Raw genomic sequence first — 57,671 nt, forward strand, 5'->3', positions numbered from 1 at the left:
AATCATCGACGTGGCAAAACAAAGCTTCTAAACTAAGCATGGGCGGGTAGATACTTGAGAACTCAGCACTTTCAGCGTATCTGCTCCGCCCTTTTTTATCCCGAACTCACGTTAATATTATCTCTACCCGGTAGTCTTCTCTGATTGGTATCGCCCAGCACCTGGTAAGTAATGGGATCGCCGGTTTGGTTAATCAGCCTGACATTCACCATCCCGTTCATGGGCATCACGTTAGAAGCGGGAGATTGTAGCTGTTCCGGGGCTGGTGCTTGAATCACAGCACCCGGTTGTGTCGGCGGTGCCGTCTCAGCGCCCGGTCTTGGCGGCGCTGGGGATGTTGTCTCAGTCGCGGAACCTGGCTGGAGTGGCGGAGCGGCTGGGCAACCTGCGGGAGGACGAATGCCCGCTTGAATGTATCTAGATTCGTAGAAAATGCTAGGACAAGGATTTAGCGGCGAAGCACCCTGAGCGTTATTCTGCAATTGGTTGACATTGCTGGGAGTGGAGTTATTTTGCATTATGCGATCGCCACTGGCAGGTGGTTGCATCATGCGATCGCCACTTGCGGGTGGTTGCATCATGCCCTCTCCACTAGCGGGGGGTTGCATCATGCCCTCTCCACTAGCGGGGGGTTGCATCAGGCGATCGCGAGTATCGCGCGGTTGGTCGATCTCCCCTGGAGCCGAGTTCATCTGAGCCAGCGCTGGTAAGCCAAAGAGCAAACTCCCACAAATCGCGCCTGCTAACGCTAATGTTTTTTTGATTGGCTGATGTTTGTGAATCATTATTGATTCTCCTTTAATTCAGTTTTTTAAAAGCATTTATACTGCCCGACTTCAGCAATTTGGTACTCGTCGGGCAGCAAAAAAAGATTTAAATTCTAGTCAGTAAAAGGCGAAAGTAAAGAATTTGCTCTTTTTACTTTTGCCTTTTTCAAAAAGTTAGGCTTGCTCCCAGAGTTCTCTAATTTTGTCGGGTAAGAAGCCAGCAATTTCCTGAATCCGTTCTTCGGACAATTCATCTTTTGTCGCCGAGAACACAGCCTTAATTGCCATTTCTGGTTCTACCCCTTGCGGCAAACCTGCTTCTTGGCGAATCCGGAATAGAAAAGTATCAGCCTTAATGATCAGGGGAGGACGAATCCGGCTAAGGAAATGGACAATTGGATTGGTATCCTGCCACAAGTCAGCAATTTCGTTTTGCAGCGCCTTATCTTCTGTCGGTTCTACTGGTTCATGCAGTTCAGAAGTCACCCGATCGGCGGCTTCATTCGTCATCATATCCCGCATGGTACGGAACACAACCTCACTGATATCTCTAGCATCAAAGATATCTTCCAGTTCGCCCCTGAACATCACTTTCTCTAGGAAGGGCATATCTTTTGTGGCAATGGGAACCACAGGACCTTCCTTAAGAGCTGCTGGCGGGTTTTCCTCCATTTTTTCCAACAGGCGTTGCCCTTTTTCGGTCAGTCTGGCACTTTTAAATTTAATTAGATGAGGTGCTAAACCATCAGAGGGATCGTAGGAATTGGCAATGCGGAAGTCGAACTCTTTCGGATTAACGACATCCGTGGTATCTTCCTGATTAGCGTAAGCATTGCCAGTAAATTCAGCATCGATATACTGCTTTTGATTTAAATAATCTAAGTGCCCCATCAGGTCGGTTTCTGTGACTTGTCTACCAGCGAAGTCTGCCGCCGTGAAGGCTACTTCATGCTTACCCGGTTCGCTGTCACCTTCGTGAATTTTTTTGAGTAAAATGTAGGCAACATCTTCTCTTAAGGGTATTGTCATCAGAATCTCCTTATATTTTGAATGTTGGATTTAGTAAACGTGGCGCTTTGCCCTAAACTTTCCATAAGAAATGACTCGTATATAACGAGTAGAGCAATTGAAACTCAAAGAGAGTCTCAAAACCACTTTTGGGTCTAAATTTGGCTAAATTGCCTTAGCCGCTATTCAAGAAATTAGTAGGTCAAGCTTGATCCCTGCATCTGCCAGGGGAAGCATTTCTAAAGTAGAGTCTTCGGAAGGATGAAGGAAGAGGGATGAAAGATGAATGAATTTGTCCTTCCTAATATTCTTCTGTGGCTGCCGGTAAAGTGACGGTAACGGTTGTACCTTGATGGAGAATGCTTTCAATCTGGATGTGACCTTGGTGCGTTTCAACAATTGCTTGCGCGATCGCTAACCCTAATCCAGATCCCGTTACCGTTGTATTTCCCGCGATATGAGTTCTGGCTGGATCGACTCGATAGAATCGGTCGAAAATGTGGGGCAGTGCCGGCTCTGGAATGCCGATGCCAGTGTCGCTGACTCTGACTTGCAGATGGGGCATCCCGTGGCGTTTCGTGGCGAGGCGATTCATGGTATCGACCCATTGCAATGTCACATCAACTTTACCCCCTGCTGGAGTGTATTGCAGGGCGTTACTAACCAGATTTGTGAAGAGACGCGCCAGCTGATCCCAGTCACCTTCAATAGCAAAGGCATCCTCTTCAAATTTGGGATTTGGGATTTGAGAGGGGAGATTTTCTTCCTCAATCATTCCCATATTTAAAATTGGCAATCCAAAATCGAGAGATAGCTTGACACCTTTCTCCGCAGCGACTAGCTGTTGTTCTTCAATCACCTCCATCAACAAGGCATCAAGGTGAACTTGAACCCAAGTGCGTTGTTTCATGCCACTATCCTGCCGCGCCAGAAATAGCAGATCGTCCACCAAACGCCCTAAACGCCTGGTTAGCCGTTCTACAACCTTCAGCTGTTGTCGGTAATGGATAGGTGCCGCCCCAGATGCCGCTATCAGGTCGGGATCGTCCAGCGCCACCTGCACATTCGTTTGAATCATGGCAATCGGGTTCCGCAGTTCGTGGGAGGCGTCAGCGGTGAATTGTTTAAGCCGTTGGTAGGACTCTCTCACGGGTTCCATCGCCAAACCGGAGAGCCACCAGCCGCTAGTCGCCACAGAAATCAACATTAGTCCGGTGCCAAAAATCAAATCAACCATCAACAAGCGAGTCGGTTTGGCAACCTCAAACCAAGGATGGCTGACCCGCAGATATCCTAGTACCTGACGCCCCATTTGCACTCGTTGCGTCACCTGTCGCAAAAGCAGCTTGGAGTCCTTCGTTGCCTCCCTGGTCGAAGACCAAAATTCCGAGTCTAATATCCCTTGCCAGGAAGCCCGAACGACCGGCACGGTTTCACCAGTGCGGTTGAGATGGATGGGAATATCTAAAGGTTCGGAGAGAGTTGACCAGAGTAATTCACCTGTGGGGCTAAACCACTCTAGGTCGATGTGGTCGTCTTCAGCGGCTTCTGCATCGTTGCGAAAACTGGCTTCGACGTTGACGGATGAACTGCCATTCGGGGCGGTTTCAATCACGAGCGATCGCTGCACCACTTCCACTACATGATTGAGCGTGTCATCCACGCGCTCAATCAGCGTGTTGCGGACATACAAATAAACCCCAGTAGCAAATAGCAGTAGCAGTACCGCTGTAACAGCCGTGTACCAAATAGCTAATCGCCGACGAGTAGCTTGAAACATAAATTAACTCAATCTTTTGCCAATGCTATTCTGGCAACTCACCCAAACGTTGCTAGTCGGTAAGCGTAGCTAGGGGTAAAATTTTACTATAGTAGCTATCTTCTCAATCGCCTGCCTTTCCTAACTTCGATAATATTAAATTAGCAAAAAAAATTAAGCATATAACTTCAACGCTAATATCTACTTTTTACACAAAGATACGGAGAGAAATCAATCTAACTTCGCGTACCTTTGCGTTTTCCTTAGCGTACCTTTGCGTTTCAAATATTCAATCTAAGCAACTTTAAGCAGCACTGCGTTGCCCAAATTGAGTCAGGAAGCGGAACGCCTTGACAATAGAACTCGCACAATCTCTGGGAGAAGTGTCGTAAAAAGCACGCCATGCGGCGGCTTTGTACTCGTCATAGCGATCTGCTCGTTCTGGAAATTTGTCCAACCAAGCCAAGCGTACGGCATGACCAATTAGCACATCTAGCACAATATATTCTTCTACTTGTAACTCTGGATTCGCTTGAGCGATCGCTGCCAATTCCATTAATGCCTCAATATTTACCTTTCGGTATTCCGGTGCCTGTATTTTATTGAGTAAATGCTCGATTCGCAGAGCAAAATTCTTTTCCCCTGGCGTCATTTCTGACAAAATCAAATGGCTATCCAAACGATTGCGACGCTCTAGCTTATCCCCAATTACTACACCTTTGCAGTGTTTCAGCAATCTCCAAACGCTGGGATAAAAATCTTTCGGTACTCGATTGAGTGCCCCATCTAGTTGTCGCTGTCGCAACCAACCCCCAGCAGTGGGTGCCTCTTCCTCATCGGGTTCCACCGGCACCACCCACTCAATCTCCTGTTCCTGCTGTTTGACGTGTAAGGATTCTTGCTGACGCAGCACTTGATTCATCCCCTCATACCCAGCCAATACTTGGCGCAGCCGCATTCTCACTTCAAAAGGACTTAACTGCATCAAGTGTTCGTAAGCTTCATCCTGAGTCAGGCGCAACTCGTGCGCTAATTCGCTAGTCAACAGCAGGATCAAATATCCCACCCGCAGCGTCAGCAAACCATCAAATAGCTGAGGTTCCCCCTTGATCAGCAGACCTAGGTAAATTAGGATTTCTTGAGTGAAGACGCGATCGCGAATATCCTCTCCACAGAACTCGCGGATCTTGTCCATAATTTCTGTATAAGACATCGGGCGTGCCATCAGCGACGCCTCAGTATACGCCTTGCCCACCGTAATCTGCTTGCCCCGTACTAGGATATCCGTCACCGCATCCGACAAGCCAATATCAACCTTATTCAGTAACCCAGCCGCATGACGTACCACCGTCCAGTGGGGGGACGCTTCGCTGGTGCCTGCCTTGGTGTAAACTTCATCCAGCAAATCCGCCACTGTCACTCGCTGTTCCGGCCCTCCAAAGCCGGTATCAAAATCCAATCCCTGCAACCGCACTAAGGTATGCAACAACTCGATTTGTTCGTAGATGTTTTCCGACTCCCGCAGGCTAGAGAGCAATAACCCCAAATTGGTTTCGCACTCCAGCATAAATTCTTGAGTATTACCCAGTGGCCAATTTTTATCGGGATGGCTGGTCAGGTAGTACCGCCGCGTCGCGGCATCTTGAACCGGCGATTGGGTAAACTCAAAGTCGTGTAGAAAATCAATTCGTTGTGTCCCAGACGTCAGCATCAGCTGATTGAGCCGCCCCAATTTCACTCGAACCCCATTGCATAAACCATCTTTTAGCTCCTGCATCAGTTCCAGAAGCGCCTCTGAGCCGGTTTCCAGCATTGCGTGGGTCAGCAACAACGTCATAGTAGGACGCCCTAGCTCAAACCAATTGCGCTGAATATAAGCAAGTTCGCTCTGAATTTCAGCAACTAAGAAATGGTAGTCAAGGGTCAGGTAAAACTGCTGTTGATCCAAAAATGACGGTAAGAAGACAATCGTCTCGCTCCGGATGCGAAAAATCCTCGATGTTGTTAAAGTCCGCAACCGGCGCACGGGTCTGCCCGTGAGTCCCAGCTTATCGTTCCGCCCAATTTGGGTATAAACCGCCGAAAGTTCTGTTGCTTGACGCACCTGAATCGGCTCCAGTTGTTGCGGCGTCTGCGTTGCAATGCCGTGAACTGCTAATTCAGCCTGTAACTTTTCATCTTCTGCCAGCAGCGCAATTTGTACCATCGGGTTTCCTTCCCGACCGACACTAAGGTGCCGTCCCAGCGGGTCAATATCTCCCACCGCGATTAACTTTTCACTCAGCATTTCTCCTAGCAGGTACAAGCTTTGCGCCCACACCAAGGGGATATTTTCATTCGGCAGGCGCGTTTGGGTGTGGGGGTTCAGTCTCTCCGCCTCAATCTTTTCCGCCGGGACATAATAAAGCTCCGGTAGCAGCCGCAAACCGTCCTGCTCAATCAGCAGAAACTCCAGACACTCTTGGTAGTCCTTAACTTGTTCGACATCTCCTCGAAACAAGCCATCCAGAACCAGGTAGGTAAAAAATAAAGGCCATTCGCACTCAATATGCTCAAATTGCTGCAACTCCCAAGGTTCGTAGTGCAAGCGGCTGGTATCTTCCAAAACAGTTTGGTGTCCATCTCGCAAAAAGCGTTTGCAGCCGTAGCGTCCCTCCAGCTTGTCGATGATTTTCTGTCGAGTGCGTTCCATCAGCTCCATATTTTCCACCGCAAAGGCTGGGAAACTAATGACGCTTAAGCTAGCCGCATCCACTTCTTTGGAGCTAGATTCTCTTGGTAACAGGGATTTCAGGGTCATGCGGGCGCGAGCAATTTCATCCGGCAGCACGTGAATTACAGAAGCCTGAGAACCTCGCACTCCAAATAAATCCAGTCCGCTAATTGCTTCTAAAGCGGCTTTTGCCATCCCGACCGAACTGGCATTTAGTTCTGGATTCCCCCGGTTTATCTTATTTCCTCGCTCCCAAATCCCATAATCGGGGGTTCGGTAAGTTCTGCCAATGTAATAGACCAGATTTTGGACAAAGTTGACTTCGTCAATGGCGTAGATGATATGTAACCCCGATGCCGTCATCTGAGCCAGCATCAGCAGAAATAGCGAGGTGGCATCCAACTGCAAGTGTCCCCAAGCGTCATCGCCGACTACGACATCACCGCTGGTGGTGTTGTATTTGGCGTGCAGGCAGTCTAGGAGGGATTGGCTTTGTTTAAATTGCTCAACTTTGTGGCTCTGTCGCATCATACAGAACAACAGCCCCCGCATCAGCTTGACGACGCTTTGTTCTAGCTCGTAGGTGCGCCCCTTATCTTCATCGACTTTGCGGTAAGCTAGCGCCAATCCCCAAACGGCGAGAATGCTGTAAACGTTGTCGCGTACCCAGGCATCGGTGTAGTCGCCGTGGGCGTTAATTGCAGTACTGGCGGGCAACAGACCCGTAATCGGATTTTGACGGTTGAGAATGACAGCCTTGATCTGGTGGTAGTAATCGTCTAGGCGATCGCTTAGCGGTTGTGAGGCGTTTAGCAACATATCATTCTCCTAAAGAGAGGGGTGCTGGGGGTCGTCCCCGGCAAAACGAAGAGAGTGTCAGAAATCCAGCCCAAGTGCTTTTTATTTTCGCACCAAAGCTAAAATTCCTCTGCCTCGCGAAGCAGATTGTTGCACGTTTACAATTCTTTATTTACATTGTTTTACTGATGGTAACAAAAGTTTATTTTACAGAGTTAAGACTATGCAAACTCAAGACCGCAACGATGCAACCAAGATTGGCTTTACGCCCCAAGCTGAAAATTGGAATGGGCGTCTAGCAATGATCAGCTTTTTCATTGCCTTGCCATGATGATTGAACTCACCACGGGTCAAGGCGTGCTTCATTTTTGGGGTCTGATGTAATATATTTCAGTTTTATAAATTTGGTCAATTTCAAAAGCTCGCTGGGAGTTTATCTAGGAACTCCCGGTTTTTTTGTTTCCCAAATAATAGTAGGGGCAGGTAAAGAAACCCGCCCCTACTATTATTTATCTCGCTAAAAAGGATTGTCTAGCGAATGTATTCTTTGAGAATACTGTTGCGATTGGGATGCCGCAACTTGCGGAGAGCTTTCGCTTCAATTTGACGAATCCGTTCGCGGGTAACGTTGAAGATTTGACCGATTTCTTCAAGAGTTTTCATGCGTCCATCATCCAAACCGTAGCGCAGACGCAGCACATCCCGTTCGCGGGGGCTGAGGGTGTCGAGGACGCTTTCTAGGTCTTCCCGGAGGAGGTTTTTAGAAACTTGATCTTCGGGGGTTTCACCATCTGCTTCGATGAAGTCACCCAGACGGGAGTCTTCTTCTTTACCGATGGGAGTTTCTAGAGAAATGGGTAACTGAGCTGATTTAGCAATGAATCGCAGTTTCTCGATGGTCATTTCCATACGAGTAGCGATTTCTTCTTCAGTGGGTTTGCGACCCATTTCTTGAGATAGAAGCTTCGTTGTTTTCTTGATCCGAGAAATGGTTTCGTACAGGTGAACGGGTAGTCGAATGGTGCGAGATTGATCCGCGATCGCTCTCGTAATTGCCTGACGAATCCACCACGTCGCATACGTGGAGAATTTGTAACCTTTTTCGTGGTCAAATTTTTCAGCGGCTCGAATCAAGCCTAGACTGCCTTCCTGAATCAAGTCTTGGAAGGATAAGCCGCGATTCATATATTTTTTGGCAATCGAAACCACCAAACGCAGGTTTGACTGCACCATTTTGTCTTTAGCGCGGCGACCTACATAGAGGCGATGTCGGAACGCTGGTAGGCGCTTCTTCACCTCTTTAGACCACTCTTCTTGTTGCGGTTCTCGCCCTAGCTGAGTAGCGAGTTGTTCCCAGACTCGCTCAGATTTCAGCACTCCCTCAGCCCACTCTATATCCTGCGGTTCCCGCTCCAGATTTTCGATCAGTTGCTCGCGCAAACGCTCTAATTCTAGTAAGTCGGCTATCTTGCGTGCGAGTTCAATTTCTTCATCGGCTCTTAAGAGACGAATCCGACCAATTTCTTGTAAATAGAGACGAATCGAATCCTCAGTGTAGTGTTTCTTTTTCGTTTGCACCCGACGACGGGATCTACTGACCTTACCAGGCTTACCTTCGTCTTCATCGGGCGTTACGTCTACAAAGTCGTCTTGATCCGCGTCTTCATCAATTAAGAGATCCAACTCGCTCTCAGGCGGAGTGATGATTTCGAGTACGTCGTTGGCCTGGGTCATGCCGAATTCCTCATGCTCCTTCAGTTAAAGACCAGAAGATGGTGTTAGTTAATCTACAAAACAAGTTAGCCAGTCGTTTACCTTGCCAGCTTTCAACGCTTGCTGACTGGCTCAATGAGAGAAAAGAGAGAATGCGCTTGCGTGCAACGCCAGCGTTCGATAACCGCGTTGAAATAGGTGTTAATGCTGGTAGTGTTCAAAACCTTTCCGATTGTAGCCTTTCTCACAAAACTTGCACGCTTTTGGTTTATTTAAACCTTCAAATATGAAGTTAATGTCAAGGCGGCTTTTCCCAATGGATAATCCGATTGGAATTGATGCACCCACTCCGATCTCATCTCCTTCAACTAGCTTGTACAGGATTTACCAGCAACACTCGCTGGTTGATTTGGTGATGCCTCCAGCCAGTTGAGCGCTGTCTTTCTATAAATAGCCTATAGTTAAGCGTCAAAGGTTTGGGGAGAGTAGCACTAAGCAGTAATGAACGTTTAGGCAAAACTAGAGAAAATATTGCTTGATTTCGCATTTTGCTTAAATGCAACTCTATCCTACTGACGCTTGATGGGCGATGGGTTGCGACAAATGGCTGAATTCTATTCCGTCATTCTAATCAACAAGAGCCAAAATGTGACAGAGAAAACATCAATATATTTCGTATTTAGGTTAAAGAGGTCAACTGACTTTGCTGCCACAGCGCATCGATGGTAACAAATTGATATCCTTGCTGCAATAGTTTAGGCACTAACTGGGCGGTCGTTTCAGCCACATCTTGACCTCCATAATAGCCATCATGCAAAACAATGACCGAACCATTTTGGACTTGCCGCAAAACTCGCTGTACGACGACGCTAACCCCAGGCTGTACCCAGTCTTCCGGCACCACGCTCCACATGACAGGTCGATAGTTCCACTGCTGCAATAAATCTAAGGTCTGGGGTGTAAACAAACCATTGGGGGGTCGAACGTCACGAATAAATCGTGGATCGAGTTGACAGGCGTGTTGGATCGCCTGCTGTGTCTGTTCCATACTTTGTTTGAGGTCAGCTGGACTCAGCTTGGGAAAAGCGCGATGGTCGTACCCATGTAGGCCAAGCCAGTGACCCCGCCGGTAGACTTCTTTCGCAGTCGCTGGTGCGCGGTTAACGCAAACACCCAGCCAAAAAAAACTGGCGGGTATGCCGTAGTGGTCTAGCACTTTCAAGAGTTCGGGAGTGTATTGGGGATGGGGGCCATCATCAAACGTGAGAGCGATCGCTCGTGAATTTCCAGTACCCGACCACAGACAACGGGGAAAGGCAGGCTGAAGAATTCGGTACACAATAGGAAATAGCGGAGCTAGCTGCATTTGCTCTTTGATGTCGTTTTTCTAATGGGTGTCAACAGACGGTGAGTCTCAAAGGTCAATTTAAACAACAAAGCCCATGTTTTGCCATACTGGCGGGAGCTTCTCTTTTATTTGCTCTCTCTGGGTGCAGCACCGTAACCACTAACCAGTATGAAGCAACCGCCCGGACAACTTTAACTTGGAAAGTCGGTTACTCGACTAATCCGGGTCGCAATCAAGAGCGAATCGAAACTTTTGGCTCTACTTCCTTACTCAACCGCAATGGGGAGAAGCCAGAAGGCGCGGTAATTGGCCCCGACGAACGGGAACTTTGGTGGTCTGCACTGCCACCACGACCCACGCTTGATGAAATTGAACAGCGGCTGCAACCTGCCGAAAAGGCAAGCCAGCCAGAGATTTTGCGAGATGTGAATTACCAAATTACTTATCGCAGCAACGGGCAGAGTGTTACCTTGCCGACGAATTACGATGTCTATCGAGAGGTTGTCAAGGCATATCCTTCCCAAACGCCTTTAGAGCTGACGCTAGGAGTCAATGATTCCTCTGTGGAGAAAGCGGAACCCAAGTTTGAGAATTAAAAGAGATATTAATAAGCAAAAATTAAGGCGGGGGGCGATCGCTTCCCTGTCTCTCGGCTCCGCTGCCCCCTGCTTAATTCTTCCTGCGGACTTTAGCCACAGAGCGTTTCAAAACAACAGGTGTCTTTAACGGTTGACTACCCTTAATTAACGGCTGGTTACTCTCCAATGCTTGCAGACCATCGAGAACCGCATCTCGGATCGCCGCTTCCGGTTCTTGATTCAGCATCAGCCGAAAGTATTCGGCAACACTACGTCGATGCTCCCGCTCTAACCGAGCCTCTGTGACTAAGGCACAAAGTCGGCGAACCGCAATCAGACGCTTCAGGGGGTCTACCTGCGTCAGCTCCGTTAACCAATGGTTCAGGTTAGCTTCATCCCGATTCAGTTGACGGCTAATAATTTGCCAGACCAAGAGGATTAGGGTTGCCAGAGTGCCCAGACCTTGAAGAATTGCACCAGCAGCAATCCAGGGACTGTCAGAGTCTACCCAGATGGAAACTGCCATATAGGTGCTGAGGCTAGCAATGCCGCCACTGCCAACGGCAAGCGTTAATTGCCGGTTGGAACCACTAAAAAACCGTTGCAGGCTCGACCAGTGTACTTGCCAGTCCCACTCCTGCATCAGGTAAACCAGCAACATTACCAACACACCAGCGCCGGTAGCCAGTAGGAGCTTCCAGTTCCAGAACAGCATCACCACCACAACGGCGCTCACCACCAGCCAGCTGCCCGATCCCTGACCTGGGTGCCGGGGAAACAGCTTGAGGACTGGCATTTTTAATTGTTTCTGCGACAGAGCCAATTGGATCTGGTTTACGAGTTGTTGTCGCCAAGACGACGCCTGTGCCACGAAAGTTTCCTGCTTAAGTCAGATAGATTATACCTAACGAGTTAACTATCGTAATACCTTTTAGTCCTAAGCTCGTAGCCCGTAGTCATTCGTCCTTCGTTTTAGCAAGTTGACCAATGACTACGAACCCATGACCGATAACCGCTCACAAACCAAAGCTCAAGTCATCGACGGTCAGACAGCCATCAAAAGCGTAGAAGGTGATCCGATAGATATTTGGTACTGCGACGCTCAGCTGAGTGTTCGGAGGAATATTGGAATCCGTTCCGGCTAGATTTGGCTCTGTCAACTCCGAGCGCCCTAGGAGTTGGTTTTGCTGGTCGTAGGCAGATAAAATTGTTCGCTGAGAACTGGTGACAAAGCCGCTGACAAAGCGAACCGGAAACTCAAAGGAAATTTCTATCAAGCCGTTTTTAGGGGCACCCATGAGGACGGTGGTGCCAGATCGAGGGGGGAAAGCGGGGTTGGAGGGATGGAGAGCGATCGCGTTTCTAAACGTGAGACCCCATTGCTGAAACTGGCGCTCCACCACGTCAAAGCATTTCAAGTCTTCCATGTTGAGGCGAACGCAGGTTCCCTTATTTAAGGGGAAGCCGGAGTCAGCGCTAGCCGGCTCCTCGCTAGGAGAAGCGACAACGGTGGACCCACTGAGCGACTCAATTGTTGGTGCGGATGCGGATGCGTTAGCGGATGCGTTAAAGTCGCTGATTTCATCCCACGGAAGACTGCATTGCTTTGCCATAACATTCTGTGAATGTACTTTTTCAAGAACTGGATCGCCGTTTATTACTCCGACGCAGATATCTCCAGACTTGACGGAGCTATCACTTGGGAGTGACGACCTGAAGCTACTAATCCCCCCTCTGTTCATTCAGCCTCCTTGACTTATGGGGCGTCTTTTACGATCTGATTCCGAGTAATGCTTCTTCCCTCAGGCAAAAAATTCCGCATTTTTAATTTCTTGTGAGGGAAGTTTTAGAAGAAATGTTCCAGTCATAAACATTGGCTGATGACCGATTGCCATCGCGATCGCACACACCCTGTTACTTAAATACGCAAAAACCCGGTGAGGGGTTTCACCCCCTACCGTTTGGATTATCTCTGATTTTTTCTAATTTGGCGGAAAAAAACCAGCGGCTGGATTGGCATAGCGGAAAGTCTTATCAACCTGCTGATGTATTTTTACCTTAATTTACATCTGCCTTTAGGGATAACTATTTGCAAAATCTTTAATTTCAAGACGGTTGTTTTATCGTTCCTTTAAATTGCGGATAAATTACAGGATCGTTGCTCCAGTTAGGCTGGGCGCATTTGCTGCTAGATCGTTTGGTCTGACGCTACCCGATGAGAAATTCTGAAACCACCTATATGCAAGCGTTTCATCGTTCAAAGTCTAAAGCAAAAATCTAAAATAGTATCAGTCACCAGCTCAACTGAGCATCGCCGATTGAAACTGGGTGTTAGGAATCAACCAGTAGTCAGACGTTCTAACACTCAACAATTCGCGACAATGAGCGCTCGTGGCGATAACAATGAGGTTTATTCATGATTCAGCCACCCGGCTTTGAGATGCAATCGATTGTCACTTCCTTGGGAAGAGTGGTGTACTACACCCCCAAGGGGGCACCTTGGCGCTCGGCGGATGCAGCCATGTCAGAGAATCTGCCCACGTTGGTTTTCCTACATGGCTTTGGTGGTGGGTCATCCGCCTACGAATGGTCGAAAGTCTATCCAGCTTTTGCAACCGATTATCGAGTGATTGCACCCGACCTAATTGGTTGGGGTCGGTCTGACCACCCCGCACGCAATTACCAGATAGATGACTACATCAACACAATTATTGAGTTCATCGAGCAGACTTGTAACGAGCCAGTACCCGTCGTGGCATCTTCTCTCACGGCTGCTTTTACAATTAGAGCTGCGATCGCTCGCCCCGATCTCTTTAAGTCCCTGATTCTCACCACACCGGCGGGTCTGTCTGACTTTGGGGAAAATTACACCCGTAGCTTCTTTGCCCAACTCGTTGCTACGCCCATTCTGGATCGCTTGCTCTATAGCACGGGCGTTGCTACGGAGGGGGGAATTCGTAGTTTCCTAGAACAGCGACAATTTGCAAGGCAACGCCGCGTCTACCAGGAAATCGTAGACGCTTATCTGCAATCTGCCCAACAACCCAATGCGGAATATGCAGCGCTCTCTTTTGTTCGGGGAGATTTATGCTTCGATCTATCCCTTTACATAACTCAGCTAAACGTACCTACTGCCATAATGTGGGGGGAAAAGTCTGAGTTTACGGGTCCGGAAGTTGGCAGGCGGTTGGCAGCTTTAAATCCGCAAGCTGTCCGAGTTTTTCAGGCGCTTGATGATGTGGGATTGACGCCCCAACTGGAACTGCCTGCGGTGACAATTGGCTTCATCCGGCGATTTTTAGACTTGCTGAACTAGAAATGTCAGAGAAACCCATTATTTTAGAAAATAGTGGGTTTCTCTACCGCAAGATTAGTCTGGGAACCGGATATCAATGACTGTGGAATTGAAGTTATAACCTGAGCCGTCTAGTTCTACTGGAATGCCAATTTTGAGTTTGGTACCGCCCACAACCGGCCCATCCTTCGTGATTTGGGCTTTAGTACCGAAAGTCATCAGCATATCGGTGCTAAAAGAATCAGGTCTAGGATCGGGGAGCGCTTTGACAGAACCATCCGGTTGCGGGACGGTTACGCTTCGCGGCAGGATTTTTATGGATTTAATCTCCATCTGTCCAGCGGGTTGATTGCGGATAATAATATTCGTTTTTTTCTCCTTCTGGAACTGGTCGATTAAAGCCTGGGGATCTCGTACATTTAAACCCCGGACAATCAAATCCATTTCTACGGGTTTTGTGGTAATGCCGACTTGGGCAACCGAACCGGAAGTGCCGGGAAAAAAGAAGATTCCCACAATAACTGAGAGAATCACTAAGGCAGCACCCACATCTAAGATGCTCACCTTGCCGAATAAGCGACCTTGAGAATCCAAAATCTTCATGCAGAATTGTCCTGGCTCTAGCTAAAAAACTGGGGAGATTCAGTAACCTCTAACTCTACAAATCACAAGGTAGATGATACTTAATCCGGCAGTCTTTTGTCAGAGTACCATGAGTGTCGCCTTGAGAGTGCTGGCAGATGGCTGGTTGTAAAGCCTTCCTGAAAAGACTGCCTAACTTAGTCTACGACCCGGATGTAGCCTTGCTTCAGGCTGTCAAATACTCGGTTGACTTGGATCTGCTCTTCGGAGCTGAGAGCCGTCTTCGATAACAGCGCCGCCATCAGCCGTTGTTGGTCATGGCGAGTAATTCTGCGCGTAGTTAATAATTGCTCGACTAATTGAGCGATCGTTAGGGAGAGGCTTTGAGCTTGCATCTGGTTATCGGGGCACAGGATTCTATTTAAATTTTCGGTAAACTTGTCCTCCAGTTCATCAGGACATTCACCGAATCTAGTGATGAAAAATGGCTAAATTTTCAGGAGTACCGAATCAGTATTGTACGGGGATCGATCTTAGTTGGAGGCTCTGCCCAGGCTTGAGCGATCGCAAAATCTCTCGATTGTGGTTGAAGCTGCAACTTAGAATTCTCAAATCACGTCTGTTTGTTTCAGACTAATGAAAGTTGTTGTCACATTTACGCGGAGCGATCGCATTCTATAGATTCTCTTTCGCTGGGCTGATGCTTGGGAAGAAGAACAAGAATCCGAAATTGTGACTTAAAAAATGTGGTGTTGCCTCGCCTGCTTTCAGGGTAGGGAGTGTTGAAATTGTCAAGACTGGTCGCCGATCGCAACTGTCGATTTGATTATTACTCGTATTCGCTATGAAGTTGAACCCCTTGTCATTTTTTTCCCGTCGTTCCTCCAGCCGCTGGTTCTATCCGTTCCTCTCATCTGTGGTAGCGCTGTTTATTTGTGTCGGTTTGCCTCAGTCTGGGCAAGCGATCTCGTTGTTTGACTTGATTTTGCGCGGCGTTCAGGTAATTCAGCTGTCGAGTATTTCTGATAAACAGGAAGTCCAAATTGGTCGGGCAATTAATAACCAGCTAGTCAGTCGGGAGATTCGGCTGTATCGCAATCCGCAAATCGTTCGCTACGTTGAAGAGATTGGTCAGCGGTTGGTGGCGAAGAGCGATCGCCCTGATATTCCTTATACGTTTCAAGTCGTTAACGATAAGGGTCTCAATGCCTTTGCGACAATGGGAGGCTTTGTCTACGTCAACACTGGCTTGCTCACAGCAGCAGAGAATGAAGCTCAGCTGGCGAGTGTAATGAGTCACGAAATCGGTCATATTGCCGGTCGTCATGCAATTGAGCAGATGCGGAAAAGTGCGCTAGCTCGCGGCGTAGCGGCAGCAGCGGGGTTGGATCGCAACCTAGCCGTTCAAATTGGCGTAGATTTGGCTCTACGGCGTCCGAACAGTCGGCAAGATGAATTCGAGGCAGATCAAAAGGGACTGCAAACCATGATTAGGGCAGGTTATGCTCCCTCTGGAATGGTGGCTTTCATGGAAAAGCTGCTCAGGGCAAATTCGGTGCCTACTTTCTTAAGTACCCATCCGGCAACCTCGGATCGGATTAAGGCTTTGGAACGTGCCATTGACCCGGAAGATGCCAATATCGGCGATGGGTTGGATCAGCAGGCTTATAAAGCGAAAATTCGCCCTCTGATTTAAGGTCTGAGCATCTGGCGGCGCATCCGACTCACCTGAGATGGATCGATTTGCGTCACTGCTTCTTTCAAGGGTAGTTTGCGAACGCGACGCCGCGCCACATTGACTTGATAAACCAAACTGTTGGTGATATCCAAGCCAGTCAACCAGCCACTTTTTTGGTGATAGGCACCCGTATCGATGTCAAGCCAGCCGTTCCCTTGGGCAAGTTTTCCTGGTGCGACTCCAGGCAGGGTAAAGGTGATGGTGTGACCCGTAATGATCAGTTTATCGAGGAAGTACGGCTGGGGAATGCTGTGAAATTCTTCGCGAATCCAGCAAAATTCCTCAGCGGTTTGCTTCTCCAAGGGAATTTGCGGATGGACGCCTGCATGAACTAACCAGAGATCCCCTAAGTCTAAATAAGTGGGTAGCGATCGCATCCATTCTATATCCTCTGTCGGAATGCCCGCTTCCCCATAACTGTTCACGGTCGCATGACCGCCACTGTAGAGCCATCCTTGCAGCGCTGGGCCGTAAATTTGTCCATCGCCCAACACGTCTAATAACATTTGCTCGTGGTTGCCCAACAAGCAATGATAGGAATTCTCCTTGACAAATTTAACAACCTGAGAGCTGTGAGGCCCTCGATCGATTAAATCCCCCAAAAAATAAACTGAGTCGCTTGAGGAAGGAGCGATCGCTTCCAATAAGGTCATCAGGCCTTCGTAGTGGCCATGTACATCACCAATCACAATGCGACGGGGGGTCATTTTGCTCATCCTCAATCCGATTACTCACAACCTTAGATAGCGCCTCAAAGTAAGACACCGAATCACTGTCGATCAAAACTTATACACTCATGGACATCCCTAGTCATGTCGCCCAGGTTATAGCGCGGGTGGGGGAGTGACTTTCAAACGCGGCACAGTATCATCAAATTCCATGTCTTACCAATAAACCATTGGTAATATGTTTGTTGCGTCTGCTCCGTTACAGCTAGATGCAACTTATAGCCCGTTAAAACTGATAACCACGCTAAAACTGGGTTGATTAGTAAGTCAATCAAGTAGGAGAATGTCAAAAAAGGGAATGTCCTTGTATTAAGAGTTTCACGGAGCGGATGCACAGCCTGAATAGGGAACACCAAAAAAGCACTGGGAAAACCAACTAGAAATGGGAAGTTAAAAGTCAAAGGTATATTTTTAAAGCTGACTTTTAAGTTCTAAATTCTCTTCTAAGTGGCGGGATGTATCAAATTGTAAGTATGGTAGACTACATTATTAATCATATCTCGCCTAGCTTGAGTAGAACCTTCTGGGATCGGGAATCTCTCTGAAGGCGGTCGAGTGTTGGGTGAAACAGAGCGAGACAATCAATAGAAAAATTCTCTCGCTATCGTTAAATGTCAGGATTTTTTACCTTAAAGTTCCTTGCCTACTGTGTCTTCTGCTACGCTGCCAGTTATTATTGCCCTGAAACAAGCTAGTAGTATCGCTTGGGTAAATCAGGCGATCGCGAACATCGATATCATTCTGCTGGATCATTCCCACTGCGAACGGAAAGCAGCAGGAGTTGCTTTGAATTTGATGTTTCGCTACCCTTCTTATACTCAGTTGGTGCGGCAGCTTACCAGGATCGCCTGCGAAGAACTGGAACACTTTGAGCTGGTTAATCAGTGGCTGGAACGTCGTGGCATCCCCCTCGCTGCCCTCTCTGCGCCTCCCTACGGTGCCGGGATGAAGGCGCAAATCCGCGCTAAGGAGCCAGATCGGTTATTGGATTCTTTGCTAGTTTCTGGGTTGATTGAGGCTCGAAGTCACGAACGGCTGGGATTGCTCGCCACCCACTTACCCGATCCAGAGTTAGCCCAATTTTATGGCAGCTTGATGGCATCTGAAGCACGTCACTATGGCGTTTATTGGGTGCTTGCCGATACTTACTTTGAGCGTGCTGTTGTCAACCAACGGCTGGAGGAATTAGCCGTCATTGAGAGTCAGTTGCTGGAAACGCTGCATCCAGAACCGAGAATTCACAGCTGAAGGCAAGAAGCAGATGAAAGCTCAATATCGGGATTTTGTGATTCGTGGCTGGGAAAAGCGCGATCGCATTTTTGCGGCTGATGTCATCCATTCGGTGTTAACCGAGTATGGCTTGCCTTGGCAACCAGAGGAGGCAGATAGGGATGTTCTAGAGGTAGAAAAATTTTATCAAGATTCTGGGGGTGAGTTTTGGGTAATTGAAAGAGAAGGGAAAGTGGTAGGGACTGGCGCGTATTATCCAGTGAAGCGCGGGGACAGAGCGGTAGAATTACGCAAAATGTATCTATTGCCAGCTGTGAGAGGGCAAGGACTGGGTAAGTATTTGTTAGAACAACTCGAAAATGCGATCGCTTCTCGTGGTTTTCAAGAAGTTTGGATTGAAACCGCCAGCGTTCTCAAAGAAGCAGTCAAATTGTATGAAAGTAGTGGGTATGAACCAGCAACAGGTGTAGAGACGGCAAGATGCGATCGCGTCTATGTAAAATTCTTCCCCTTTTAATTCTTTTTCGAGTAGAGCTATAAACTAAGGGTAGAGGTAAGAAGGCTTGATAGAAAGGGCGTTCTTTTTATACCATTTCATCTGAAGGTTGTCACAAATAAATTGTTGGAAGTGGCTACTGACAAGACTTGGGTTATTCAAAATCTAAAATCCCAAATCTAAAATGGTATTATTCTTACCTTTTCCCCTCTACCCTTTTTCTTTATAAACCTAGAATTTCTCTAGATTTTTCAACAACTTCATCTGGGTCGAAAGGTTTGGTCATATACAAGTTGGCACCCACATCATTGCCCTTTTGCCTATCAAACTCCTGACCCTTTGCCGTCAACATGATAATGTAAATATTAGGTATTTTTAGCTCATTTTTTACAGCGTTACAAACCTCAAATCCATTCATTTTAGGCATCATTACATCCAGGAAGACGAGTTCGGGTTTTTCTACCTGAATCGTCTCCAGCGCTTCCTCGCCATTGGCTGCTGTCAGTAATTCCACACCTTCATCTTCAAGCTCTTCAAGGGTTTGCTCCATGAGGATTCGGATGTGAGGCTCATCATCCACAATCAGTATTCGTTTGGTCATAATCCCTCCACTATGACGTAGAAGTATGAAACTTTTCACATTTGTCCATTCATACTTCTACATTCAAAACTTACAAAATTACCCATTTGAGATAGAACTCAATACAGTTCGGATAAATAGCTCTAGCTGGGGTAGGCAGCAGGCGATCGCTATGCATGATACCATTTGGGTTGTGAAGCACTACATTAACGCTCTCCCCAACCCTCCGATAAATTAGGGAGTTAAAAAATATTATATGTTGCAAACAAAAAAGAAAATGGTATACTGCTCCACCACAGATGCTTTTAAACCTTGAGATAGAACTAATCGAGTAGGAGTAGTGGTAGAAGAGTTAGGTAGAAAAAGCTTTTTGTTACCTTTTTCGCTCTATTCAAGTTGGCTCTCGGCTAGTAACAGAAATAAGACATTTTCCAGCCCACATTCAAATCGCAATGTTTTGACAAGATTATGCTGCTGTGAAAACACGGAATCTACAATAATCATATCGGGTTTGACTGATAATGCCTTCTCGATACACTCAGGGCCATTAGATGCTTCAACAACGCTGTATCCCTTGGCTTGCAGCACCTCAGCTAGTAGTCTCAGGGTTGATTCATTTTCATCAACAACCAAAACTTTTTTCTTCGACGTTCCTTGAGACAGTAGCAATCCGATATCCTTGAGGAGCCCTTCTGTGTTAACAGGCTTGGTAAAGTATCGGTCGATGCCCAGCCGATAGCCCCTCTGTTTATCTTCAATAATTGACAGGATGATAATGGGAATGCCCATCGTCTGGGGGTCATTTTTTAGCACCGCTGCCACATCAAACCCATTAATTTGCGGCATCATCACATCTAGAATAATTAGGTCGGGTTGGGCAGTTTTAACCTGGGCAATCGCATTCATTCCATCGATAGCTTCTTTGACTTCATATCCTTCGGCTTCCAGTTCCTGCCTGAGAAGTTGACGAATGTGGGCATCATCATCAACGACCAAAATGGTTTTATGATGCTCAGAGGACGAGGGTTCCATTTGGACGAGACTCTGTTTCAATTGTCTAACGAGGATATCGATATTCATCTTCTCTACATCAGCATTGGTGCTATTACTGATGGGTAGACTGAAAGAGAAGGTACTACCCCTACCCAGCTCACTTTCTAGCCAGATTTTGCCGCCATGATGTTCTACAATTTGCTTGCAGATTGGTAGCCCCAAACCAGTTCCTTTGGGTTTGTCTGTGAGGGTGTCACCGACTTGCTTGAATTTCTCAAACACTTTATCTTGGTCAGGGGCGGCGATGCCAATGCCGCTATCGATGACGCTGACGATAATTTGATTAGATTGCTGTCTGACGCGACAGGTTACATAGCCAACGTCTGTGAATTTGATGGCATTGGAAATAAGATTGATGGCAACTTGGATCAAGCGATCGCGATCGCCCACAACTTCAGGAAGTCCCGCTTCAATATCTTTTTGCAGATGAAGCCCTGCAACTTCAACTAGAGATGAGGTGGCTGCGATCGCCCGTTCGATAATCTCTTCTATAGAAGTGGGATGCATCTGCCATTCAACTTTACCCGCCTCCATCTTGGCGATATCTAAGACATCGTTAATTATGGATGTTAGCCGCTCACCTTCAGACACAATGATATGAATATTTTCTCCCACCTGCTTGACAGTCTTTTGAGTTTTCCGATCCTCTGTTTGGAGTAAGGGAAAAATCCCAGTTTCCAATTTTTTCTTGATGATTTTGGCAAATCCGAGTATAGAGGTTAGGGGCGTCCGCAGCTCATGGGAAACCGTAGAGATAAAATCTGTCTTCATCCGATCGATTTCTTTTTCGGCAGTGATATCCCGAATTAAGATGACCGAACCGATACAATTATTGACTGCATCCTGGGAAGCATCTTTGCAAATTGCTGTTGCCACTGCTTGACCGAATCGATCATCTGCCAGTTCTATCTCTGCTATAAAGACTTCTGTGGGATGTTCTCTGGTTTGTTGTACAAGTTCTGCCACCTTCGTGTTAGATAGTTCGTGGCAATCTTTACCCGTCAGATCGATGTTTCCCAGCCCAAACATAGCGAGCATTGCTGGATTAATGCGAGTGATTTGTCCATTTGTATCCGTCACCAACAAGCCTGCTGCTAAGTTGTCAATGATAGCAGTGAGATAGGCATTAGCTTTTTGCAATGCTGCTTCCGCCTGTTTGCGTTCGGTGATGTCGCGCAGAATCGCAATATATTGTTGGAAATTCTGATTTTTCTTCTGGGAGATTGTCGCTTCAATGATGCGTAGAGACGCGAAATTTTGCGTCTCTAGAGGGGTTTGAGTGAGTATTTGTTCGCTCCGGTTGGGCCACTGCTCAGGCTCATTCGCCAATCCCGACAGGAACTCATTCAGGCGATGCCCAACTAGCTCATGGGTATTCATCTGGCACAGTTGGGAGGCGGCTGGGTTAGCCTGACGAATCGCACCCTTTTCATCCAGCACCAGAATGGTATCCGGGACGGTATCAAGGGCAGTGATAAAGAGGTTTTCCACTTGTTCCCGTGCTTCAGCGATCGCCGTGACCTGGGGTAAGCTAGTCCAGCAGGCGATCGCGATCGCGACAAACCCGACGATCATCAGCAAAATGACCAAGAGATTGTTGCTGGAACTGCTTGAACCTCTCTCTAACAAGGCTCGGATCGCCCAGCCTATTGTGGTAGCGCCACAGACCAACACCAGCAGGATGATTACTTGAAATGCCACAAAATCTTTGCTCTGACGGTGCTGCGCCCGATCTCGCTGAATCCACCAGGCTGGGTGAAAGGGTGGAAACGCAATACGACCGATAGCCGCATCCGCTGCCAAAACGGCGATGGGAAACAGCAGCCCAATCAGCACGTCTTGCCAACTCCAACCTAAACCTCCCACTACCAAAACAACCGCTTCTACCAGGAAAAAGCCTCCAGACCACCACGACCATCGCACTTCTGGTCTGTCTCGGCGCAGCCATAATGCCAGGTGGACTACCATGATTGATGCCAACCAGCTAGTACCCGTTACTACCACGATGCGGGAGATATCTCCCCAAATCAGACAGATGAGGCTGATTACAAGGCTAAATACAAGACCCGGTTGCAGGACACCTGCCCTTGAGACAATGGCGAAGACGGGTGAAAGCAGTCCGTCTAGGGCGAGTTGGTACAAAATACGGGGAGAGTTGGAAACGCAAGTGGCGCAGGTGAGAAGACAGCTGGAGGCGATTAGGAGTGTGACGATTGAAGAAGCTGACTGACCCCAGAAAAGCTGGGCAGCCGTTAATAGGGTCAAGAACGTGTCTTCGCCAAGCCCTTGTTGTACGGGCACCAAACGCATGACTATCCAGGAACCGCCCACTAGGACAACTGGAATTAGCCAAGCAGAGAAGATCAGAAATCGTAAAGTTTCATGAGGGCGTCGGCTATCAGCGACAAAAGAGGAAGCGCTTTCACAGCCGTAGGCAAGGTAGGCGGCAAAGAAGTACCACTTGGCCCAGTCTGCAAAAGTTAGCGTTGACCAACTGGTGGGGAAAAAACCAGGGCTAGCTGGAGAGACGGCTAACCACCCGATCCCTTGAGTGCAGAACACAAGTAGAAATCCGGCTGCCGGGAGAATGAAAAATAAGTGCAGAATCCCCAAGGCGCGGGTGCCGCTAAACGCCAGAATATAACCCAGTAGCGTGAATCCAATTTTGAGAATTATTTCGGGGCAAGTAATGCCCAAAGGTTCCAGGTTGGCTTCGATCAGATTTGTGAAGATGATCGCGTTGACTGGCAGATATCCTGCCCAAGCGATGAAGTATGCGATCGCTCCGTAACGACCCAGACCAGGATAGTTTCTCAGTAGCCGGGTTGTATAGTTCGGCGTTCCGCCTGACATCTCCGGCCAATGTTCCCCTAAACGCTTCACCTGTAGGTTCAGCAGCACCCCCACGATCGTTGCGGGCAACCACACGAAAAGGGCAGACGACCCAAGAGCAGCGTGCATCAGAGGTGCCGTGCCAATCCATCCCAGATGAGTCGTCAGACCGAAACCCCAGGTTTCCAAGACACTCAGGGTTCGGGGGAGGCGCATGAGCGATCGCTGATTCGCCATCGCATGATTGTTCTGCTCAGACATCACACTCATACTCATCTCCCTCGCGACTAAAAGCGTTTCGCCGGATAACTTGCCTTAATGATTTGATGTCGCCATGCCTCTAGGCAGCTGGCTTAAATGCTGTGGTGCTAGCGGGATCTCAATCCAAAACTCGGTTCCCTGACCTGGTTGGGAAAAACACTTCAGAACTCCACCATGTTTTTTCACTACAATCTGATAGCTAATTGATAGCCCTAGCCCTGTCCCCTTTCCTACTGCTTTCGTCGTAAAGAAGGGATCGAACAATTGTTTTCTCACTGCTTCGGTCATTCCAGAACCGTTATCGGCAATGCGAATTACAACTTTATTGCCATCTCCCATTTCCGTGCGAATCCGAATTGTAGGTAATGAGCTATTGCTACTTTCTTCCCGATTACCCATGACCCATAACCCACGATCGCTGCCTTCTTCTAAGGCATCAATTGCATTGACAAGAATGTTCATGAACACCTGGTTCATCTGACCTGCATAACACTCCACAAGAGGGAGTTTGCCGTACTCTTTAATCATCTGAATGCCTGGATTTCCACCACTCGGTTTCAGGCGATTTTGTAAAAGCAGCAAGGTGCTATCGATCCCCTCATGAATATCCACTGGCTTCATTTGTGCCTGATCCACGCGGGAAAAGTTTCGCAGTGATAATACAATCTGGCGAATGCGATCGACTCCCACCTGCATTGAAGACAGCAGTTTCGGCAAATCTTCGACCAGGAAATCGAGGTCAATTTCTTCTTGTTGAGCTTGAATTTTCGGCGCTGGATCGGGATATTCCTGCTGATAGAGTTCTAAAAGGTAAAGTAAGTCTTGAGTATATTGATTGATGTGGCTGATATTGCCGTAGATGAAGTTGACAGGGTTGTTGATTTCGTGGGCAATACCAGCGACCATCTGACCCAGACTGGACATTTTTTCGCTCTGAATCAGCTGAGATTGAGCTTGTTGTAACTCGTGCAGGGTTCGCTGTAGCTGTTGCGCTTGCGCTTTGGCAACAAAGGCAGCAGTGCAACTTTGTTCGTAAAGTTCTGCTTGGTCGAGAGCGATCGCTAATTGATTCGCCACCGCCTGCAATAGTTCAACTTCATACTCACTCCAAGGTCGAATTTCTTGAGTGTTACCACAATTAACAACACCAATCGCACCAGAGTGAGTTTGAATGGGCAATGCCAATATAGAGGTGAACCCCTGAGAAACGAAAAAGTCCTGCATGACTGGATCGCTTAAAGTTTCCACCTCATCGGCGCGAATGATTTCCAGCTCCAAAAGCTTTTGCGTAAAAGAACCTGTTTCCGTAGCAGAGTAGTACCCAATTAAGCTAGGTAGGTTAGCACTTCTAGATTCATGAACAACTTCCCAACTTGCTTGATTTTCTTCTCGAAATAGTATTTCTTTCGGACAGCTTGACTTAATACAAACGATGTTCGGTCGATACCAAATGAACGAACAGCGATCAATTTGTAGGAGGTTGCGAATTTCACTTACCGCTGTTTCCAAAACAGTATTGAGATCGAGGGAATGACGAATTTGGCTACCCAAACGTAAAAGCAAATTTTCCCGACGGCTTTCCTTGAGCTGGTTTTCATGAACAAGGGCATTGTTGATGGCTGATGCTGCTTGGAATGCCACCAGGTTCAAGAGTTTCAGATCCTTTGCTGTATAGCTTTCCGGGGAAGAACTGCTAATCTCAATTGCACCAATCCCCCTATCTTTCGTCTTCAAAGGAACACAAATTAAGGAGCTGATTGGAGTTTGTCTTTCAACAAACCTAGGATCAGATAATACATCGTTGACTATCTCTCCTTTTCCGGTTAAAACAACACTGCCAACGATGCCCTCGCCTACCCGTAAGGTTGCTTTTGGGTGGCATCCCTCACCAAATTCCGAGATAGTCTCAAGCTTTTGCGTTCTTGCATTGAGTAAGAGAACTGCACCGCTGGTTCCCTCAATGAGTCTCCTGACTTCATCAATTACAAGTTTGGCAACTTCTTTGAGATCCAGGCTAGCCGTTATTTTTGTAGAAATATCGTGGAGAAGGGTTATTTCTCTATATTTATCTAGTAATTCATGAGCTAGTGTTTTTTTCTCTAGCTCTTTATTCGCTAAACAGGAAAGCAGTGAAGCTACAACAGATGCCTTCCGCTCCCCCGTTACCCATCCAATCGCTTCACCCGACAGCTCTACCGGATATTTATTGAAGCCATTTTTACTATCATTTCCTAAAATTATTTCGCCTGATGCATCCTGAATTGCGATCGGTGTTTCTATTATTTCTAAAATTTCCTGTAGAAGAGATAGTCCTTCTTTTTTAGATGCAATTTTTTTGAGACTAATTTTAACCATCAGCTTTTGCACTCTCAAAAGAGTAAAACTAAACTATCAATCCCGCTTTTCATTATGTCTTTTAGTTTATGAACCTTCAATTTATTAAATAAAAGGTTTATAAATTGTAATTTTTTTTAACATTCGATAATTGATAAGAAGTAAATATTTTTACACTGAGAATACTGAAATCCAGCACTCGCTTACATCTGGAACAGAGATATTTATAGACAAGCTAGTTTGCATCTAAGGGGATGTCTGAGAAGTGCCAAAAATTGACTTTGTCCCCTAGTCCCTCTTTTCAAGGAGGATAAGTTTCTCAAAGTCCCCCAATTTATCAGGGACGGCAAGGGGTATCTCTACTGTTTAAGAGTCTCGATTATGACTTTTCAGACATCCTCTAATACAGAATATACAAACAAAGCGGAGGGGCTATAGGGGGTAGGGGGATTTTTTCCGTCTCCCAATCTTGCAATCTCCCAATCTCCAATTAGATTATGGCGCTTTCATCATGGCGGAACAGGTTCAACCATTTCAGATGAACAGAAAATCTGGATAGCATTTCTAATGCCGATTTGTCACCCTAAACTTAGGATACTCATCAAGCCCGTGAAAATTCAAAAACGCGATTTTTTAACTTAACATTCTTGTTAGCAGAAGCGCCACGATTGACGCATCTTCCGTTTTAGCGAACGGTAGAATCCTCATCACATCGGCGATTGCTTCTTCAAGAACGCCGCTACGAGGAAGCCAGCAGCGCTAGGACAAAAATCTGCATCCAATGGCTAACCCAAGCGATCGCATCCATCAAGCCGCCTCAACTGCAAATTTCTGAAGCCGCCGCTCAGCGAAAGATTAATAACATTTTATGTTTTCTTTAACGATCCTTGGGGCGGATGTGTAAACCTATGGTATGGCATCATTTGCTCAGGGGATCGCTTGGCTACTGTTCTTGTGGAGAGGGGTATTTTTGCGCCAATGGTATTAGGAGTGTAGGAAATGAACCCTCATCAATTAGTACCCTGGGATGACAGTTCTCAGGCAACAACTCCTCGCGGACAGTTAGAGCATTTTGAAGAGCTAGTTGCAGCATTAATAGATCAACCGATCCAGACGAAGGAACAACTCCAAAAAGAGATTCTCTCACGACAAAGGTTTGAAACAGCGTTAAGCGAAAGTGAGAGACGATTCCGCGCTATTTTTAATCAAACATCCCAATTTATCGTGCTCCTGCAATCAGACGGGATTGTCCTAGAAGCCAATCAGACGGCGCTACACTTTGGTGGAATCACTGCAAGTGATGTAATAGGTTGTTTTTTTTGGGAAGCGCCGTGGTGGAGCGTTTCGCCAGAGATCCAGGAACGTTTAAAATGCGCGATCGCTCAAGCAGCAGCCGGAGAAATCGTGAGTTACGAAGTTGAGGTGCGAGGTGTTGGAAATACTGTCGCCACCTTTGACTTTTCGTTGAAGATTTTGAAGGTAGAAACAGAGTTTGTTGAGGCACAGCATACGCTACCTTTATTGATTGCCGAAGCTCAGAATATTACCGATTGCAAGCACTCAGAAAATCAGCTCACCCTGTGTAATCTAGAACGGCTAACGCTATACAAAATTTCAGAAATCGCGCAGGGGACTCAATGTCTTTACACTGCATTTCAAGAGATTGTTGAAGAAATTAGCATTGATACTGGTTTTCCGATTATCACCATCGAACTTTATGACGAAGCAAGGCAAATGATGGTATTTGCAGGGCTAAAAGGAGTTCCCTTGCCTGCGGACACAACTGTTCTTGAGGTGCCGGTAGACCAGACACTTTCGGGGAGTGTGGTTCGCACGGGTCAACCTGTCGTGAAGACGGATCTTTCGCAGTCAGCCAAGAATAGTAACTTCAATAAAATATTCTCGCAGTCAGAGATTAAAACTTTCATTTGTATGCCGATGATCGTCAACCAACGGTCGATCGGAGTTTTAAGTTTAGCCCATCGGGAAATCGTTCAATGCAATGATTCATTCCTGAAATGGATTGGAAGTTTGGCTAATTCTATTGCTTCCCTAACCGAGCGCAAGCAGGCAGAGCAAGCACTACGGGAAAACGAAGCGAGGTATCGTCGAATTGTCGAAACCACCGTTGAAGGGATCTGGGTTCTCGATCCAGAGGGGAATACAGCTTTTGTGAATAACCAGATGGCACAAATGCTAGGACTAACAGCGGCTCAAATGCTAGGCAAGCCTTTGTTTGCTTTTATGGATGACGAAGGTCGCGCGATCGCAGAAGCTTTAATAGAACGTCGCCGCCAAGGAATTAAAGAACAACATGATTTTAAATTCTGCCGTCAGGATGGCTCCGATCTATGGGCAATTGTTTCTACCAATCCCATCTTCGATCAAGTGGGAAAATATGCGGGAGTCCTGGGAATGGTCACGGATATCACCCAGCGAAAAGCTACTGAAGAGGCATTGTTGCAGCAGGCAAAGCGGGAGTCGTTGATTCGGGTCATTACCCACCAAATCCGTCAATCTCTGAAGCTGGAGGAGATTCTCAATACGACAGTGAGGGAAGTGCGACAATTTCTTCAGGCTGACCGAGTACTCATTTTCCGCTTTCATCCAGACTGGAGTGGCGTTGTTGCAGTTGAGTCGGTCGATTCTCGGTGGACGCCAATTTTAGGCTCGACGATGACAGACCATTGCTTTGCACAAACTTATGTGGAGCCTTACAAAAACGGTCGGATTCTAGCGATTGAAGATATTTATACGGCAAAGATAAGTCCGTGTCACATTGATTTACTGGCTCAGTTTCAGGTGAGAGCAAACTTGGTGGTTCCCATCCTCCAAGGCGAGGATTTGTGGGGATTATTGATTGCTCATCATTGTTCGCAACCGCGACAGTGGCAGCAGCTAGAGATTAATTTACTCCAAGAATTAGCAACACAGGCGGGAATCGCGATTAAACAAGCCCAACTTTATCAACAGTTGGAGGAAGCGAATCAGGAGTTGCAGCGCCTTGCCGTTTTAGATGGCTTGACTCAGGTAGCGAATCGCCGTTGCTTTGACCAGTACCTGAATAGTGAGTGGCAGCGGCTGGTGCGAGAGCAAGCACCCTTATCATTAATTTTGGGCGATATCGATTTTTTTAAACTCTATAACGATACTTACGGTCATCAAGCGGGAGATGAATGTTTAAAGGCAGTGGCGAGTGCGATTCGGCGTGCAGTGAAGCGTTCGACGGATTTAGTAGCTCGTTACGGGGGAGAAGAATTTGCGATAATTTTGCCGTATACCGTAGTTGAGGGAGCAATCCGAGTTGCTGAGCAAATCCGCGCTGAAGTGAAGGCGTTAGCGATCGCGCACGTTAATTCTCAAGCTAGTCAGCAGATCGCGCTCAGTTTAGGCATTGCTAGTGTAGTTCCGACTTTAGAATCCTCACCAGCAATGCTGATTTCCGCAGCAGATACCGCCCTCTATCAGGCAAAAGCCGCAGGGCGCGATCGCTATTACGCACACAATTAACGGCTCAGGGTACGAATGAACCGTTGTAAATTGGTGAACAATCCAGGTTTTTTCGGCGCTGGGGTTTCGCTGCTGCGGTTGCTGGGATTGGCAGCGTCCTTAGTCTGAGTTGTTCCTGCCAGGATGTTGTCAAGTTCTTCGCCCACAGGTTTTGTAGAAACTTCGGCAATCAGCTGATAGTTGTCGTTTGTTTCCTGCCAAACTTGCCAGGGTGAAGGGTAGCAGCGAAGCACCGCAGCACCGTCGAGGGGTCTGAGATAGTAGCTAGATTCCAGGGTAGTCAGGAAGCGATCGCGCAATTGTCGTCCCGCGTAGCCAATGCCAATAATAGCGGCGTCTTCTAGATTAGGGTTGAGGAGAACCACCGGGCGATCGCCTGCTGCTTCGCACAGTTTTTCGACTTGCAAGACTTCTACTGCGGAAGGTTCAACGAACAAGAAAACCCGATCTTCTGGGTGAATTTTCTCATCTACGGACGCTCGGCTACTGCCAATATCTGTAATTTTAAAGGGTACTTGTCCCCAGTCGCGGCGGGCAAGGGCAGCTGCCCCAGCGTCGGGAAAGAAAACTTTCAACTCCGATGCCATCTCCTCAAAGGCTTCGATAAATTGCAAGGCGACGGGCATCGGTTTGAGTTCTGGGAAGACTAACTCGACCTTGATGCGGGTGTAACCATTGGCGATCGCAGCTTGGGTTGCTTCACGGGATTGCGCGATCGCTTCTTCTAGTGATTTAGGAAGTTCTGCCATCTCGAAAATTGTTGAATTTAAGTGGATTCAGCCAAAATGTCAAATTGATTAAAAACCTCTCCCTAACCCTCTCCTAAGAGGAAAGGGGACAAGAGAAAGAATGTTTTAATTATGTCGGGATTGCTGCTTGCCTCCGTTAGGAACGCGCAGTACGGGAAGGAGGTTGGGGATTAGGTTTAATGTTGTCGTTAATGATTCCCACCTACTGATTACTGTGAGTCGTTAGCATTCAAAATTCTAAACTCAAAACTCGCTCCGGCTGAAAGCTATTCTTGGAAACAGGCATCAATCGCTCTAAAACTTGCTTCAGCACCATTGCCGCCCAGTCTACATCCGCTTCCTCTGTGTCCCGCCCCAGAGTGAAGCGAATGCCTCCCAAGGCAACTGCATCGCTGTATCCCATTGCCAGCAAGATGGGGCTGGGGCTGAGTTTGCCGCTGTGACAGGCGGAACCCGCACTGATGGCAATTCCAGCCAGGTTCATCTGCCGTACCAAGGTTTTTCCAGTAACTTTTTCACTCTCACCGATGACGCTAAAACTGACGTGGTGGGGTAGCCGATGCTGCCTGTCGCCAGTAGGGATGAGGTGGGGAACATCCGCTAAATGGGAAAACAAGCGATCGCGCAATTTTATCAATCTCGGTGTCTCTGTTCCCAATTCTTGCGCCGCCAACTCAGCCGCCACGCCAAAACCAGCAATCACCGGAACCGCCTGAGTCCCGGAACGCAGTTTTATTTCTTGCCCTCCCCCGCACAATAAAGGCGCTAACTCTACACCAGGGCGGACATAAACCGCACCCGCGCCCTGAATACCATAGATTTTGTGGCTGGAAAGAGAAAGCATATCCACCGGCAGCCGCTGCACGTCAATCGGTAAGCGTCCAGCGACTTGGACGGCATCGGTGTGAAACAACACCCCGTGAGAGTGGGCAATCTTGCCCAATTCCTCTATCGGTTGTAGCGTGCCGACTTCGCTTTGCCCGTAAATAATCGAAACTAAGACTGTATTCGGTTGCAGCGCCTTTTCTAAATCGGTGGGATTCACCCGTCCTTTAGTATCTACCGGCAACCGCGTCACCTGCCAACCCCACAACTCTAATAAACGCGCCGGTTCTGACACGGCTGAATGCTCGACGCTGGAGATAATGATATGCTGGGGCGTCCTGTAGCTGCGGGCAACCCCCATAATCGCCAGATTGTCTGCCTCGGTGCCGCCAGAAGTGAAGATAATCGACTCAGCCGGTGCGTTAATGAGTCCAGCGACCTGAATTCTTGCCAGTTCCAGAACCGTTGCTGCCCGTTGCCCCCACTCGTGCAAGCTGGAAGGATTGCCCCACTGCTCGGTGAGGACAGTTTGCATGGTTGCGATCGCTTCTGGGCGAGTGGGCGTAGTAGCACTATAATCCAGATAAATTTGCATGGTTGATTAAGCGACAGGCTGTCTCTTCTTTCAGCATATAGCGCCTCTCGCTAGAGCGTCTCTCACCTAACTACCCGGTTTACAGACGTTATATTCTTCGTGAGACATGACTTCTTCTGGCACCAGCTTTGTCCCGCAGTCGCGGCAAATCATCCGGTAGTCGCGGCTCAAAGGGATACTAATAATCAAGCGGTTGTGGCGCATCCGCTTGCCCCGAAATTCGATATAGTTCCGGCTACCCTCCAATCTAGCGATGATGGCACGCGCCTTCACTACCAAATGAGCGGGAAGATGTCTTAAATTAATCGGATCGAGTGAAAAAGATTCTTCCCACTCCTGTTTTTCCTGTTTTCTTTGAATCCAGGTGGCGCGTTCTTGAACGCAGCGATGGCAGGTTTGACCATGACCTTTGTGACCGCACGAAAACGTTTTTTTTCTGGTTGGCATAAAAAATAGTGGTGTGGCTTGGTGCCTCCCACCCCCACAAAGCTTTTATCCTGTGGAAACTCTCCGCCGTGGGCGGTTGGACAAGATCGAATATTTTGTCCGCTTGCAGTTTATGTTAATGCAAGAGGGGCAAGTCTTTGAGAATCGTTTTCGCTTGCTGACGAAAAATCGGTGATGACACCACGAATCCGTCAGGTTATCGTGTGGGTGATGAAAGAAATTTATGCTTCGATGACGTAAAAAAGGGATGGCGAGTTCGCCTATCCTCTCTTATCTATCAGCGAATCCAACTTCCCGTGCATCTTCTTTTTTCCCCGCCGACAATCCGTCTGGGCTTCACGTTACTGCTGGCGCTAACTCTCGGCGCGTGTCAGCGAGTGCAGTCGCAGAATTCCCGTCTCACGCCTCTGCCGCAAGATCCTTTTGTTCAGGTATATTTCAACCACGCCCAAACGGCAGAATATACTGAGCCGTATCGCCAGCAACGACGACAGGGAGATGATTTAGAGCAACAGATTGTCGATGCGATCGCTTCTGCGAAATCCAGCGTCGATGTGGCGGTGCAAGAGTTGCGCTTACCGAAGATTGCACAGGCGCTAGTGGATCGCAAGAAAGCTGGGGTAAAAGTTCGGGTAATTTTAGAAAATACCTACAGTCGTCCTCTCAGTGCGATCGCTCCAGCAGAGTTGGCGAAACTGCCAAAAAGGGAGAGCGATCGCTCTCAAGAATTTCTCAAATTAGTAGACCGCAACGGCGATAATCAGCTCAGTCCAGCGGAAATTAACCAAGGAGATGCCTTGGTAATGTTACGTAACGCCGGTATCCCGACAATCGACGATACGGCTGACGGTTCTAAAGGCAGCAGCTTGATGCATCACAAATTTGTTATCGTCGATAACGCAAAACTTATCGTGACTTCCGCTAACTTCACAACATCGGATATTCACGGTGATTTTGCCAAGCCTACCAGTTTGGGCAATGCCAATAACTTGCTGAAAATCGATAGTCCTGAGTTGGCAACCCTTTTCACCCAAGAGTTTAACGTGATGTGGGGCGATGGGCCAGGAGGCAACCCGGATAGTAAATTTGGCATCAAAAAGCCCTATCGATCCCCACAGCAAGTCAAGTTGGTCAATACCACCGTCACCGTCCAGTTTTCTCCAACTTCGACCACTCAACCCTGGAACCAAACCAGTAACGGCTTAATTGGCAAAACTTTAAGTACCGCTGCCCAAAGTGTTGATATGGCGTTGTTTGTTTTTTCCGATCAGCATTTAGCGAATATTCTGGAAACCGACCATCAAAATGGGGTGCAGGTACGGGCTTTAATCGATCCCGATTTTGTCTATCGCCCCTACAGTGAAGCTTTGGACATGATGGGGCAAGCCCTAAGCAATCAATGCAAGTATGAGGTTGATAACCGCCCCTGGCAAGAACCGATTACCACAGTTGGCGTGCCATTACTGCCAAAGGGCGATTTGTTGCATCACAAATTTGGGGTAGTGGATAAAAAAAACGTCATCACTGGCTCCCACAACTGGTCAGAAGCCGCCAATAGCGGCAATGATGAGACGGTGTTAGTCATTGAAAGTCCGACTGTTGCTGCCCATTATGAGCGCGAATTTGACCGCCTTTATAAGAATGCTGTGTTAGGTGTTCCTGATGGGATTGGGCAGAAAATACAAGCACAACAGAAACAATGTTCCCAGCAAACAACAGCTTCTCAACCCTCCCAAACCACTCCAGATGCCAATCCAAAAGCCAAACTTCCGATCCAAAAGGCGCAACCACCGAAAAGTCTCTCTAATTCTCCTCAGTCCTCCGCCCCTAGCCCTCAGCCCGATTCCTATCTGGTCAATCTCAACACTGCAACTCAAGAAGAAATCGAGGCATTGCCCGGAGTCGGCCCAAAATTAGCTCAGCGCATTATTGAGGCGCGTCAGCAAAAACCCTTTACTTCGTTACAAGACCTTGACAAAGTGCCAGGAGTTGGCCCCAGCTTACTCGAAAAATTAAGCGATCGCGTGACTTGGTAGCAACTGCTCCTTCTTTCCGGATCGGGACAATTTGCCGACGCTAACGACAATTGGACTAGCATCTGACAGGATAGTGCTGGTCTTAATGTACTGGGGTGTTATGCCATGAAGCTAATCCGCCTTCTCCTCAAAAATTCTTGGGTAACAGTCATTTTGGCTGCATTGACGGGTCTTCTCAGTGGTGGGAGTAGTGCGGGTCTAATAGCCCTGATTAACCTCACCTTAAGAGATATTCAACTACCAACAACGACCCTGGCTTGGAGCTTTGTTAGTTTGTGCTTTCTTCTGTTTGTGACCATGACTGCGTCCCAAGTCCTGATTGCCCGATTAGCAGAGGAGGTCATCTTCAATCTGCGAATGCTCTTAAATCAACGCATTCTGGCTTGTCCCTTGCGTCATTTAGAAGAAATTGGTTCCTCCCGGCTTCTAGCGACCCTCACAGAAGATATTGAGGTAATTTCTAGTGCCTCTATTTCCGTTTCTGGACTATTTGTAAATCTCGCCATTTTAGTGGGGTGCCTGCTCTATTTGAGCTGGCTATCTGTGCCTCTATTCTTTTTCATCCTAGGCTTCATGGTGTTGGGAATCTTTAGTCATACTTTACTGGTGACGAAGGGTAGGGATTCTTTCAAGCTTTCCCGTGAAGTGCGAGACAGGTTATACGAACATTTCCGGACTACCACGGAGGGGACGAAGGAACTCAAGCTGCACCACTCTAGACGCCAAGCGTTTCTCTCTCAAGACCTCCAGTCTGCCGCTGCGTCTTCGCGCCATTACCGAGTTGCGGCGATGAGTATTTTCGCTTTTGCTGGAAGTTGGGGGCTACTGCTATTCTTCGTTCCCATTGGGTTAGTGATTTTTGGTTTACCCCTGCTAAGAAATATTCCTGTTGCCGTTCTATCCGGCTATGCCTTAACGATCATCTTTATGATTACTCCGTTGCGGGGGATTTTAAACACTCTTCCCGATTTAAGTAGAGCGAATGTTGCTTTAGATAAGATTGAATCGCTTGGCTTATCGTTGGTAGCCCAGAGAACTGAAGAGCATCTGACGACGACCCTAGATTCACAATTTGAGTGGAGTTCTTTAAAATTAGTGGGGGTGACTCATGCTTACCGTGGGGAACGGGAAGAACATCGCTTCATTCTAGGGCCACTCGACGTAACTTTTCATCGTGGAGAATTAGTGTTTATTGTCGGTGGTAATGGGAGTGGCAAATCTACTCTTGTGAAGCTGCTAGTTGGACTTTATATTCCAGAATCGGGAGAAATTCAGTTTGACGGTAAAGCGATTACAGATAAAAATCGCGAGTGGTATCGCCAACAGTTTTCAGTTGTTTTCTCTGACTTCTATCTCTTCAACCGTCTTCTAGGATTAGACACTCCATCACTAACTGACCAAACCCAAAAGTATTTAGAAAAGCTGGAATTAGATCGTAAAGTGCAGGTAAAAGACGGTATTCTTTCGACTACTGCTTTATCCCAAGGACAGCGCAAGCGTCTTGCTTTATTAACGGCGTATTTGGAAGATCGTCCTATTTATATATTTGACGAATGGGCGTCAGACCAAGACCCAGTATTCAAGGAAGTTTTTTACACGCAACTGTTGCCAGAGTTAAAAAGTAGAGGGAAGACGGTTCTGGTTGTTACTCACGATGACCGCTATTTTGAAGTTGCCGATCGGATTGTGAAGTTGGATTATGGGAAAGTGCAATATGATAAAAGCTTACATGGTTGATGGGATTTTTTCTTGAATTCTTACTTATAATTCGGAACCCCACCCCAACCCTCCCCGTGAACGGGGAGGGGGAAATATGCTTCTTTCTCGTTTATGAGAGAATTGAAAGACTTTTCGTAAGTAAAGATGAGGGTAAATTTTTTTATCCTTTATGATTACTGATTAACAATTCCTCTTTGTTTGATAGTGTTCTCTGTGTTCTGAGATAAATCAGGCCAAGGTAAGAAATTCAGCCGGAGAATACGTTTATTCGGAACGTTGTCCCAAGCGCTAAAAACGCGCTTCCAATCATCAAGAAATTCGGGTTGAACTTGCCCTAATGTTTTTACTAAAGAGTAATAGGCGCGATCGCTTACTGCTTCATCGGATGTGACGCCTTGCCGAACTTCCAAATCGAACTCTAGATACTGTTGATCTTCTTCATAAAGAATTCGGGCGCGGTATAGTCCGGTGAGAATATCGTTTAGTTCTTCGCATTTTACCGCTGCATCCAACATATATTCGGTAAGATTAGTCCCTAAAAGAATTAAACAACTATCTGAGCGACCCGTGACTGCTAAAATATTTGGAAGCCAAGGGCTATTTGCAATAATCTTGGCTAAAGCTTCATCCTGAGAATTTAGCTTGTCCGAAGTAAGAATTGCTTTTCTTAATTTCCTCCAACTATATAACGCAACACGGTCGTAAAGAATGTAGCGCACTAGCGGAATTCCTTGCCAACGAGTCACGCAAAAGTGACCATCAACAATTTCCACAAAAGTGTCAGAAGCAATGAAATGGAAGAAGTGAGGAATGGGAGATTCTATACCTAGCGAATTAGCAAGTTTCTGGTTACGATACAGTAGTTTTCGCAAGGCGATCGAAGCAAGAGATTCAGTTCCCAGTCCTCCAGTATCAGCGCTGGCGTACATGGAAAACATAAATGGAATATCTTCTGCTATCCCCGCCCGATTTTGCCAAGAAGTGCGAATACTTTCTGGAAAAGGTTCACCAATTACGATGTATCTTAATTTTTCTAATGGAAGCGATCGCTTTTGCTCACTTGCCTTTAGATGAAGATGCGCGATCGCAGATGGTACAATCAATAAAATAATCTGATCTACCAATTGGTTCATCTTGCAGATCATTTCAATAATATCATCTTGCTGGATACCTGGGCAGAATACCCAGAAAGGATAAGGCGTATTCGCTGCCATATTATTTAACGCCCAGGAAAACGATACTCCTCCGAGAGAACTTCCTAAGCTAAGTCCAACAATTGCCAGCGTTTTTTTCTTGTGTACAGCAAAGGTTCGTTCCAGAAATATCCGGGTTTTAAGACCGACAAAACGGCTATTTGATTTTAGAATAGGCCAATAAAATGAGTTTCCGGATGATCCGGAAGAACGAGCGATCGCATAAATTTTATCAGCATCATCTGCCAGCAATTCCTCGAATGGGTAAGCTAAAGCATAGGATTTTTTGTCTGACAAAGGTAGCTGGTTAAATGGAACTCGTGCTTTAATTCCTTGAGTTTCTAAAAACTGTTTGTAAGCGGGTACGCCTCGTTGGGCACGTTGATACACTCTTTCGGCTAATCTTTTCGACCCTAAAGAGTTTTTTATAAATGATTGAAATTTCATAGGGTAGTGCTAAAGAAGTTGGAAAATTTTCTTTTTTTACGAACCGCGAAGGCGCGAAGGGCGCGAAGGAAAGAGAGGGAAGAGAAGAAGACTCTATAAATAAGTCTTAAATTTCTAACCCTAAACGCAGGCTACTATAAGACGAACTAAAGGTTGAACAATTTTTAGATGTTACTTAATGAAATATTGAATGACTTAAATTAGATTGAAACAAAAATTTACTAAACTAAGTCATAAATTCCAGAGCTTTGCAAATTCTTAGTGTAATAAAGAAATAGGAACCCCAAACTGATTTTAGGGGTGGATGGAGGGGGGGAACTTCCCTATGTCAAGCTTTCTAGATCGGCACATTCACGCAGGCGTGAAGTTTTGAACGTTACTACTATATAAATTATGGTGAATCTTAATTTGCAAGCGTCTAATTCTCTTCGCAAAACCAGGACTTTTAACAATCCCGATTGTTTCATTGAGGGATGGTACTGGGCAATTCCCTCTCGAAATCTCAAAGTGGGTGAGGTAAAGCCTGTAACCCTTTTGGGGAGGGAACTGGCGATATATCGGGGGGAGGACGGGAAAGCGATCGCTCTCGATGCATATTGCCCGCACATGGGCGCACACCTTGCCGAGGGAAAAGTCGAAGGCAACGGGATTCGCTGTTTTTTCCACAATTGGAAGTATGACCAAGTGGGAAAGTGTATCGATATTCCGTGTTTGGAAAAGCCGCTTCCAGCGAAGGTGCAAAGTTGGCCTACGGCGGAAAAGTACGGGATGGTATGGGTTTGGACGGGGGAAGCGCCACGACAGCCTTTGCCGTGTCCTCCAGAACTCAAAGATGAAGAATGCGATGCGGCGATCGCGTCTTGCTTCGTGAAGAACTGTCACCCCAATGTGGTGATGATCAACGCTATCGACGCCCAACACTTCAATACCGTTCACAACCTGCCACTGAAAATTGTGTTTGAGAAGCAGGAAGACGAAAACGCGATCGCCTTCAGTAACACCACGCGGGGAGGGGACGAATCTCTGTTTGTAAAACTAATCCGCCCCTTATATAAAAATGAAGTTACTTATAGTATGTGCTACTGGTACGGCAGCACTGGCACTGTGACACTTGGGCCAGACTTCCTCCATTTCTACATCATGTTTGCCCTTCGCCTCACCGAAGCCGGAAAAACTGAAGGACAGACTTTATTAATTACTAAGAAGCGTCCGGGTGTACTCGGCTGGATGTTTAACCGAATCGTACTTTGGCTGACGAAGATGGTGGGGAATTACTTTGCCAAAGGAGACACCCAAGTTTTCCAAACGATTAAGTTTGACTTTCAGACTCCGACGAAAGAGGACAAGTCGATTATCCAGTTCATCCAGCACGTCGAGAAACAGAAAGCGATCGCGTGGGGAACTTGGGAGGCGACTTTGCCGGAGGAGGAGCAGCGGCAATATGATTTGGATAAGGCAGTCCTAACCCCCCAACCCCATTCCCTGCAAGGAAAGGAGGTGCAGGACTCCCCAATTCTCGCAGCAGAAGGTCAGGGAAGCCGAGAGGTAAAGGAGAATTCTTCCTCAGTCCTCAGTCCTCCCTCCTCAGCACTCAGTCCTCAGCCCTCAGTCCTTCCTCCTCTCTCCCTAACCCCGGAGGCGAGATGAGTTCTGTATTGATTACAGGCTGTTCGTCCGGCTTTGGTCGGGCTATGGTTGATGAATTTCTCCAGCGAGGTTGGCACGTCATCGGTACGATGCGGAACGCACCGCAGCGACGGCAAATCCTCACGGAATCCCTAGAAAAATATAGCGATCGCTTGACGATTCTCAGCCTGGAAATCACCGAATCCAGCCAACGAGATGCCGTAGTTGAAGCAGTTCGCCAAAGAGGGCGGCTGGATTGTTTGGTAAATAATGCAGGCTACAGGTTCTACGGCGCTTTGGAGGATTTGAGCGAGGAGCAAATCCGCCGTCAATTTGAGGTAAATTTCTTCGGTGGCGTGTTCCTGACTCGCGCGTTGCTTCCGTTGATTCGGGAAGCGCAGGGAACCCTGATTTTTATCTCCTCCACTTTCGGCTTTACGGGCTTTCCCTTAACCTCGGCTCATTGCGCCAGCAAGTATGCTCTGGAAGGCTTAGCAGAGAGTCTTTATTACGAGCTTGAGTCTCACGGGGTTCGTGTCGCTTTGGTAGAACCTGGAGCCAGCAAGACGACGAATAATGGCAAGAATATGAGTTGGGGGGAAGGAAACGCTGAAACTTATCGAATCCAGACGGAAAACTACCGGAGGCTGAATCAGCGAGTTATCTCAACGGCTCAGGATAATACGCATCTGGTCGCCAAACGGGTTGCTGATATTGCCGAAGGAAGCGATCGCCAACTCCGCTATCGAGTCGGCTGGGATGCCAATTTTACCCATATTTATCAACAAATCTTCCCAGATAGGTTGCGCCTACCGTTATCAAAAATGATTTATCGACGGTTATTTATGGGGAGACAAAGCCGATGAATCAATACCAAAAAACAGCAGGCTTCGATTTGCCCCACATCCCATCTGACGACAAGCTGCGTCGCGTACTCTCCTCAGCCTTGAAGAGTCGGCTGGGTGACGATCCGATTTCCCCAGAATTTATGAGCAATTCCTACTGGGACGCCGCTCACTTTGGTCTTGAGAAAGTCCAGATTTTCCAAGATTCCAGCCAACAAGAGCAAGCAGAAATCCTGCGGCGATGCAGTAGCGGACTCATAGAAGAAGCCTATTTCATCGAAAAAGCCGGAGTCGGTTACATGGCAAAAATGGTGCTGCTGGCAGAAACCACTGAGGAGCGAATGCTCTACGCACTCTTCAGCTCCGACGAAGTGACTCACCTCGCCCAGATTAGTCGCTTTTTGCCGGAAAAAGACCTGGTGGGGACAAACGACCCCTTCTTGCGCTTCCTGGCAGATTTGGTGGAAACCCAGGATAAAACAGTCCTGCTATTTGTGCTTCAGGTAGTGCTAGAGGGGTGGGGTTTGAGCCATTACAGAAGCCTCGCCAAAGACTGTGTAAATCCTCAGATGGCTGCGATATTCGAGGGATTTTTGCAAGACGAGAGCCGTCACCACGGCACTGGAGTCACTTTGTTCAACCAGATATCCGTCTCCCAAGCGAGTCGAGCAACCATCATCGAAACCCTAGCCCTATTTTTGCAGATGGTTCGGGTAGGACCTCAAAGCGTCGTCGCCGCTATCGAGCAAGTGAAGGGTCATTTGTCCCGCCAACAGAAGCTGAGGATTTTCCAGGAACTCGACACAGAGACTCATAGCGGAATCCGTCTCAATCTCCTGCGTTCCCTGATGCGGGGAGAAGAGGCGGGAATTATCGTTCAAGAACTAGAGGATCGGGGGGCGTTCCAGCCTTTCCCCGCAGAAAAATGCGTATGAATAAAACACTAAACGAACCCAAAGACAACATGCTTCTAGAAGACCCAAAGGTTTACCAACAACTTCAGATTAACGAACCGAAAGGCAATACCCTTCTAGAGAACTCAAAAGTCTATCGCAAGCTTCAGATCAACCACACGCGCAATAAACAGCAGGATCATACGCAACTGCTCGACGAAGCCGCAGCCTCTTTCCGATATGAAGACTGCAAAGATGAGTATTGGAATCCAGAAGAATTTTCCTTACTCTACGGAACTCCGCTGTGGGAACAAGCGAGCGTAAGCCAAAGAGTAATCTTAAACCAACTTTATTGGGTAGCTTACTATTCGCAGATCGTTTCCGCAGAAATTGCCACAATTTACTTTAATCAGACTAGCGCCGCCGGACTTTACGCCCAGGAGGACTTTCGCTTAGTTTGCGATACCCTCGACTTAGAATCTGCTCAGGAAAGGGCACATATCAGCGCCTTCAGAAAAATCTCTAGCGAGGTAGAAGCACAGCTTTTTGGCAAGCGCGTCTTCAGCTATCCTATGCGCGGGCCGTTTGCAGAGACAATGATTTTTGCTGACACCAACGCTCTCAAGACGTGGTGGAAAAAACTCCAGCTGCAAAGCTTTGGAATGCTGTCAGCAGGCAATACTTTTCTGGCTTGCCAATACTTTACCGTTCGGGGTATCCGGACGCTAAACGGTAAGCTGGTGCAGCATAAGCTCAGCAACTACTACCAAAAACATCCCAACTCAGAAAACGCTCCCATTCCCTCGAAAATTTCCTTTTATCACTTCATGGATGAGAGCTTTCACTTTAACAGCTCTACGATTCTTTCCCATGACGTGGTGAAGTGCCTCAAGCCGCCGACCGCTTTCGAGAAGCTAGTGGCAAACTTGGGGATACGCGGCTGTCAGAGAGATCACTATCATTTTTCCGTTGCGATTAACGGGATTTTTTGGTACGACCCCGCCCTCTATTCGGCAATTTACGAGGTATTGCGATCGCCTATTTTTGCAATGAGCGACCCAGAAGCCAAAGAAATGATGCGATTGTGCTTCACAGAGGAATCTGAAGGGCTGCACCTCAGCTACAAAACCCGTACAGAAGCGATGGATTCCTACAAAGTTTACCTCGAAAAAGTTGACTACGCTTGGGCAAGTAACCGGGAGATGTCCATCATGGCTGCTAATTCTATTCCCCAGTACCTCGCTACTCAAAAGAAGGCAATTGGTAATTGGTAATTGGGCTTATGAAAAATTTTACCCATTACTGACTTGACAAATAACCGTGCATATTTCCTACTTTTTCATATGAACGAGTCTCAAAATCTAAACACGCAACCCCTTTTGAAAATGAAAATATTTAACAATTGGGATGTTGTTGCTAAAGGCTGGTACATTGCTTGCCCTAGCCGAGAGGTTCCTCAAGGCAAAGCAACATCCTTGGAAATATGCGGACAAAAAATTGTTGTCTTTCGCGGACAAGATGGAAAAGTTCGCGCTTTAGATGCTTATTGTCCTCACCTGGGAACCGATTTAGGAATTGGGCGCGTTGATGGAAATTCGATTCGTTGTTTTTTCCATCATTGGGCATTTGATGGAGAAGGAAAGTGTCAAGATATCCCCTGCCAATCGGCGATTCCTGAAAAAGCTCGCCTTCAATCTTATGCTACTGATGAAAAATACGGTTTGATTTGGGTGTATCCAGATTCAAAAGCACCAGAAGGTGTGGCAGAATTTGATGAACTTAAAGGCAAATCAATTGTAACAGTATACGACAAAGCATTTGAGCGGAGTTGTCATCATCACATTTGTATGATGAATGGCATTGATGCTCAACATTTACAAACTGTTCACAAAGTAGATATCAATATGAATCTATCCTTGCATCAGAATCAATCTGGCAATGTGATAGATTTTACCCTTCAAGGGGAGTTTCCTAAAACTACTCGGAGAGAACGCTTGGGACGAAAAATTCTCGGCGATACTTATGAGTATTCTATGAGGTATGCGGATGGCTGTATCGGACTTTTAACGATGATGAAGAATGTTCGGCTTTTTCCTTCACTGCACATGATTTACGCCTATACTCCAGTTGCACCTGGAAGAACTCGTATTCAACCGATTTATGTGGCAGAGAAAAGAACAGGATTGTTTGGTTGGTTGGTGACGCAACTATTACTCTTGTTTACCCGTCTGGGATACTATGCTTTGAAAGGGGAAGATGGACAAATTTATGACAATATTCGTTATAATCCCAACGCACTTCTGAGTATTGATACGCCATTGGTTAAGTATATGCATTATGTGAATCAACTTAAAGTTTCTCTATGGTCTAAAGATTTTAGTATTACAAAATAAACGGTTTTAAATATATTAACTTTGTTAGCTACAACAACATTTTGTTTACGAACCGCCAAGGACGCGAAGTACGCGAAGGAAGAAGAAGAGAAAGAAGAGGTTAGTTATTATTTTTATTGTTATCAAATTAAGCTTTAATCCCAAATTTTGAATTAAATATGAATGAGCAATGCTGTATCATCCGCTTTCCAGGGACAGATTATTCTCCCCTAACCTTGGAGAAGCACTCTAATCTTTCGGAGCATCTGACGGTGCAAAATTCTCCGGTACTCTTTGGATGTCGTACCGGGATTTGTGGGACGTGCCTTGTAGTTATAAAAGGGAAGATTCCTGCTCCAAGTGAAGATGAAAAGGAGGTGTTGGAAACTCTAGCGCCAGGAAATAATCAAGTAAGGTTGGCTTGTCAGTTGGATCTCAGCAGTGACCTTGAAATCTTTGCTTTTGATAATAAAGAATGAAGCCAAAAAATCTTCTATTTCTTATTGTTAATTTTTAATTTATTGTGGAGGATTAGTGAAATTTGAAGATTTCTGGTATGTTGTGGCACTCAGCGAACAACTAAAGCCGAATACTGTGCTAGAACGCACGGTTTTGGGGGAATGGCTGGCAGTTTTTCGAGGAGATGACGGAAAACCAGTGGCATTGCGCGATCGCTGTATGCACAGAAATAGCCGTCTCTCTAAAGGAAAAGTCTGTCAGGGAACGCTCCAATGTCCCTACCACGGCTGGGTTTATGACAAAACTGGGAAGGTAGTTGCTGTCCCCGCAGAGGGAGAAGACTTTAAGGTGACTCATGCTCGTCGCACTCAGCATTATGACACCAGAGAGCAGGATGGATATGTCTATGTGAGGCTGGCACAAAAGCCGAGTGAGGAGTTTGAGCCTTTTCAAATGCCTTACTACGGAAAGCCTGGATGGGAGACGGTACGGGTTATTAACCGTTTTCGGAACAACGTTACCAACTGTGCGGAAAATTTTATCGATATTCCTCACACCGCCTCGGTTCACCCTGGGGTATTTCGCACTTCTCGCAAGCAAAAGCTGGAAATGACGGTAGAGAGGCGAAGTGGCTCAGTTTTCGCAGAATACCGCAACGAAACGACAAACCTCGGCTGGTATACCCGCTTTCTAAATCGGAAAGGTTACGAGATCCGGCACACGGATAGTTTTCATATGCCAAACGTTACCAGCGTGGAATATGATATGGCACCGAAAAGAAGGCTGTTTATTACCAGCCAGTCGATTCCGGAAGCGGAGGATTCAACTCTCGTTTATACAGACGTAACTTTTAACTACGGCATTTGGAACAAGATTGCGCGTCCCTTTGTTCGCTGGACTGCCCAATATATTATCCGTCAGGATGTGGAAGCGCTTGGTATTCAGCAAGAGGTAATCGAAAAGTACGGCACCCAGTTTGCCAATACGCCAGCTGACACAATCCACGTCCTAGTTGAATCGATTCGGAGCAAGATTGAAGCAGGAGAAGATCCTAGAACTCTCTTGGATAAGTCTGTTCAAGTAACCTTCTGGGTTTAATTCGGTGGAAGTATATCAATGCTTGTAAAAACATCACTTGGCATCCGGAACCCCACCCCAACCCACCCCGTTAACGGGAAGGGAGAGATCGTACTTCCCTCCGTTAATGGGAGATAAGGGGGGTTCTGTGCAAATTTTCACAATTGAGATGCTCCCAATCCGATTTTGAATTTTGGATTGGGAACTATAAGAGAGCGATCGCGTTTTTTCGGAAGTCATCTCAAATTCGTCGAAGAATCTCACCCCGCCTCCGGCACCCCTCTCCGTTAACGGAAAGGGGTTGGGGGTGAGGTTCTAAATAATGAAGATTCAAACGAATTCAAGATCGGGCAACATTCCCTAAATTGTAAATTGAGCGATTAGCGATGGGAGTATTCTTTACTTTTGCGATTTTAATGACGCTGACTGTGGCGAATCAGCGCAGTTTTACTGCCTTGCGAATGAGAACCTATGAGGACTGGATTTTAGATGCTGTTGGTCTGTTTTTTCAGGGTGTTCTCATCCCAATTCTTCAGCTCACAGTAGTTTACCATCTGTACCACTATCTTCTACCCAGCGATCGCGCCTTGCTTGCTCTGCCTCCAGTCGCAGCATTCTTGCTGAGCTTCGTGTTTGTGGATTACATCTACTACTGGAACCATCGCTTGCTCCATAGTCGGTGGCTCTGGTCTCTCCACGCGGTTCATCATACCAGCACCGAAATGAATGTCTTGTCTACCTCCAGAAATACCCTGTGGACGAGCTTTTTGATCGTCTACTTATGGGTTCACGCTCTATTTATTTATCTGCTGCAAGATCCCACTTGGTACATCGCCGGTGTCAGTCTTAGCTCAGCTTTAGACTTATGGCGTCACAGCACCATAACTCCAACACCAAACTCTTGGCTATATCGCTGGCTATCGGCTTTGCTGATAGTACCCCAAGATCATGCTTGGCACCACGCCAGCAGATCAGTTTGTGGCAATTACGGAGCCAACTTTAAGCTTTGGGATTGGATGCACGGAACGTATTACAAAAGCGATCGCGTACCGGATTCTTTGGGGGTCAAAATCAACCTCACCTTAACTCAGAAGCTACTGTGGCCTTGGAAGAATTAGCAATTAAAAATTAAAAAATTGAGTTCTTCATTTTTAATGCAAGCATTTTTAATTTCACTATGACTTTCCTCGGCACAATACTCTCCTGTTTTCCCGCCTTAGTTATCCTGATTGCGATCGCGTCTTTTCTGGGGATCTGCTTCTTTCCAGGAATCTTCAGCATCTCAGCTTTTTTCCTTTCTCTGTATGGGTTTCCCCTGTTGGTGTATCGCCTCCACGAGCGTTTTTACCCAGTTAAGGAAGGGATCAGCTATCTCGGCAGCAAAGAGTATTCACCTTGGTGGGGAAGTCATCAGATTCAACTTATCTACATTGCGTTTCCAGCGCTGGAAACGTTGATACGCCTAATTCCCGGTGCTTTTTCTCTATGGCTGAGATTGTGGGGAGCCAAGGTTGGTAAAAGCGTTTACTGGACACCGCAGTTAGAAATTGCCGATCGCGGACTGATTGAGGTAGGCGATCGCGCAGTTTTCGGTCACGGAGTTGGCATCTACTCCCACATCATTAAACCTAGAAAACAGGACTTGATGCTGTATGTCAAAAAAGTGAAAATCGGCAGCAATGTCTTCCTAGGAGCCTGGAATCACATTGGCCCCGGAGTTGTAGTTGAGGAAGGAACCTACGTTCCGGTTGCTACCCACATCTATCCCAACAAGAAATTCAAGTGATATCCTTCCCTGACATCTTGCACCTGGCGGTTGAAACCGCAGCTACACAAACGAAACCTGCCTACGCAGGTTACAGAAGCCTTTATTTTCCGTTAGTCCGCGCTTTTCTGACGGGGAATGCGATCGCTCCAGAATTCTATTCTGAGGACTTGGCGCAAGATGTGAGCTTCCGGCTCCCCTCTTAACTTCCGGCTCTTCTCTCCGTTGACGGAGAGGGGCTGGGGATGAGGTTCCAAATTAATCCCCCAAACAAATTTGATATGATGCGCCCTATTGTCAAGCTTTTCGGACAACTTCTCTCCCCCTACGCCAAGGGCTTTTTGCAAGCACTAGAAAATCCCGAAAGAACGCAGCAATCTGTTCAGGAGGAAATTGTAGACAATCTTGCCAAGAGTGAATATGGCAAATTTTTAGGTATCCGATCGGTTGCAGATTGGCATCGCATTCCGATTGTTAACTACGACGATCTCAAAGAGTGGATCGAGCGGCAAAAAACAACCCAGCAGCCAATCTTGACACCAGAATCGATTCTCTTTTACGAAAAGACTTCCGGAAGTAGTGGCTCGGCAAAATCCATTCCTTACACCAAATCTCTTCGAGCTACCTTTAACCAGATGTTCTGTGTTTGGGCACATGATCTGATTCAGCATGGCCCAGGATTTTCTACGGGTAAGATATACTTCTGCATCTCTCCCCGGCTTGATACGGCAAGCCCAAATAGCATTCCCGTCGCATTGGAGGATGATTCGGAATATCTGGACGAATGGTTAATGTTATTTCTTCGTCCTTTTCTGGTTTCTCCTCCCGGATTGAATCGCCTTCGCAATGCAGAGGAATTCAAGGAGAAACTTGCCCACGCGCTCCTACTCGAAGAAAATCTGGAAGTTATCTCGATTTGGAGTCCAAGTTTCCTTCGCGTACAACTCGACTACATCCAGACGCATCGAGTACGGCTGTGGAAAGAACTCAAAAATAAAATGTCAGCAAAGCGCTCTAAACTCCTCTTGGAGCCAGAGATTCCGTGGACGCTGCTTTGGGAAGAATTGAAGCTTATTTCCTGCTGGGATAGCGCGAATGCTGCGGATGGTGCAGGGTTTTTGCGATCGCTGTTTCCGGGTGTCATGGTGCAGGGAAAAGGACTCCTCGCCACCGAAGCACCGATGACAATTCCCCTAATTGAGGCAAAGGGATGCGTCCCGATGCTCGATCAGGTGTTCTTTGAGTTTGAGGATGGAGAGGGGAAAATCCACCGACTTCACGAGATTGTGGCGGGGATTGACTACGAGATCATTATTTCTCAGAAAGGGGGATTGTACCGCTACCGAATTGGCGATCGCGTGCGCGTCAGCCACTTTTATCAAGGAACGCCGTGTCTGGAATTTTTGGGGAGAAATCAAGCAACAAGCGATCTCGTGGGTGAGAAGCTGCATTCTGAATTCGTGCGTTCTGTCATTGAGGATTTGGCGCTAGAAAAAACGTTTTTCAAGAGTTTGGTACCTGTCAGAAAGCCAGTGGATCGTTATATTCTTTTGCTCGACACTGCCAAAGAGTCACCCGATGCGATCGCTCAACGGTTAGATGATGCTTTGATGCGATCGCACCAGTATCGACAAGCTCGACTTTTAGGACAGCTGGCTCCAGCGCGGGTGCTGGTCTCAAGACAAATCCCGGAAATTCTCACCCTGTATGGGATGCGAGCTGGCAAGAAATGGGGAGACTTGAAACATCCTCTGTTAGCGATCGCACCCCTTGAGGAAGAATTACTCGTCGAACTAGAAAAAGCCTCTCAGAACAGTTGTTTTCGCTGACATCTTCTCTAGAGATTTTGAGCCAGGAGTTGCATACATAGAAAGGAAAAACCGAGTGGTTACACTCGCGCTACGCGATCGCGCCCCTCTTTTTTGGCTGCATAAAGTGCCGCATCAGCCGCATTAATTAGATGTTGCGGCAACAGTTCTAAATTGGGTACACTACTCGCCACGCCTAAACTGACGGTTACATAGCCGCACACTTTAGACTGACTGTGGGGAAGCGCCAAGTTACTAACTGCCTGTCGAATCGCCTCTGCTACGAAAACCGCTCCTTCAATATCAGTGTTGGGAAGAATTACGGCAAATTCTTCCCCACCATATCGCGCCACTAAATCCGCGGGACGCCGGACAACACTTTTAATCGCACCAGCTACCTGCCGCAAACAATCATCCCCTGCCAGATGACCGTAAGCATCGTTGTAGCGTTTGAAAAAATCCACATCTAACAAAATCAAAGACAGCGGTGCTTGTTCCCGTCTTAGTCGCTTCCAGTCAGTATTCAGACACTCATCAAATCGGCGACGATTCGCAATCTGAGTTAAGCCGTCTAGGTTAGCGAGTTGCCGGAGTTCCCGGTTGGCAGACTGCACATATTGGTAGAGTTGGGATTGATGAATTGCGATCGCTACCTGATTTGCCAACTGAGACAACAAATCCACTTCAAATGGCTGCCAGTCACGAGGAGCAGCACACTGGTGAGCAATCAGTAACCCCCACAGACGTTCTTCTTTCAAAACCGGCATTGCTACAACAGCTTTGACCTGATAGCGTTGGAAAAACTCAATCCCATCACCTGTAAAATTAAACTTTTCAATATTGTCCAAAACGATTGGGAATCCCTGAAAAAAAGTGCTAAAACCTTCTTGAATCCAGGATGGATTCACAGTCTGTCCTAACATGTGAGGGTAGTTTTTACCAACTGATTCTGCTACAAAGGTGCCGTTATTGTTAGCGGCGAACTGGTAGATAGCTACCCGATCCGAAAGCAAACACTGTCGAATGCTGTTGACTGTCGCATCCAGAATCTCGTCTAAATTCAGCGATTGGCGAATTTGTTGGGTAACTTCAGCAATTAGCCGTTCCCGTGCTGCTTGTTGTCGCAACACTTCCTCTGCTTTCTTGCGCTGAATCATCGAGCCTAATTGGGTCGCGACTGCATTGACGAGTTGGAGCGATCGCTCATCCGGCGTGATTTCCTGCTCATGAAAAAATATCAAAACTGCCAGCACTTGATGGTCAAAGGCGATTGGAATTCCTAAGACTCCTTTAAGTCCCGCTTGCTTAGCAATTTGACTCCGCAGAAAAAGGGTCGAGTTCTCCTGCGTTATGTCTGCGATCCATTCCACTTGTTGGGACAGCCACACTCGTCCTGGCAATCCCTCCCCAAGAGAAAAACGAAACGCCTCACTCTGGCGTCGAAATTCATCAAAACGGATATCCTCGTACCAACATCGGCAATATTCAAGTACAGTCCCCTTCGAGGAAGGCATCCATACTTCCCCAATATCCCAACCGAGATTTTGACAAAGATTGATTAAAATGACTTCTAATGCTTCTTCTACATCAGCAGCAGAACTAATTGCTTGAGTTGTAGTCAGTAAAAGTTGTAATTGTGTATTCTGAGTTTGCATCTGTAACTGAAACCGACGCAGCCGTAATTGATGTTCAATTCGTACTAAAACCTCAATTGGCTCAATCGGTTTGGTGACGTAATCTACTGCCCCCAATGTAAAAGCATTCACCTTATCAAAGGTTGCATCTAAAGCACTGATGAAAATAACTGGGATACTACAGGTTTGCTCTGAGGCTTTCAACTGTCGGCAAACTTCATACCCATCCATATCCGGCATTTTGATATCGAGCAAAATTAAATCGGCAGGGCTTGCCTGAACTGATTGCAGCGCTAGCTTACCACTCAGAGCAACACGCACTTTATATCCATGATTTGACAAAATTTTAGTTAGCAAACTAACATTTGCTGGAGTATCGTCTACTACCAGTATTTTCTCTTTTAATTTTAAATCTTGACCCTGATCCATAAAGTGTTTTTATCGTTATTTTTGACCAATCAGCAGATAAGTCATCATCTCCCCCTTCCCTTTTATTGAAATAGTCCCTCGTTCTTGGAAAAGGAACTGTTCTTTTAAGCGTTCGTAAACGGCAGCCGTTACCTGAGTTTGACCAGGAATCCCACTTGACTCCATCCGGGAAGCCACATTCACGGTATCTCCCCATAAGTCATAGCTGAATTTTGTTAAACCAATTACTCCAGCAACTACAGGTCCAATATTAATTCCTATACGAAGACTGAACTTTTCATTAATTTGGGTATTGAATCTAGCAATAAAACTTTGCATATCCAACGCTATCTTGGCAATTGATGAGGCATGATCCGCTCTTAGTATTGGTAGTCCTCCTACTACCATATATGCATCTCCAATTGTTTTTATTTTTTCTAATCCATGTCGATTAGACAACAAGTCAAATTCAATAAAAATTTGATTGAGGATTTCTACGAGTTCAGTTGGAGTCTTTGTGGATGCAAAGTTAGTAAACCCTACTAAATCAGCAAATAAAACACTAACATCAGAAAAACTATCGGCAATAACTTGTTGCTTTTGTTGTAACCGCTCTGCAATTGGTTTAGGTAATATATTTAATAAAAGTTTTTCTGTTTGCTTTTGAGCCAACTTTCGCTCTGTGATATCAGAAACCGTTCCCTCATAATAGAGAAGTTTTTCTTTTGAATCGCAGACTGAACGCGCGTTTTCAGAAATCCAAATAATTGCCCCATCTCGGCGGTAAACTTGAGACTCAAATCCCCTGACAGCATGATTAGAATTCATTTGTTCTATAAATTCACGCCGTCGATTCGAGTTAACATAAAGTTGTTTTTCAATATTTTGAATACTGTTTATTAATTCTTCTGGAGATTCATACCCATAAATTTTCGCCAGTGCTAAGTTAGCGCTCAAATAACGCCCGCAAGGTGTTGTTTGATAAATTCCTTCTACTGCATTTTCAACAATACTGTGATAGCGTTCTTGAGTAATTCTGAGAATTTCTTCAGTTTGCTTGTGATAGATTAAAGGACTTAATTGTGTAGCTACTGCGGTTACTAAATTAATGGTATGTAAATTAATCGGAACCGACCCTTTTTTATAGAAAATCAGAATAGCTAATACTCGTTCGTTTAGTATAATGGGCACTCCAAAAGCAGATGCTAAACTAGCATCTTCTATTTCCTCGCCTAAAATTGGCAAATCTCCGGAATTTAGAATTTTTTCTACCCATTCTGCTTTTTTAGAAACAAATATTTTACCTGGCAACCCTAGATTAGGAGCCAAGGTAACTGTTCTATTTTGTTTTTTAAAATCCCAGAAACTAGCGTGGCTAGAATACCAATTTTGACTGCATTCTAAAATATTATTATCTTCGGTGGGCAACCAAGCTTCACCATAATCCCATTGAATTGTTATCCCAACTAAGCGCAGTACAGCTTGTAACACGGAAGGAACATTATTTTTGCGACTAATCGCTTGAGTCGTTGCGAGTAAAAGACGAAGTTCAACTTCTGCTTTTCGCCGTGAATCTAGGTGTTCTTGCAATAGCTTATTTTGCTCTATTAGTTGCATTTTTAGCTCTCGAATGCGTAGCTGATTCTCGATTCTGGCTAATACTTCTAAACGTTTAAAGGGTTTGGTTATATAGTCAATACCACCAACTGTAAAGGCGTTTACTTTGTTATTCGTATCATCTAAAGCACTAATGAAAATAACTGGAATGTCGCGAGTTTTCTCAGAAGCTTTTAGACGTTGACAAACTTCATATCCATTCATTTCTGGCATATTGATATCAAGCAAAATCAAATCAGGAGGATTTGAATTGCAAGCGTTGAGTGCGAGTTGACCGCTAGGTACAACTCGCACTTTGTAAGACTTTTCAGATAAGATGTGGAAGAGAAGTTTTAAATTTGCGGGATTATCATCAACTACTAGGATATTAGGTCTGGCGATAGGTGCTTCCATCGGATTATAAGTCTTTCACAGATTGAATCAATATCAACAATTGCTCAAACTGGTATTGATTAACTAATGTCATTAAAGTTTTTGACAACACATCATTTTTGGGGTGCAATTCCTCAATCAGTGTAGCGATAATTTCTAAATCTCCCTCAACAAGAGCCTGATATAAATCTTCTAACCAATTTTTAGGTAAATCAGCCAAGTCGGCAGTATTTAAGACTGGCATTTCCAGTATTTTTTTCTCAGGTGTAGCAGCCATTTCCTCATAAGTAAAAGAGACATCTAAATGCTTGTGGATAGCATTAAAGATATCTTCCTCTCGAAAAGGTTTGCGGATAAAATCATCACATCCAGCTTCAATAACAGATGCTTTATCTTCATTTAAGGCGCTGGCAGTCAGGGCAATAATCGCAGTACGAGAATTGGCTAATGTCTTTTGAACTGAAGGTTTCTGATTCTCTCGCTTTCTAATCTGTTTAGTGGCTTCATAGCCATCCATTATCGGCATTCGTATATCCATCCAAATTAGATGAGGTGAACTACGTTCCCAGATTTCTAATGCTTCTTTGCCATTAGAGGCTTCTAGTAATTCAAAGCCAAGAGGCTGGAGGAGTTTAAGCAGCAGTTGGCGATTAAAATCGCTATCATCTGCGATTAGTATTTGATAGCGAGGTTGCTGGGGTGCGAGTGCAATAACGCGGCGGTTTTGGAGGGGGATTGTAATCTCGCTGGCAGCGATAATATTTGCTTGAATGTTAAACTTAAACGTTGTTCCTTTTGCAAATAAAGCACTCGCATCGTCACTAAATTCCCTGATAGGGGTTCCAGGAGTGAAAACTTTGCCACCACTAATGAGGGTGATTTCACCTCCCATTAAATGGATAAATTGACGGCTAATTGTCAATCCTAAACCAGTTCCTTCTTGTACTTGTTGACCAGCGGCTGTTTGCTCGAAAGGTTTGAATACTTTGTCAAGTTCTTCGGAAGAAATACCGGCTCCCGTATCGGAAACTTCAAAAATAATTGAGGAAAGGGGAGAGAAAGAAGGAAATTCGGAATTTGTTGTCCCTAATTTCACTTTAACTAAGACTGTTCCGGAATCGGTAAATTTAACGGCGTTACTTAGTAAGTTAATCAACACTTGACGCAACTTAACTTCATCTGTGCGGAGGTATCGGGGAACATCAACATCACAATCAAATTTTAGGTTTAAGCTCTTTTCTGTAGCTTTCAAAGAAAACATCGCTTCGACATCATTTAGCAAGCTGTAAAGATCGAAGTTATTTTCACTCAGCGTCATGCGTCCAGCTTCAATTTTGGACAGGTCAAGGACTTGGTTAATCAGTGTCAGCAGGTGTTCTCCACTGCGACGAATGATCGTGAGATTTTCTTGCTGTTCTGTTGAAAGATTGGGGGCACGACTCATGAGGTGGGAAAAGCCTAAGATGGCGTTGAGGGGGGTTCGGAGTTCGTGACTCATGTTGGCGAGAAAGATGCTTTTGGCGCGGTTAGCAGCCTCAGCGGCTTCTTTGGCTCGTTCAAGTTCAGCTTCTACTATTTTACGAGTGGTAATATCGACTCCGATTCCTAAAACGCAGACTTTATCGCTTGCAGGTGGATGCAGAGGAATCTTTTGCCACTGAAACCATTTATCTTGGTTATTTGCGCCTGTCACTTTTTCTTCGGGAATAAATAAGGCTTGACCCGTTTCAATGATAGAGCGGGTTTCTTGGAGGAAATGCTCAACATCCTCTAAGAATGGATGGAAGTCTACATCCCGTTTACCCACCAGTTCTTCGACAGTCGTGTTGTAGAGCTTGGCAGCAGCTTTGTTAAGCAGCACAAAGCGTCCTTCCCAGTCTTTTACAAAAATGGTGTTGGGGTCATTATCAATTACCTTTCGCAGGAACTCTTGTTGCTGCCGAAGAGCTTCTTCAGCAATTTTGCGATCGCTAATATCTAGAAGTACCCCCCGCCAAATTATGCTGCCATCAGCTTGGGATTCCGGACGAGAGCTAGCTGCCAGCCAACGAGCGCTCCCATCTGGGTGTAGATACCGCCACTCATAATAGAAAGGCATTAAATTGTCGAGGCTGATTTTTAAAGCGGCGTTATAACCAGGGAGGTCTTCTGAGTGATATCGAGCTAATATGGCAGAGAAATTTTCCATCGCCTCGTGAGCGGAAATCCCTAAAAGTTCGCCACACCCTTCACTGATGTAGTCTAGAAAATGTCTGCCGTCAGCACAGTAAGTGTAGGTGAAAACCGCACCGGGAAGGTTATCGGCAAGGCTTCGCAAGCGAGCTTCGTTCTCCCGTAAAGCTTCTTCTATTCGTTTGCGATCGCTAATATCGATAGCATGACCGACAACTCGAAGTGCCTGTCCGTCTGCGCCTCGCACAACCACCCCATAATCGACCATGTGAGTGTAGCGATCTTCTCGGTGACGGAACCGATATTCAAGCATATACTCATTTTGATGAGCGATCGCCTGGGAAAACGTTCGCGAAACCTGCGGCAAATCCTCCGGATGGACGCGATCAACCCACCACTGACCTGTGAGTCCGGCTTCTTCGGGACGGTATCCACTCGTTTCATAGAGTCCCTGCGTCCGCAGAACAATATTCTGCTTCAGATCCCAGTCGTAAACATATCCTTTAATTGCCGATGCCGCTAGCTCAAAACGTTCGTTGCTCTCTTTGAGCGCTTGCTCTGCCCGTTTGCGCTCGGTGATGTCAATCGCCACACCTCCAACAAGGTGTTCTCCAGAAAGGTTCGCCAGCGGAAACTTGTATACCAGAAAATCCCCGATTGTGCCGTCCGTTCTGGGAGCTTGTTCGATCGCCTCTACTGACTGATTCGTTTGGATGACTTTCCGAATGTTTTCCAGATACTGTTGCGCGAATTCATCACTATAAAGCTCTGTAACAGTTTTTCCAACTACATAGCCTTCTGGGATTTGGAGTATCTGGCGGTAGGTTTTGCTAGAGAAAACAATTCGCCCATTTTCATCCGTGATCCAAGAAGCCGCCGGACTGTTATCCATGAACCCATGAAAACGGGCTTCGCTTTCTTTTAATGCCAGTTCTGCCTGTTTGCGAGCCGTAATATTCGCGAATGAAGATACCACTGCATACGGCAGAGATTCGCCAGCCCGAAATAGAGGTTGGGCGTTAATAGAAATCCAGGTTAAGCTACCCTCTGGCTTGTAAACTCCCATCACTACATCAGAGCAAGGTTCGCCAGTTCGTAGCGTCACCATTGCTGGATGTTCCTCCCCTGGAAAGGGCGAACCATCTTCACGAATGGCTCGCCAGCTGGGATCGAGGGAAGTTCGTTCCATCATTTGCTCGCGAGACAAGCCGAGAATTCTGTTAGCACTGGCGTTACAGGTATGGATAACACCGTTGGCATCCTGCAAAACAATGCCTTCTGCCATCGTTGTCACGACTGAACGATAGCGTTCTTCGCTTTCCTCTAAAGCAGCCGTGAAACGTTGGCGTTCTGTGATATCTCGCACGATACAAACCACTTCATCAGCACCACTTTTGACGATGCGTGTCTCGTAGTTGTGAATGCCATCGGGTTTTTCCACCTCGTGTTCGTAGGTTTGGCGCTCTCCGGTTTCAACTGCTACCCGAAAATACTCTAGCAGGTCATTTTTAACCTGTTCGGGCAACGGTAAATCCCATAAATTTCTGCCAATTAAAGCTTCAGGCAGCATCTGAAAGGCTTCTTCGCCTGCTTTTACGTCTAAATAAGTGCCGTCTATCCGGTGCCGGAACATTGCATCGGGAATCGCGCTCAAAAGCGCCTGCATTCGTTCTTCATTCTGATGCAAGGCTGCTTCTACCTGCTTTCGTTCGGCAATCTCCTGCTCTAGCTGGGCATTGGTTTGGGCTAGTTTAGCAGTGCGCTCTTGTACTTGGCTTTCTAAAGTACGGTTGTAGTCGGCAAGCAGATGTTCTGCTTGCTTGCGCCAGGTGATGTCAACGAGCAAGCCATCCCAAATAATGTCACCATTGGCTTGCTGTTCCGGGCGGGAAGTGGCTTGCACCCATTTCAAGTCACCAGAAAGCGAGGTAATGCGACCTTCCCAGTACCAAGGCTGCAAGTCTCTAGCAGAAACTAGGATGGTTTCATTTAGCAAAAGCAGGTCATCGGGATGCACCGCATTCCAGGCAATCTGAGGATTTTGGACGATCGCTTCTGGTTCATATCCATAGATATCACGAGCGCCAGAACTCATGTAAGTAAACTCATGGCTGCCGTTTGGATGGAGGATGTACCGGAAAATTACGCCCGGTACATTTTCCGCGAGATGGCGAAACTTCGCTTCGCTTTCCCGCAGCGCGGCTTCTGCTTGTTTGCGCTCCAGGTTTGCTATGTGCTGGTCTTCCAGACTGCGATAAGCGATCAGCGCAACCGCAGAGCCAGTCATGCCGATTAGCGGGGCAACGACAGGGAGCCACCAGCTAGCTAAAAAAGCGAGGTAACTGCCACCTGTCAGAATTCCCCCGATTAGGCAAATGCTAACCCCAGAGACGATCCATCTGGCAGCAACATTTTGTTTAAAGGGGTTGAAGCGAAGTAACGTCCAACTCACTCCACCACCAATGAAACACCAGATCAAAATCCATAAGGCTTCTTTTGGTTGAGACCAAACCTGGAGCAAAGGACGACCCTCTAAAGCACCACTCAAAATTTGACTGATTAAATTGGCATGAATGACGACGCCCGGTAATCGTTTGGGAGTCGCAAAGAGACTACTACTATAAGGGGTGAAGGAAAGGTCATTGAAGCTAGAGCCGATTGCGCCGATTAAGACAATGCGATCGCGTAAAAGATTGGGCGGGATGCGGTTCTCTAGAACATCCGTCATCGATACCGTGGAGAAATTTTCTAACATCCCCCGGTAGTTCAACAAAATCTGGTAGCCACCGGAATTAGCACGAACGTAACCGCCTTCATTTCCCGTAAATGGGGTAAATACAGCGTTCCCTAATCGCAATTTATTAGCACCAATGCTCTGGAGGCTAATCTTTTCTTTTTCCAGATACATTAAAGCCAGCTTTGCGCCTAAGCTCAGATGGGTTTTCCCATCAGATGTTCTAATAGACAACAACCCTCGACGGACTTTGCCATCTGCATCTAACACCAAATCCGCGAGTCCCACTTGGTTGAGACGATTCAACGCTGGGGGTGGAGCAACCGGATTTCCTACCGCTTTTTCGACACCCACTAGATTAGGCGTAGATTCAAATACTTTCACCAGTGCTTGATGACCAGGAGGGACTGGCAAATCTCGATAAATATCCAAGCCAATGGCTCTGGGTCGCTGAACTTTCAGTTTTGCGATCGCTTCAGCTAACAGAGCATCAGAAATAGGCCATCGTCCCACCTTTTCAATATCTGATTCATTGATAGTAATAATTACAATACG

General features: G+C 46.6%; 42 protein-coding genes and 1 pseudogene (1 of these 43 running past the window's edge). 21 read left to right on the forward strand and 22 right to left on the reverse strand.

Features of this window, described 5'->3' with window-relative positions:
* Positions 1 to 95: 95 nt before the first annotated feature.
* From NDI33_RS20015 to NDI33_RS20030, 4 genes are all read right to left on the reverse strand, one after another.
* The gene (locus NDI33_RS20015; RefSeq protein WP_190673826.1) at positions 96 to 785 is read right to left on the reverse strand and encodes a hypothetical protein; all 690 of its coding nucleotides are present in this window, start codon (positions 783 to 785) and stop codon (positions 96 to 98) included.
* 156 nt (positions 786 to 941) lie between these two features.
* A complete protein-coding gene (locus NDI33_RS20020; protein WP_190413454.1) occupies positions 942 to 1,796 on the reverse strand; it encodes a DUF2267 domain-containing protein in 855 nt (284 codons plus the stop codon).
* Between the two features lie 280 nt (positions 1,797 to 2,076).
* Positions 2,077 to 3,555, reverse strand: coding sequence for an ATP-binding protein (locus NDI33_RS20025; protein WP_190673828.1), 1,479 nt, complete (start codon positions 3,553 to 3,555; stop codon positions 2,077 to 2,079).
* A gap of 283 nt (positions 3,556 to 3,838) precedes the next feature.
* Positions 3,839 to 7,066, reverse strand: coding sequence for a glycoside hydrolase family 15 protein (locus NDI33_RS20030; protein WP_190673830.1), 3,228 nt, complete (start codon positions 7,064 to 7,066; stop codon positions 3,839 to 3,841).
* A 202-nt stretch (positions 7,067 to 7,268) separates the two neighbouring features.
* Between NDI33_RS20030 and NDI33_RS20035 the strand changes: the two are divergent.
* Positions 7,269 to 7,429 (forward strand): annotated as a pseudogene (locus NDI33_RS20035) (chlorophyll A-B binding protein).
* Between the two features lie 147 nt (positions 7,430 to 7,576).
* Here NDI33_RS20035 and rpoD read toward each other — a convergent pair.
* Positions 7,577 to 8,779, reverse strand: coding sequence for an RNA polymerase sigma factor RpoD (gene rpoD / locus NDI33_RS20040; protein WP_190413446.1), 1,203 nt, complete (start codon positions 8,777 to 8,779; stop codon positions 7,577 to 7,579).
* Positions 8,780 to 9,437: 658 nt separating this feature from the next.
* Entirely contained in the window at positions 9,438 to 10,124 is a 687-nt protein-coding gene (locus NDI33_RS20045) for a polysaccharide deacetylase family protein (protein ID WP_190426459.1), read from the reverse strand.
* 89 nt (positions 10,125 to 10,213) lie between these two features.
* On the opposite strand from NDI33_RS20045, the gene NDI33_RS20050 reads away from it, so the two are divergent.
* The gene (locus NDI33_RS20050) at positions 10,214 to 10,702 is read left to right on the forward strand and encodes a hypothetical protein (RefSeq protein ID WP_190413766.1); all 489 of its coding nucleotides are present in this window, start codon (positions 10,214 to 10,216) and stop codon (positions 10,700 to 10,702) included.
* A gap of 73 nt (positions 10,703 to 10,775) precedes the next feature.
* On the opposite strand, the gene NDI33_RS20055 is transcribed toward NDI33_RS20050, so the two are convergent.
* Both NDI33_RS20055 and NDI33_RS20060 read right to left on the reverse strand, forming a co-directional pair.
* Positions 10,776 to 11,555, reverse strand: coding sequence for a hypothetical protein (locus NDI33_RS20055; RefSeq protein ID WP_190673832.1), 780 nt, complete (start codon positions 11,553 to 11,555; stop codon positions 10,776 to 10,778).
* Positions 11,556 to 11,700: 145 nt separating this feature from the next.
* Positions 11,701 to 12,297, reverse strand: coding sequence for a hypothetical protein (locus tag NDI33_RS20060; protein ID WP_190673834.1), 597 nt, complete (start codon positions 12,295 to 12,297; stop codon positions 11,701 to 11,703).
* Positions 12,298 to 13,100: 803 nt separating this feature from the next.
* Between NDI33_RS20060 and NDI33_RS20065 the strand changes: the two genes are divergently transcribed.
* Positions 13,101 to 14,000 (forward strand): alpha/beta hydrolase, encoded by a 900-nt coding sequence (locus tag NDI33_RS20065; protein ID WP_190673836.1) that lies wholly within the window; start codon positions 13,101 to 13,103, stop codon positions 13,998 to 14,000.
* A gap of 54 nt (positions 14,001 to 14,054) precedes the next feature.
* Here NDI33_RS20065 and NDI33_RS20070 read toward each other — a convergent pair whose 3' ends face one another.
* Together NDI33_RS20070 and NDI33_RS20075 are read right to left on the reverse strand one after the other, a co-directional pair.
* Positions 14,055 to 14,582 (reverse strand): DUF4330 domain-containing protein, encoded by a 528-nt coding sequence (locus NDI33_RS20070; RefSeq protein ID WP_190673837.1) that lies wholly within the window; start codon positions 14,580 to 14,582, stop codon positions 14,055 to 14,057.
* Between the two features lie 176 nt (positions 14,583 to 14,758).
* On the reverse strand, positions 14,759 to 14,956 hold the full coding sequence (locus NDI33_RS20075; protein ID WP_190413431.1) for a hypothetical protein: 198 nt from the start codon (positions 14,954 to 14,956) through the stop codon (positions 14,759 to 14,761).
* A 449-nt stretch (positions 14,957 to 15,405) separates the two neighbouring features.
* On the opposite strand from NDI33_RS20075, the gene NDI33_RS20080 reads away from it, so the two are divergent.
* Complete coding sequence (locus NDI33_RS20080) at positions 15,406 to 16,257, forward strand: M48 family metallopeptidase (protein WP_190673841.1); 852 nt, start codon at positions 15,406 to 15,408, stop codon at positions 16,255 to 16,257.
* Here the strand turns inward: NDI33_RS20080 and NDI33_RS20085 are convergent.
* Positions 16,254 to 17,015, reverse strand: a complete 762-nt coding sequence (locus tag NDI33_RS20085) for a metallophosphoesterase (protein WP_190673843.1) — start codon at positions 17,013 to 17,015, stop codon at positions 16,254 to 16,256. The genes NDI33_RS20080 and NDI33_RS20085 overlap by 4 nt on opposite strands.
* Before the next feature lie 660 nt (positions 17,016 to 17,675).
* Here NDI33_RS20085 and miaE point away from each other — a divergent pair.
* Both miaE and NDI33_RS20095 read left to right on the forward strand, forming a co-directional pair.
* Positions 17,676 to 18,275: a tRNA isopentenyl-2-thiomethyl-A-37 hydroxylase MiaE gene (gene miaE, locus NDI33_RS20090; protein WP_190673846.1), complete on the forward strand. Its 600-nt coding sequence runs from the start codon at positions 17,676 to 17,678 to the stop codon at positions 18,273 to 18,275.
* Positions 18,276 to 18,288: 13 nt separating this feature from the next.
* On the forward strand, positions 18,289 to 18,774 hold the full coding sequence (locus NDI33_RS20095; RefSeq protein WP_190673848.1) for a GNAT family N-acetyltransferase: 486 nt from the start codon (positions 18,289 to 18,291) through the stop codon (positions 18,772 to 18,774).
* A gap of 202 nt (positions 18,775 to 18,976) precedes the next feature.
* On the opposite strand, the gene NDI33_RS20100 is transcribed toward NDI33_RS20095, so the two are convergent.
* The 3 genes from NDI33_RS20100 to NDI33_RS20110 form a co-directional block, all read right to left on the reverse strand.
* Positions 18,977 to 19,354 carry a response regulator gene (locus tag NDI33_RS20100; RefSeq protein WP_190667747.1) on the reverse strand — a complete coding sequence of 126 codons (378 nt, stop codon included), beginning with the start codon at positions 19,352 to 19,354 and terminating at the stop codon, positions 18,977 to 18,979.
* Between the two features lie 366 nt (positions 19,355 to 19,720).
* Complete coding sequence (locus NDI33_RS20105) at positions 19,721 to 23,488, reverse strand: response regulator (RefSeq protein ID WP_242033049.1); 3,768 nt, start codon at positions 23,486 to 23,488, stop codon at positions 19,721 to 19,723.
* Positions 23,489 to 23,533: 45 nt separating this feature from the next.
* Positions 23,534 to 25,834 carry a GAF domain-containing protein gene (locus NDI33_RS20110; RefSeq protein WP_242030520.1) on the reverse strand — a complete coding sequence of 767 codons (2,301 nt, stop codon included), beginning with the start codon at positions 25,832 to 25,834 and terminating at the stop codon, positions 23,534 to 23,536.
* Positions 25,835 to 26,532: 698 nt separating this feature from the next.
* Here NDI33_RS20110 and NDI33_RS20115 point away from each other — a divergent pair.
* Both NDI33_RS20115 and NDI33_RS20120 read left to right on the forward strand, forming a co-directional pair.
* The gene (locus tag NDI33_RS20115; RefSeq protein ID WP_190673850.1) at positions 26,533 to 26,694 is read left to right on the forward strand and encodes a hypothetical protein; all 162 of its coding nucleotides are present in this window, start codon (positions 26,533 to 26,535) and stop codon (positions 26,692 to 26,694) included.
* Positions 26,695 to 26,812: 118 nt separating this feature from the next.
* Entirely contained in the window at positions 26,813 to 29,323 is a 2,511-nt protein-coding gene (locus NDI33_RS20120; protein ID WP_190673852.1) for a diguanylate cyclase, read from the forward strand.
* On the opposite strand, the gene NDI33_RS20125 is transcribed toward NDI33_RS20120, so the two are convergent.
* The 3 genes from NDI33_RS20125 to NDI33_RS20135 form a co-directional block, all read right to left on the reverse strand.
* A complete protein-coding gene (locus NDI33_RS20125; RefSeq protein ID WP_190673854.1) occupies positions 29,320 to 30,072 on the reverse strand; it encodes a DUF1995 family protein in 753 nt (250 codons plus the stop codon). The genes NDI33_RS20120 and NDI33_RS20125 overlap by 4 nt on opposite strands.
* Positions 30,073 to 30,301: 229 nt before the next feature.
* Positions 30,302 to 31,492, reverse strand: a complete 1,191-nt coding sequence (locus NDI33_RS20130; protein ID WP_190673856.1) for a cysteine desulfurase family protein — start codon at positions 31,490 to 31,492, stop codon at positions 30,302 to 30,304.
* 66 nt (positions 31,493 to 31,558) lie between these two features.
* A complete protein-coding gene (locus NDI33_RS20135; protein ID WP_190413403.1) occupies positions 31,559 to 31,939 on the reverse strand; it encodes a hypothetical protein in 381 nt (126 codons plus the stop codon).
* Positions 31,940 to 32,235: 296 nt separating this feature from the next.
* Here NDI33_RS20135 and NDI33_RS20140 point away from each other — a divergent pair, with 296 nt between their 5' ends.
* Together NDI33_RS20140 and NDI33_RS20145 are read left to right on the forward strand one after the other, a co-directional pair.
* On the forward strand, positions 32,236 to 33,975 hold the full coding sequence (locus NDI33_RS20140; RefSeq protein ID WP_347275860.1) for a DUF655 domain-containing protein: 1,740 nt from the start codon (positions 32,236 to 32,238) through the stop codon (positions 33,973 to 33,975).
* A gap of 105 nt (positions 33,976 to 34,080) precedes the next feature.
* A complete protein-coding gene (locus NDI33_RS20145) occupies positions 34,081 to 35,712 on the forward strand; it encodes a cyclic peptide export ABC transporter (RefSeq protein WP_190673858.1) in 1,632 nt (543 codons plus the stop codon).
* Between the two features lie 155 nt (positions 35,713 to 35,867).
* Here the strand turns inward: NDI33_RS20145 and NDI33_RS20150 are convergent, their stop codons facing one another.
* Positions 35,868 to 37,334, reverse strand: coding sequence for a hypothetical protein (locus NDI33_RS20150; RefSeq protein ID WP_190673860.1), 1,467 nt, complete (start codon positions 37,332 to 37,334; stop codon positions 35,868 to 35,870).
* Positions 37,335 to 37,730: 396 nt separating this feature from the next.
* Between NDI33_RS20150 and NDI33_RS20155 the strand changes: the two genes are divergently transcribed.
* From NDI33_RS20155 to NDI33_RS20185, 7 genes are all read left to right on the forward strand, one after another.
* A complete protein-coding gene (locus NDI33_RS20155; protein WP_347275862.1) occupies positions 37,731 to 38,981 on the forward strand; it encodes an aromatic ring-hydroxylating dioxygenase subunit alpha in 1,251 nt (416 codons plus the stop codon).
* Entirely contained in the window at positions 38,978 to 39,826 is an 849-nt protein-coding gene (locus NDI33_RS20160; RefSeq protein WP_190673864.1) for an SDR family oxidoreductase, read from the forward strand. Before NDI33_RS20155 ends, NDI33_RS20160 begins: the two co-directional genes overlap by 4 nt.
* On the forward strand, positions 39,823 to 40,740 hold the full coding sequence (locus NDI33_RS20165; protein WP_190673866.1) for a ferritin-like domain-containing protein: 918 nt from the start codon (positions 39,823 to 39,825) through the stop codon (positions 40,738 to 40,740). The genes NDI33_RS20160 and NDI33_RS20165 overlap by 4 nt, the downstream gene beginning before the upstream one ends.
* Positions 40,741 to 40,769: 29 nt before the next feature.
* Positions 40,770 to 41,972 carry a P-aminobenzoate N-oxygenase AurF gene (locus NDI33_RS20170; protein WP_199302343.1) on the forward strand — a complete coding sequence of 401 codons (1,203 nt, stop codon included), beginning with the start codon at positions 40,770 to 40,772 and terminating at the stop codon, positions 41,970 to 41,972.
* Between the two features lie 111 nt (positions 41,973 to 42,083).
* Positions 42,084 to 43,091, forward strand: coding sequence for a Rieske 2Fe-2S domain-containing protein (locus NDI33_RS20175; RefSeq protein WP_190673944.1), 1,008 nt, complete (start codon positions 42,084 to 42,086; stop codon positions 43,089 to 43,091).
* A 158-nt stretch (positions 43,092 to 43,249) separates the two neighbouring features.
* A complete protein-coding gene (locus NDI33_RS20180; RefSeq protein ID WP_190435637.1) occupies positions 43,250 to 43,549 on the forward strand; it encodes a 2Fe-2S iron-sulfur cluster-binding protein in 300 nt (99 codons plus the stop codon).
* A 55-nt stretch (positions 43,550 to 43,604) separates the two neighbouring features.
* Complete coding sequence (locus NDI33_RS20185) at positions 43,605 to 44,627, forward strand: Rieske 2Fe-2S domain-containing protein (RefSeq protein ID WP_190673869.1); 1,023 nt, start codon at positions 43,605 to 43,607, stop codon at positions 44,625 to 44,627.
* A gap of 33 nt (positions 44,628 to 44,660) precedes the next feature.
* Here the strand turns inward: NDI33_RS20185 and NDI33_RS20190 are convergent, their stop codons facing one another.
* A complete protein-coding gene (locus NDI33_RS20190) occupies positions 44,661 to 44,846 on the reverse strand; it encodes a hypothetical protein (protein ID WP_190413389.1) in 186 nt (61 codons plus the stop codon).
* A gap of 146 nt (positions 44,847 to 44,992) precedes the next feature.
* Between NDI33_RS20190 and NDI33_RS20195 the strand changes: the two genes are divergently transcribed.
* The 4 genes from NDI33_RS20195 to NDI33_RS20210 all read left to right on the forward strand — a co-directional run bounded on the left by NDI33_RS20195 (position 44,993) and on the right by NDI33_RS20210 (position 48,200).
* On the forward strand, positions 44,993 to 45,724 hold the full coding sequence (locus NDI33_RS20195) for a sterol desaturase family protein (RefSeq protein WP_190673872.1): 732 nt from the start codon (positions 44,993 to 44,995) through the stop codon (positions 45,722 to 45,724).
* Between the two features lie 59 nt (positions 45,725 to 45,783).
* A complete protein-coding gene (locus NDI33_RS20200; protein ID WP_190673874.1) occupies positions 45,784 to 46,392 on the forward strand; it encodes an acyl transferase in 609 nt (202 codons plus the stop codon).
* Positions 46,389 to 46,577 carry a hypothetical protein gene (locus NDI33_RS20205; protein ID WP_190673877.1) on the forward strand — a complete coding sequence of 63 codons (189 nt, stop codon included), beginning with the start codon at positions 46,389 to 46,391 and terminating at the stop codon, positions 46,575 to 46,577. Before NDI33_RS20200 ends, NDI33_RS20205 begins: the two co-directional genes overlap by 4 nt.
* Before the next feature lie 78 nt (positions 46,578 to 46,655).
* Positions 46,656 to 48,200: a GH3 auxin-responsive promoter family protein gene (locus NDI33_RS20210; protein WP_190673946.1), complete on the forward strand. Its 1,545-nt coding sequence runs from the start codon at positions 46,656 to 46,658 to the stop codon at positions 48,198 to 48,200.
* Positions 48,201 to 48,259: 59 nt separating this feature from the next.
* On the opposite strand, the gene NDI33_RS20215 is transcribed toward NDI33_RS20210, so the two are convergent.
* The 3 genes in view from NDI33_RS20215 to NDI33_RS20225 are tightly spaced (at most 15 nt apart) and all read right to left on the reverse strand, a layout consistent with a single transcriptional unit that may run on beyond the window.
* Positions 48,260 to 50,242, reverse strand: a complete 1,983-nt coding sequence (locus NDI33_RS20215; protein ID WP_190673890.1) for a diguanylate cyclase — start codon at positions 50,240 to 50,242, stop codon at positions 48,260 to 48,262.
* A 15-nt stretch (positions 50,243 to 50,257) separates the two neighbouring features.
* Complete coding sequence (locus tag NDI33_RS20220; RefSeq protein WP_190673893.1) at positions 50,258 to 52,231, reverse strand: adenylate/guanylate cyclase domain-containing protein; 1,974 nt, start codon at positions 52,229 to 52,231, stop codon at positions 50,258 to 50,260.
* 4 nt (positions 52,232 to 52,235) lie between these two features.
* Positions 52,236 to 57,671: the 3' portion of a PAS domain S-box protein gene (locus NDI33_RS20225; RefSeq protein ID WP_190673896.1), read on the reverse strand. It continues 171 nt past the right edge of the window; only the last 5,436 of its 5,607 coding nucleotides appear in the window; its start codon lies off the right edge, out of view; the stop codon is at positions 52,236 to 52,238.

The sequence above is a fragment of the Trichocoleus sp. DQ-A1 genome, from assembly GCF_039961955.1.
In the GTDB taxonomy this organism is placed as follows: domain Bacteria; phylum Cyanobacteriota; class Cyanobacteriia; order Cyanobacteriales; family FACHB-T130; genus FACHB-T130.

Bases quoted from the DNA above. Each gene is read 5' to 3' on its own strand.
- NDI33_RS20015 (WP_190673826.1), bottom strand. From the start codon at position 785: ATGATTCACAAACATCAGCCAATCAAAAAAACATTAGCGTTAGCAGGC.
- NDI33_RS20020 (WP_190413454.1), bottom strand. From the start codon at position 1,796: ATGACAATACCCTTAAGAGAAGATGTTGCCTACATTTTACTCAAAAAA.
- NDI33_RS20025 (WP_190673828.1), bottom strand. From the start codon at position 3,555: ATGTTTCAAGCTACTCGTCGGCGATTAGCTATTTGGTACACGGCTGTT.
- NDI33_RS20030 (WP_190673830.1), bottom strand. From the start codon at position 7,066: ATGTTGCTAAACGCCTCACAACCGCTAAGCGATCGCCTAGACGATTAC.
- rpoD (WP_190413446.1), bottom strand. From the start codon at position 8,779: ATGACCCAGGCCAACGACGTACTCGAAATCATCACTCCGCCTGAGAGC.
- NDI33_RS20045 (WP_190426459.1), bottom strand. From the start codon at position 10,124: ATGCAGCTAGCTCCGCTATTTCCTATTGTGTACCGAATTCTTCAGCCT.
- NDI33_RS20060 (WP_190673834.1), bottom strand. From the start codon at position 12,297: ATGGCAAAGCAATGCAGTCTTCCGTGGGATGAAATCAGCGACTTTAAC.
- NDI33_RS20065 (WP_190673836.1), top strand. From the start codon at position 13,101: ATGATTCAGCCACCCGGCTTTGAGATGCAATCGATTGTCACTTCCTTG.
- NDI33_RS20070 (WP_190673837.1), bottom strand. From the start codon at position 14,582: ATGAAGATTTTGGATTCTCAAGGTCGCTTATTCGGCAAGGTGAGCATC.
- NDI33_RS20075 (WP_190413431.1), bottom strand. From the start codon at position 14,956: ATGCAAGCTCAAAGCCTCTCCCTAACGATCGCTCAATTAGTCGAGCAA.
- NDI33_RS20080 (WP_190673841.1), top strand. From the start codon at position 15,406: ATGAAGTTGAACCCCTTGTCATTTTTTTCCCGTCGTTCCTCCAGCCGC.
- NDI33_RS20085 (WP_190673843.1), bottom strand. From the start codon at position 17,015: ATGAGCAAAATGACCCCCCGTCGCATTGTGATTGGTGATGTACATGGC.
- NDI33_RS20095 (WP_190673848.1), top strand. From the start codon at position 18,289: ATGAAAGCTCAATATCGGGATTTTGTGATTCGTGGCTGGGAAAAGCGC.
- NDI33_RS20100 (WP_190667747.1), bottom strand. From the start codon at position 19,354: ATGACCAAACGAATACTGATTGTGGATGATGAGCCTCACATCCGAATC.
- NDI33_RS20105 (WP_242033049.1), bottom strand. From the start codon at position 23,488: ATGAGTGTGATGTCTGAGCAGAACAATCATGCGATGGCGAATCAGCGA.
- NDI33_RS20110 (WP_242030520.1), bottom strand. From the start codon at position 25,834: ATGGTTAAAATTAGTCTCAAAAAAATTGCATCTAAAAAAGAAGGACTA.
- NDI33_RS20120 (WP_190673852.1), top strand. From the start codon at position 26,813: ATGAACCCTCATCAATTAGTACCCTGGGATGACAGTTCTCAGGCAACA.
- NDI33_RS20125 (WP_190673854.1), bottom strand. From the start codon at position 30,072: ATGGCAGAACTTCCTAAATCACTAGAAGAAGCGATCGCGCAATCCCGT.
- NDI33_RS20130 (WP_190673856.1), bottom strand. From the start codon at position 31,492: ATGCAAATTTATCTGGATTATAGTGCTACTACGCCCACTCGCCCAGAA.
- NDI33_RS20135 (WP_190413403.1), bottom strand. From the start codon at position 31,939: ATGCCAACCAGAAAAAAAACGTTTTCGTGCGGTCACAAAGGTCATGGT.
- NDI33_RS20145 (WP_190673858.1), top strand. From the start codon at position 34,081: ATGAAGCTAATCCGCCTTCTCCTCAAAAATTCTTGGGTAACAGTCATT.
- NDI33_RS20150 (WP_190673860.1), bottom strand. From the start codon at position 37,334: ATGAAATTTCAATCATTTATAAAAAACTCTTTAGGGTCGAAAAGATTA.
- NDI33_RS20160 (WP_190673864.1), top strand. From the start codon at position 38,978: ATGAGTTCTGTATTGATTACAGGCTGTTCGTCCGGCTTTGGTCGGGCT.
- NDI33_RS20165 (WP_190673866.1), top strand. From the start codon at position 39,823: ATGAATCAATACCAAAAAACAGCAGGCTTCGATTTGCCCCACATCCCA.
- NDI33_RS20170 (WP_199302343.1), top strand. From the start codon at position 40,770: ATGCTTCTAGAAGACCCAAAGGTTTACCAACAACTTCAGATTAACGAA.
- NDI33_RS20175 (WP_190673944.1), top strand. From the start codon at position 42,084: ATGAAAATATTTAACAATTGGGATGTTGTTGCTAAAGGCTGGTACATT.
- NDI33_RS20180 (WP_190435637.1), top strand. From the start codon at position 43,250: ATGAATGAGCAATGCTGTATCATCCGCTTTCCAGGGACAGATTATTCT.
- NDI33_RS20190 (WP_190413389.1), bottom strand. From the start codon at position 44,846: ATGACTTCCGAAAAAACGCGATCGCTCTCTTATAGTTCCCAATCCAAA.
- NDI33_RS20195 (WP_190673872.1), top strand. From the start codon at position 44,993: ATGGGAGTATTCTTTACTTTTGCGATTTTAATGACGCTGACTGTGGCG.
- NDI33_RS20200 (WP_190673874.1), top strand. From the start codon at position 45,784: ATGACTTTCCTCGGCACAATACTCTCCTGTTTTCCCGCCTTAGTTATC.
- NDI33_RS20210 (WP_190673946.1), top strand. From the start codon at position 46,656: ATGCGCCCTATTGTCAAGCTTTTCGGACAACTTCTCTCCCCCTACGCC.
- NDI33_RS20215 (WP_190673890.1), bottom strand. From the start codon at position 50,242: ATGGATCAGGGTCAAGATTTAAAATTAAAAGAGAAAATACTGGTAGTA.
- NDI33_RS20220 (WP_190673893.1), bottom strand. From the start codon at position 52,231: ATGGAAGCACCTATCGCCAGACCTAATATCCTAGTAGTTGATGATAAT.